Here is a 57671-nt window from a genome sequence, read left to right on the forward strand (position 1 = left end):
ATTTCCTCTTGAGAGTATCGGGTTATTTCTTGCGTTGGCGGGTGACGAAGAAGGCGGCAGCCAGCAGGATGAAGCAGCCTACGACGAGACGCTGCCATGTGCTGGGGATGCCGACGAGCACCAGAACACTGTTGATGACGGTGATGAGCAGCACACCGAGAAGGGTGCCGAAGACGGTGCCGGTGCCGCCGGTGATGCGTGCACCACCGAGAACCACGGCGGCGATAACCGCAATTTCGGTTCCAACAAAGTCGAAAGGGCTCGACTGGCGATTGGCGCAGACATGGATGATGCCTGCAAGTCCTGCCAGACCGCCTGCATATCCGAACAGGAAGATATGGATGGTGCGCAGATTATAGCCGAGGCGGCTTGCGATCTGGCTGTTACCACCCATCGCAAAAATCGCGCGGCCCATCAAAGTGCGGTTCAATATCCACCAGGTCAGGATTGCAGCCGCAGGCAGCACCAGAAAATAGAATGGCATGGTGATGGTTGCACCGGTTGCCGATTCAAACTGGAACAGCGGAAGGCGGCCGAAAGCACCCATTGTCGGCGGCAGCGACATAATCCAGACCGTGCCGACAAAAGCCAGCAGGAAGCCGCGGAAGAGATACTGCGTGCCGATGGTGACGATCAATGACGGCACATTGAGGTAATGCACCAGCAGACCGTTGAGAACACCAAGGAAAATGCCCCCAGCAATCGCCATCAGAATGATGAAGATGATCGGCAGTTCCGGCATATAGGACTGCACCAGAAGCGTCAGCGAATAGACTGTCGTGGCGGCAATTGCCGTAAAGGAAACATCAATGCCACCAGCGGCGAGAATGATGAAGACGCCAAGCGCAAACAGGCCCATCACCACACTGGCACGGCCAATATCGATCAGTGTCGAAGCTTGCAGGAATGCAGGGTTGATGACCGAGACAATCGTGCAGATTGCCACGAGCAGGAAGAAAGTGATCGATTCGGGGCGCCTGCGAATGAAGTCACCCAACTTGAAGGATTGGGCTCGACCCATATCCTGTTGATACTGCGACGCACTCATTGGGCAACTTCCTTCTGCGACGACATCATGGCTTGATAGAGCTGATCTTCGGTGGCCTGTGCAGCATCCAGTTCTGCAACGATGCTCCCTGAGTTCATAACAAGAATGCGGTCGGCATTCTGCAGAAGCTCAGGCAGATCATCGCTGACGATGATGAGACCCATGCCAGCTTCGGCCAGCGCCTGAATTGCGCGGTAAATCGTGTCTTTTGATCCCACATCGACGCCGACGGTCGGGCCGTGCAACACCAGAAGCTTGGGGGCAATGCTCAGCCAGCGACCGATCAAAACACGCTGCTGATTGCCGCCCGAAAGTGCGCCAACAGGCAGGTCCAGATTGGTTGTGTTAAGCCGCATCTCTTTCATCAGCGAGGCGGCGATGTTGCGGCCCTGTTTCTGGTCGACGATGCCAAGGCTGTTGCAGAGCTTCCGGAAGATCAGCGCGATCTCGTTTTGGAAGATCGACTTGTCGAGGAAAAGGCCTTCTGCAAGCCGGTCTTCCGGCACATAGCCTATGCCGCGCTCAATGGCTTCCGCAGGGCTTTTGACCTCGGTTACATTTCCTTCGAGGCGGATTGAACCGGAATGCGCAGGCACAACGCCGGTGATTGCCATCGCAAGCTCGTTGCGGCCGGAATCTGCAAGGCCGGTGATGCCAAGGATTTCGCCTTTGCGTAAGCGAAAACCGATGTCCTTGAAGCCCGATGCGGTAAGGCCGTCGAGTTTGAGCAGTTCGGCATCGCCGGGCTGTGCCGTGCGATAACGTTCAGCGTCGATTTCCCGGCCGATCATTAGCTCGGAAAGCTGCTTCTTGGTGTAGTTTTCGATTGGTCCTTGCGCCACGCACTGGCCATCGCGGAAGACAACCGCATTGCCGCCGATGCGATAGCATTCATCGAGCTTGTGGGTCACGAAAAGCACTGCGACGCGCTCAGCGCGCAGGCGTTCAACGACTTCAATCAGATTGTCCACTTCGCGACGGGTCAGCGATGTGGTCGGCTCATCCATGATGACAAGCTTGGCGCGCGTTGCAATGGCGCGGGAAATGGCAACCAGCTGGCGCATGGCAAGCGGCAGCTCGGAAACGATGGTGTTCAGAAAGGCTTTGTCGGTTGGCAGGCCAACCGTGCTCAATGCCCGTTCTGCAGTCTCGCGAAGCTGCGAAAGCTTGACGCTGCGGAAAAGTCGGCCATTGCCTTCAACGAGCTGCTCATTCAGCGCTACGTTTTCAGCGACGGTCAAATTGGGAATAAGCGACAGATCCTGATAGACGGTCTCGATACCGGCTGCCAGCGACTGGATCGGGTTCAGCGAAGCATATGTTTTGCCATCGAGAATGATCTCGCCTTCGCTGGGTGCGTGTGCGCCGGACATGATCTTGATGACCGTGCTCTTGCCGCAGCCATTTTCACCCAACAGGTGATAGGCCTGACCAAGATCGATTGTCAGGTCGATGCCGCGCAGCGCATGAACGCCGCCAAACCGCTTATGAATGTTGCGCAGTTCGAGAAAACGATCCGGCGACCGGTCGTTGCTCGTCCCATTCGTCGTTGTAGTTGACACGTTAAATTCCTTTATCGCCGCACCGCTCGCCAAAACGACTGGGCTGGCTGTAGGATCGACCGACGGTAATTGTCGGGCGCTAATGTCTTGCTTTATGGTTGTTTTGTTGGTTCAGGCACCCGGATGCAGCGGGGGCTGCATCCGGGTTTTTGAAACCATCGCGCGAGGCTGAACGATGTCCACGCACGATGGTCAGGCTACCTGTGCGTAACGCCTAGAACAGGTGTTCCTTGTAGGTCGCCTTGTCAGCAATCACCATGCCGTTGCCGATCACGAGAAGGCCTTCGCCTGCGCCCTTCTTCACGCGAACGCTGTTATAGCCTTCAACGCCAAGATCGGTGCCGTCCTTGACTTCCTTCTTTTCAAGGAACAGACGGGCGAGCGCATTCATCGCCATGCCAGCCTTCTGCGGGTCCCAGAAGCCGATTGCTGTGATTGCACCGGATTCAAGCAGATCAGCCGAAGGGTTTGGCAGACCGGTACCTACCAGGCAGACCTTGCCGCTCAGGCCAGCTTCATCGATAGCGCGGCCAACGCCGAGAACGTCGTTACCGGCAGAGGTCTGGAAGCCCTTCAGATCAGGATGCTTGCGCAGGATTTCCTTGGCCTTTTCATAGGTGCCGTTGGCGTCGTCGAAGGATTCGTTGTTCGGATCGACGAGCTGCATGTCAGCGTACTTCTTGGCGTTTTCTTCCGCTGCGCCAACCCACTGCATGTGCGTGCGGCTGCCGAGAGAGCCAACGAACGTCGTCCACTTGCCGCTCTTGCCCATGCATTCTGCCAGACGCTCATTGAGCGCTGTGCCGTAATCGGCATTATCGAAGGCTTCAACATCGGCCATCGTGTTGACCTGGTTGTCGGCTTCATGGGTCACAACAACGATGCCGCGTTCCATGGCGCGCTTGAAGGTGCCTTCAAGAACAGCTGGGTCCATAGGAACGACTGCAAGCGCATTGACGCCCTTGGCAACGAGGTCCTGAACGATTTGGAGCTGCTGTGCTGCGTCAGATGTTGCAGGGCCGCTCTGTGTTGCAACCACATCAGGATTTGCCTTCTGATAGGCTTCAACGCCTGTGTTCATGCGGTCGAACCAAGGAATACCGCTGATCTTGACGACGGTTGCGATAACTGGCTTTTCCTGTGCGACGAGCGTGCCCGCGCTGCCCGCGACGATTGCTGCGCCAATGACAGTGCCGGCGAGCAGTTTTTTTGTTACTGATTTCATGATTTCCTCCACGCTAACATTCCCCCAATGTCTATGGTCGGGTGCCTGAGGGTTGAGCACCGATATTTCCCTTTTGGCGATTGCCGAGGGTAAAGAATCCCGCGATGTCGTATTTTCCGACTGCGAGGAAGGCGAGCAGCAGCAGGCCCCAAGCGAAGTCGCGGACAAAATTGGAAAGGCCACCGAAGTTGAGCAGGCTGGACATGAGCTGCAGGGCAATAGCGCTCAGGACTACGCAGATCACGCGGCCATAGCCACCTTCCGGCTTCACACCGGCCATGACGGCAATCAGAATGGCGACCAGAAGGTAAGAACTACCATAATCGAACTTCACGTTGACGTTGCGTGCCGCGATGATGATGCCCGCAATCCCGGCCAGCAGGCCACTGGTTGCATAGGTGGCGACCAGTACGCCGTTGCGCGGAAAACCGGCGAAAACAGCGGCTTTCGGGTTGGTTCCCATCAGCATCAGCCAATAACCGTAGGGCGTAAAGCGCACCACAGCAGCAATCAGCAACGCGACTGCGATAAAGATCAGGAAGCTGATAGGAACGGCCAGAAACATGTCGTTGCCGATGCGCGACAGCAGATCCGGGCTGCCAACCATGACGGCACGGCCACCAGACACGACAACCGCAAGCCCCGTAAACGCCATCTGCGTGCCGAGCGTGCATAGGATTGGCGTGATATTGAAGCGCGCAATCAGCACACCGTTGACGATGCCGCCCGCAAGGCCGATCACCAGTGCCAGTCCGATGAAAGCGAGGCTGAAGCCTAGCTGGTTTTCGGCGCTGGAAATGAACATCGAAACGATAACTGCGGAAAGTACGCCCGCCAGATTGGCCAGAGCGATACCTGAAAGATCAATCCCGCCATTGCCAGCGCACATTGCCAGCATCACGCCGATTGCCAACAGCCCGATTTCAGGCACCTGGCCTGCCATCGACTGCAGATTGAACAGGGATAGGAAAGATCCACCCGAAATATACGCGCCAAGCGCGAGCAATCCGAGATTGATGACAACTAGCATAGCAAGCTGATTGCTTGTCTTCTGCATGGTCTCCTCCTACCATGTTTAGTAAACAAAACTGTTATTCACTAAATAAATGACCAAGAGGTTAGGGCTTGTCAAGCGCAATATCGGGGAATTATGGTTGCCTAACAGGTGGAATTACCCTAATCGTTTTAAACAGCAGTGGTTCTGTTTACTAAACTACAACGCAATTCCCCCATCAAAGTCGAAGTTCCGCTTGGAAAATATGAAAAAGAAAAAGTCTTTTACGATCAGAGATATTGCCGAAAATGCGGGTGTTTCTCCCGCTACAGTGTCGCTTGTTCTGAACGGCAAAGGCGAAATTTCGGGCGAGACAAGAGCCCGCGTGCTTGAGTCGGTTTCCCGGCTCAATTATGTGCCGCGCGCAGCTAAAACTGGATCTGGTGGCGGTGAGACAATCCGCTTTCTGAAGATCGCCAAGCATGGCGAGACGGTAAATCGCGACCACAGCGTATTTGTCTCCGACTATATTGATGGCATGTCGTCTGAGGCCACGCGCCGCAATTACACGCTTGAAGTGGTAAGCTTTGAAGGGCAGCCGATCAGTGCGGTGGCAGAATCGCTGGCCGGTGCGCCGGTGCGCGGTGTGATTGCTCTGGGAACCGAGCTTTCGGCAGCAGATATCCACATGATACAGGGGCTTGGCCTGCCAACTGTGTTTATCGATACGTTTTATGAGGTCGTCGAAGCCAACTTCGTAGACATGAACAATGAAGATGCTGTCTTCAAGGTTCTGTCGCGCTTCAAACAGCTTGGTTTTTCACGCATTGGCTTTGTCGCAAGTCATACGGAAACGACGAATTTCCGCCTTCGGCGCGATGCGTTTTTCAAGAATATGCAGCGTCTGGACCTAAACGTTCAGGAACGCGACATTCTTTCGGTTGAATCAACCTATGAGGGTGCGCATCGCGATACTTGCGCAATGCTGCATTCGGGCCTTGATCTGGCCGAGTGCTATTTCTGCACCAATGATATCATCGCCTATGGCTTCATCCGGGCATTGAAAGGCAAGGGGCTTCGTATTCCTGATGATGTTTCGGTGATTGGTTTTGATAATCTGCCGCAAAGTGCGACCATGGAGCCGGGGCTGACGACGGTCGAAGTATCCAAGCGCAAGATCGGCAATCTCGCCGTGACCATTCTCGATGATCTGATCAATACCGCTGAATCGCAGCCACCAGTGAAAATTCTGGTCGGTGCAAGCCTCGTCATCAGATCAAGCGATGCTGGTGTTGCGGCTAAATCTGCTGCACCAAAGACCGGCGCCTTTACCAGCTAATCCCATACAATAGAGCATGAATTTTGATAGGCGGCAGGCGGAAGCTTGCCGCCTATTTTGCATGTCTTCGCCTCTCTCAGTCTTCTTTCTGAGCGATCTGCTTTTCAACGGCTCTGTCGGGTAAGTTGTGCGGATGGCTATCCACACCTCCAAATAGGTAGACAATTACTCTTGTAATTTTAATTATACATCTGTATTCAGAATGAGAGTTCGCTATGGGCTGGAGGCAGAGGAGCCTTCCCGGGTGATCTTTCAAGCAGTCAGGCGGGAGGAAGTTTCGTCTGATTTCCAAGGGAGGAATTAATGAATAAGCTTGCTATGCTGGCGGCTGTTGCTGCCTTTTCGTTGCCTGTTACCGTCATGGCGCAGGACGCTCCGGGTACTGTTAAAAAAGACAGCTATCGTTTCGTCATCGTGCCAAAGGTTGTTCATCCTTGGTTTGACAAGGTGAATGAAGGCGCACAGCAGGCCGCTGCTGCGCTCAAGGCGCAGACTGGCGCCAATGTTGAAATCGTCTACTCCGCACCACAGAGTGCAGACGTTGTTCAGCAGAACCAGATTATCGACAGCGCACTTGCCACCCGTCCGGATGGTCTTGCACTCGATCTGCTCGATCCGTCGGGCAACCGTGCGTCGCTCGAAGAAGCACAGGGACAGAAGATTCCTCTCGTGCTGTTCGACTCCGTGCCACCTGAAGGCATGACCATCACGCATATCGGTTCAGATTTCTGCGAGCAGGCCAAGATCGCTGCCCGTCGTCTGGTCGAAGTGCTGGGTGGTGAAGGCGAAGTCGCAATCATGATGGGCGTGCCTACCGCACCGAACCATTCGATCCGCGCGGATTGCCATCGCGAAGTGTTCAAAGAACATCCGGGTATCAAGGTTGTTGCTGAAGGCATCGACAATGACAGCATCGAAATCGCACAGCAGCAGGCAGCAGCCATCATGCAGGCCAATCCAAACCTGAAGGGCTGGGTTGCTTCGGATGCGGCTGGTCCGATCGGCATCGGTCAGGCTATCGTTGAAGCTGGCAAGCAGGGCAAGGTCACGCTGGTCGGCCTCGACAACCTGCCGGAAATGCTCGACATGATCCGCAATGGCGTGGCTGACAGCTCATCCGCATCGCAGCCTGAACTTCAGGGTTACTGGTCGGTGATGACGCTCTGGGCACAGGCAACCGGCGCTCCGGTTCCTGGCTATATCGACACCGGCAATGCGTTCCTTACCAAGGAAAACGTAGGCAACTGATCCGTTCTGGTCTTGTTGCAGGGGCACGGGTTTTCCCGTGCTCCATTCTTTCCTGTCCTATCGGCTTTGACCGGCGGATTGCCGGACACATCGATAGTTTTCCAAGGTGTCCATCATGGCTTATCTTGAAACAAGCGGATTAGGCCGGGACTTTCCGGGCGTAACCGCGCTGGATGGTGTTGACCTGAAAATCGAGCTCGGTCGCACGCATATTCTTGCTGGCGAAAACGGCGCCGGCAAATCAACACTCGTAAAAATTCTGACCGGAACCGATAGCGCTTCGCGCGGTCAGGTGCTGATTGATGGTCATGATCCTGTCGCTGATCCTGCGCTCTATAAAAACGTCGCCTATGTTCCGCAGGAGCTGACGCTGTTCCCACAGATGAGCGTCGCTGAAAACCTGTTCATGCCATTCAGCCGAACCGGTCATGGCGGCTTTCTCGTCAACCGCAAAGCGTTGATGGAAGAGGCAAAATCTTATCTCGACCGCTTCGGCATCGAAGCGCAGCCGGATGATCTGGTTGCCAATATTTCTGTGTCCGATCAGCAGCTTTTGCAGATTGCGCGTGCCTGCACCAATGAGCAGATGAAGGTGCTGATCCTTGATGAGCCGACATCTTCGCTGACGCGTGTTGAAGTCGAGCGTGTCTTCAAGGTTATTCGTGGTCTTCTCGATCGCGATCACGCGATTGTCTTCATCAGCCACAAGATGGAAGAAGTCTTCCAGATTGGCGATGATTATACCGTTCTGCGCAATGGTACGAAAATCGAAAGCGGTCATATCAAAGATATTACCGAAACTGATCTGATCCGCGCCATGTCTGGCCGCGATCTTTCCTTTGATGAGCATTTCCGTCCGTCAAACCCTACCACTGAAACCATCATGGAAGTGCGCGGACTGTCCGGTTCGCGCTTTGAAGACATCAGTTTTGATCTGCGCAAAGGCGAGATTCTCGGCTTTGCCGGACTGGTGGGCGCTGGACGCTCCGAAGTGATGCAGACGATCTTCGGCTTTCTGAAAGCCAAGTCGGGCCAGGTGAAGGTGGAAGGCGAGAGCTGGGCACTGAATGATACCTCGTGCTCGGTTTCCGGCGGTATGCTCTATCTTTCGGAAGAGCGCAAACATCACGGCATTCTGCCGCTTCTGTCACTGCGCGAGAATATCGGCATTTCGGTGCTGTCGCTGACCAGCGGCAAATTGGGTATCTCCGACCGCCGTGAACGCAATATCGTGCAGAAGATCATCGATGATTACGGTATCCGCACATCTGGTATGGGCAAGCGCATCTCGCAGCTTTCGGGTGGCAATCAGCAGAAGGCCATTATCGGTCGCGCCATGGCCACGCGTCCGCGCGTGCTCATCTTTGATGAGCCGACGAAGGGTATAGATATCCGGACCAAATCCGAGATTTATCGCATCATGAAAAATCTGGCCGAAGAAGGCGTCGGTGTCATCCTCGTCTCCTCGGAACTCAACGAACTGCAGAAATGCGCAAGCCGTATCATCACCATGCATAACGGCCATATCACCGGTGAGTTCTCCACCACCGATACCAACAATGAAACACTCGTGGGCGCGATCTTTGGAACAGAGGTAAAAGCCGATGCAAACTAATCCCCTTTCCAATCTCATCCGCACGCCGCTGGCCGGTGTGTTTGTGGCGCTTCTGGTGATCTTTGCCCTGTCGGCGATCCTTTCACCCTACTTTCTCACACCTTACAATCTGTCGGTTGTTGCACGCGGTCTCGCCTTTGTCGGTCTCATCACCATTGCGCAGTCGATGCTGATGGTGCTGGGCGAGCTCGATCTGTCGCTTGGCGTGATCGGTGGTCTTTCCGGTGTTGTTTCGGGCATTCTGATGGTTCGGATGGGTTTTGAGCCTTATTCGGCAATGCTGCTGGCAATACTGCTTGGCCTTTGCCTTGGTCTGTTCAACGGCTTCCTCGTCACCTTCCTCCGCCTGCATTCACTGGTGCTCACCATTGGTACGGCGGGCATTTTTGGCGGTGCCAATCTGGTGCTGACCCGCGGTGTTGCCATCACCGGCATTCCGCGTGATGTGCAATATCTCGGCCGTGGTGATTTGTTCGGCGTGCCAGTGCCATTCATCATCATGTTTGTTGCACTGCTGGTGGCGACTTTCGTGATGCTGAAAACCCCGTTCGGTCGTTACATGTATGCCATCGGCAACAATCGTGACGGCGCCCGTATGCTGGGCATTCGCGTGGACCGTGTGCGTCTTATGGTGTTCGGTGTGGCCGGTGCCATTGCAGGCCTTGCAGGCGTGCTGATGGTTGCGCGTCTTGGAACGGCACAGCCGTCGATTGGCGACAGCTGGGTTCTGGCTCCGATTGCTGCATCCGTCATCGGTGGCGTTGCCACAACAGGTGGTATAGGCAGCCCGATTGGTGCGATCCTCGGTGCAGGTATCATCGCTATTATTGAAAACATTATCGTTCTGTTCGGTGTCTCCCCCTATTGGCAGGGCATTGTTTCAGGTGCAATCGTCGTGCTGGCAATCTCGTTCGATGCCATATCGCGTCGTTATCTGCGCCGGGATGCCCACTGATCTGACGACCTGACACGTTTTAGAAAGCCAGAAATATGAATGAACAAGTCAAAACGAAGAAGCTGATCAACGCGCCGGAAAACATCATTGCAGAAATGATCGAAGGTATGGTCGGCGCGCATCCCGACATGCTGCGTGTTGAAGGCGAAACGGGTCGTGCAGTTGTGGCGGTCGATGGTCCACGCGAAGGCAAGGTCGGCATTGTGGTTGGTGGCGGTTCAGGTCACGAGCCAGCTTTTGCAGGCTATGTCGGGCGCGGCCTTGCCGATGCGGCAGCTGTTGGTAACGTGTTTGCCTCCCCATCGCCTGCTCATATTGCAGAAGCGGCACGGGCTGCGGACGGTGGCGCTGGCGTGTTGATGCTCTATGGCAATTACACCGGCGACGTTCTCAACTTCACGATGGCTGCGGAAGAACTCGCACAGGACGGCATGGATGTGCGTCATGTCGCGGTTGCGGACGATGTGGCCTCGGCACCGCTTGATCGCAAGTCGGAGCGCCGCGGTATTGCTGGCGACTTCTTTGTGTTCAAGGTTGCTGGCGCTGCAGCTGATCTGGGTGAATCTCTGCCGCGTGTTGAAGCGCTTGCACAGGCTGCCAATGAAGCAACCCGTTCTATGGGCGTGGCATTGAGCCCTTGCTCGCTGCCCCAGACTGGCAAGCCGAACTTCTCCATCGGTGACGATGAAATGGAAATCGGCATGGGCCTGCATGGCGAGCCGGGCATCCGCCGCCAGAAGCTTGCGCCTGCCGATGAAGTGACTGACGAGCTGATGGCCTCGGTCGTTGAAGAACTGGCGCTCAAGGCTGGTGATCGCGTTGCTGTTCTGGTCAATGGACTTGGTGCGACCACGCATATTGAGCTCTACCTGATTTTCCGCCGCGTGAAGCAGATTCTGGATGGCAGGGACGTTCAGATCCACGCCTCATGGGTTGGCGAATATGCGACGTCGCTCGAAATGGCGGGTGCATCGGTGACGCTGATGAAGCTCGATGCGACGTTGCAAACGCTTCTCGATCATCCATGCCATACGCCAGCTCTAACGGTGGGCGCCGTGCAGGCAAGCGATCGTGAACCGGCTTCACATCGCAAGGCGCAGCGCAGCGCTGAACACAAAGAAGCTGCCACGGACACGCCTCGCAAGCTCATCACCGAGGGTGATGTGACACCAGCGCTTTTCAAGGCGATGATGATGAATGTCGGCAATCAGATCATTGCCGAGAAGAATTGGCTTTCGGAACTCGATGGCGTGATTGGCGATGGCGATCACGGCATTACCATGGAAATCGGCTGGAAGGCCGTGCAACATGCGCTTGAAGACGAGCAGGGCGATGAAACCATTGAAGCCATCTGCAAGCGCATGGCCAAGGCATTTCTTGATGCGGTTGGCGCCTCGTCGGGCCCGCTCTATGCAACGGCATTCCTGCGTGCGGGTACGGCTGTCAGCAATCGTCTGAACCTTGATGGAACCGGCATTGCCGAATGGCTTGCAGCCGCATCGCAGGGTATTCAGGATCGGGGCCGCGCGGCACCGGGCGACAAGACGATGATCGATGCATGGGTTCCGGCGGTTGATGCTGCGAATGAAGCTGCAAAGGCTGGCAAGTCCACGCTCGACGTACTGATTGCGGCACGCGATGGTGCGGAAGCGGGCATGAAGGCGACGGCTGCAATGGAATCGCGCCGTGGCCGTTCGGCCAAGCTTGGTGAACGCTCCATCGGTCATATTGATCCGGGTGCAGCGTCTACGTTCGTAACTCTGCGTGCCATGGCAGAAGCGCTTCAAGCGAAGGCTTAATCAAGTAGCACAGGGGCCGTGTTTAGCGCGGCCCCTGTAACAATGCGCGGGCGACACCTTCATTGGTGACGAGGCGATTGACATAACCGCCGCGCAGAATGGCCCGAATAATCGGAATTTTGTTCACCCCACCCGAGACCAGAACCGATGCTGGTTTGAGTTTGAGCTTGTCCGGTGGCAGGGCAATGATTGAATCATTGAGGAAATGGTCAATCGGACGCCCCTGAGCATCAAGAAAATACCCCAGAAATTCACCGACCGCCCCAAGCTTCAGCACGGCATCGAGGTTATCTTTCACCACGCGGATGTGGGTGAGTGAGGTTTCTGATGTTAGTGCGCCGCAAGAGACAAGGCCGATATCTGCAATTTCGGTGCGGGCCAGAACGTCTGTCAGCTCGTCGCTCAAAAGAATTGCATCGCGGCTTTCGCGGTTGGCGCAATAGATCGGGGCGGTGAGATAGTGACACTCCACGCCGAGCGCCCGCGCAAAGTCGGTTGCGACTTCAAATGTGTTGGTAGAGGAGCCGCTGGTCACGCCCCCCGTCAGGCTGACGACCCAGCTTTCAGGTTTGGGACGCGAACGCAAATTTCTGACCGCAAAACTTAAAGTGCGTCCCGAGGCAATGCCTACTCCCATGTCACGCCCTGCAATCAGCTCGCTTGCCATGGTTCCGGCGGCTTCGCCGATTACACGTTTCTGCTCCAGATAGTCATCAAGATCCGGCACCACAACGGCATCAGCTAAGCCGTAGCGAGCCGCGACCTTCTCCGCCAGTTCGATACAATCCACAAGCGGCAGGCTGACTTTGACCTGTATCTGACCCGACTCACGAACCTGACCAATGATCTTGTTGACCTTTAGCCGGGTAATGTTGAGCCGCTGCGCGATTTCCTGCTGGGTCTGGCCGCCAATGAAATAGAGCCAGGCCACGCGTGCGCGTTCCTGCTCCTCATCGACTGACACGAAATTCTCGTTCATTCACTGGCCCTTAACAGTCGCTACGTGCGGCAGGATATCCTTGAGCGTGCGCGCTGAAAAGCATCATTTCCTGCGCTCTTTCAACGCGCATCTTGCCTGAAAACGGTTTCTCATTTTCAGGACGCACTTCTCACTCTTTTCATAATTGAGGTGCGGGCCGCAATGCATTTTGCAATGCAGGATGTTATTTCTTTTCAAGCTACACTGAATGCCGACACGTTTTTTGTATCTGAAATTTGCAGAGCATATTTAAGTAATTTAACTTGACTCAAATTATCATGTTAACTAGAGGTTGCGGCGGGGGCATCCCTGTCGGCGGGTAAGATCATGTATAACAAAAATAGTCAGAAGACGGCGCTTCATCGATTTGTCGAGGGAGATGGATTCTGGGTAGCGTATGCTGGATTATTTGCAGTGATCGTTATCATTGCAAATCTTTACCTTTGAAAATTGTCAGCCTGTAAACTGCAACGTCTGCAGGCCGACCACGCATATCAGCAGCAAGCAATAGTTCTCAGGTAGCCAGCCACTGATTTCCACTTTCGCGAGGAAACAGTGAAAAAAATACACTCGAAACACTACGGCATTCTTTTACTCGGTGTTGCCTATAGCGCATTCATCGCGGGCATTCCCGCGGCCTATGCGCAATCGGCGGGCGGTACACAGCAGAGTGCAGAAGCGGGCGACAAGTCACAAGACAAGAAGGTTCCAGGCTCTGTAGAGCTTCAGCCGATTATCATCAGTGCAGGCGTGGACATGGACGCGCCCTATCTGACGCCGGGCGGTGTCAGCGTCATCGATGGCAATATCGTGCAGGAAAAATACGGTGGCGATGCTAACGCAATCGTTCGCTCCATGCCCGGCACTTTCACGCGTATCTCATCGAGCCAGCCGGGTGTTGCGGTTAATATTCGTGGCTTTGAATCCGATGGTCGCATCAATACCATGATAGATGGTGTGCCGCAGATGTTCAGAAACACCGCAGGTCATGCTTCGACCGGTGGAGAACTGCTCTATATCGATACCAACCTTCTAGCGGGCGTGGGTGCAGAGCGCGGTGCTGTAAACGGTGCCCATGGAATGGGATCGCTTGCCGGGGCGGTCAATTTCAGGACGATTGATTTTGAAGATGTGGTCCTTGAAGGACAGGATCAGGGCGTCAAGACAATCATGAAGGCCGGAAATAACGGCTTCGGGCTTTCAGGCATGATTGCCGGTGGCGCAAGGACCAATATCCCTGGATCGGGAACGGCGTCGATTGTTGGTGCTTTCAGCTATAGCGATCGCGAAAACTACCGCCGAGGAGACGGTGTTTACAATACGCCGGATGCGAGCAACAAGCCGGGTTCGGGTTTGCTGAAGTTTCATTTTCAGCCAGACGATGTGCATGATCTGAAACTCGGCGCACGATGGTACAAGAACCACTTTCTGGTTTCGGGCTATGAGTGGGGCGTAACGAACTCCACTTACACGGCCAACTATACCTATAATCCGGATAGTGACTGGATCGATTTGAAGGTCAACGCTTATTATAACCGCACGGATATGTCTTACGATCCGACGACCGGCGGTTCTTATCGGCAGCGTCAGACGCGTGACAATGGCTATGGTTTCGATGTCACGAACACCAGCCGCTTTGACATCACCGACGCCATCAGTGCGCGATGGGAATATGGCGCGGCCTATTCTTCGGACGATTACAAGGTCAATAATTATCGTGGGGCAAACCCTCCCGGCAGAATGCAAAAAGCGCGTGCATTCACAGACCTTACTTTGTCGAGCGGCATCTTTGAGCTGAGCACAGGGCTAAATTACGACTACTGGACCCTGAGTGGGCACCAAAGTCCTTGCACCGCCAATGTCGGTTTCTGCCCACCAACGGGCGGTAATGTCGATGTGTCACGAAGTGAAAACGCGTTAAATCCGAAGATTACTCTTTCCGCCAAGCCGCTGGATTGGTTGCAGCCCTACGTCACCTATGCTCACACGTTCCGGCCTCCATCGGCGCGCGAAGCGCTTTGGGCACTGGTTCCAATCGGCGCTGGCATTGGTGGTGGCCAGTTCTCCAACTTCTACCTCGATCCGGAAAAGTCTCGCGGATGGGAGTTCGGCACGAATGTCATTAAAGATGACGTATTGCTGGCAGGCGACGCATTACGCTTGAAGGTGAACTACTTCCGCTACGATATCGAAAACTATATCGTCAACAATATCATCAGCCTGCCGGGCGATCCGTATGAACGGGCAATCTGGGTCAATGTGCCCGGAACCACCCACTCACGCGGCTTCGAAATCGAAGGCGGTTATGATGCGCGGTTTGCCTATGTGAACTTGTCTTATACCCATGCAACCAACGATCAGCCAGTTGGGTGGGGTGCAGGCATCGGCAATGGCGACTCGACATTCCTGCCGGAAGACTATGTTACCGCCGATGTCGGCGTTCGTGCATTTGATGAAGCTCTGACGGTCGGTGCCACGATGAATTATGTTGGCGGCAGTCGCTACGCAGTTGGATTTGGCGATACCGAGAAGAAGGAAGCCTATACGCTTTACAATCTCTATGCCTCGTACAAGTTCAACAAACACGCGACCGCTTTCATGAACGTCGAGAACCTGACGGATGTGGCGTATAGCCCAGCTGTATCGGGTGAAATGGCTGACAAAACAGGGCGCGGGCGCACCTTTATGGTGGGGCTCACAACCCAGTTCTGACCTGCAAAAATGAAAATCAGATGGCTGGCGTAATGTCAGCCGTCTGAACTTAGAGCTCGATAGGGACTGTGACCACGACTTTCAGACCCGGATCGTTGTTGAGTTCTTCCATCTCGCCACCAAGTCCCAACACAATGGCATTGAGCATTTTGCTGCCAAAGCCGACACGGCTTCGTGTCTTGCCCGTTCCATTATCAGCCACGATCAGACGCGCCTGATTGAAATGCTGATCAAGCGTAACCCAAGTTGGTCCCGGCGCACCATCATAGGCATATTTATTCGCGTTGGTCACAAGCTCGGAATAGACCAGACCGATATTGATTGCACGGTCGGCATTGATCAGCACATGCGAGAGCCTGCTTGTATGGCGGCTGCGCCATTCCTCGCCCATCGATTGAAACAGTTCGTTCGACAGTTCGTCGAGATAGCGGGCTAGATCAACTGAGCCGACATAGCTGTCGGAATAAAGACGGCGGTGGACGAGTGCCACCGCGGCAATACGGCTGCGGGCATCCGTCAAATATTGCGTAATCAACGGATCGTCGGTTTCCCGCATTTGCATACCAAGGAAGGTCGAAACGAGCTGAAGACTGTTCTGGACGCGGTGATTGATTTCCTTCATCAGAAAATCTTTTTGTTCCAGAAGCTTATCCTGCTGTTCCAGAGTACGCTGCAATTCGCGGTTCAGCTTGTCGATCCGACGGCGCTGATAGGCCTCATGAATGACGCGGCTAATGCGATGCATCGCATCGATCTTATTAAAATTCCAATAGCGTGAGCGACCATGCACTTCTTCCGACCAGGCTTCAAACGAGGCCCGTGGCGTGAGAGGTGTTGAGGCAGAACCGGACGTATCCTTATGAGGATTGCCGGCCCATTCGACGATCTGCACTTTTTCGGCGCGCGACCAGATCAGAAATACATCTTCATCCAAATGCAGTTTCAACACGGCAATGCCGCTGGCAATCGGAATGATATGTTGCGGCAGATCTTTATGACGACCCATTTCATGTGAATGAAACAGCCCGTCCTTGAACCTGTTGTGGACCAGATCAAGGATGATGCGCAGATCGGAAATATCGGGCGATGCACCGGACCGCGCCGCAAGCTTTCCATTGGAAACGACGGCAAAGCCATCCGCAATCATCATCTGCCGCAGATTATCCGCGGTTTCGGCAAGGCGCTCTTCGAGTGGTGCGTTAATCAGGAGTGCTTCGACCAGTCGGTCTTCATGGGAACGCAGCCGCAACCGCTCGCGGGCATTTTCTGCTTCATCCTTCGATTTCATCTGTCGGGCGAGGCTGGCGGCCAGCGCACGGGCTGATGCACGCGTTGCGAATGGCATAGAAAGCGGCGCAACATTGTGGCAGGCAATGAGGCCCCAGAGTACGCCATCCTTGATGATGGAGACTGATGCGCTCGCGCCAACGCCCATATTCTGCAGATATTGCAGGTGAATGGGGGACACGCTACGCAGGGCTACATCGCTCAAATCCAGCGGCTGCTGAGGTTCTTCCCCGTACCATCTCAGGGGAGCCGGAACATAGGACGAGTCTGGAATGACGCGCACGCGATTGCGGAGATAAAGAGCCCTCGCCTGTTTGGGGATGTCGCTGGCAGGAAAGTGATGGTTGAGAAAAGAAGGGTAATTGTCGTTGCCATCTTCAGCTACCACAACGCCGGACGCATCTTCGAGAAACTGATAGATCATTACGCGGTCAAAACCGGTCAGTTTGCGGAATGCTACGACAGCTTTTTGAAAAAGCGTCCTGATGTCGGGTGCCGCTTCAAACTGATAAGCCACCGCCTCAAGACCAGACAGGGACTGTTCAGGCGTAACAAATGAATGCAGAGCGGGTTCTATTTCGACCAGCAGATATTCGTTGAGGATATGACCGAGAAGATCAAAGGTTTCCTCGCCAATGATGAGCTTACCCAGAATGATTTCATCGGCTCGCGGCGCTTTTGCGGCGAGCGCCAATGCATCGAATTGCAATAAATCATCGAGGTTCTGGCCGTGCCATACCTCGCCAAAATAGGCTTCCAATTGCCCGGCGCCACCGACGATGAGACCGCTCTGCAACTCTGCTATGAGCAGCATTCCATGGGGTTGAATAGATCCGGGTATATGAATTGGTTCGCGGTCGCAGGCAGTCTGATCAAGCGGGCTGTCTGGCGACATGGTTGAAGACCTTTTGATAATTATACTCAAAGGCACCGAATGCTGCGATGGCTGCAAATTTGCAGCGCTCTTCATCATCGTCATCAAAGGGCGTTATATCGATCAAATTAAGTGTTTGCTGCCATGAACGCAAATTTGTCATCTGTCGGTCGAGATGCCGGGCACCGAACTCTTTCGTGAAGCCGAGCTTGGCAACTTGTTCTGCGCGATCCTGAACCCGGATGGCGGATGCCTCCAGCACATAGAGTGTCCCGATAATGGTTGGCAGATCGACCGGCTCGGTCGCCCGCTTGAACTTCAATGTCTCAGGTGGCAGGCAATCGGGAAAGTCATTAATATCATTGGTCAGATCAGGCTCGATCCTGCGTTCGTTCCATTGCGGCAGAAGAGCTTGGATGTGGCTTGTTTCAAGCATGGATTCCAGCAAAAGGCGGCTTGCAAGCGTGGCCTGCAAATAATTTCTGTAGGAAGCTTCTGAACCAAACATGGACAGATCGCTGCACAGAGCATCGACTCGATTATGATGAGGATCGGTGGCTGATTTTAATCGCCAATACCGCCCCGACGTCACTTTATGGAACATTAAAGAAATTCACTCCGCCTAAATCTGGAGTGTACGAAAGCTAAAAATTCAGACGCACGTCTCCGGGCGCTTTAACGCAGCAGATGCAATTTTGTTCCGAAATATTTGGGTGGTGTCCGCAAATAAATAGATGTTGCGCAAGCCAGGAAAAGCTTGAACCGGATGATGTGCCTGAGAAGAAGCCAAAAGCCGAAAAGCGTCTAAGCGCTTGAAGGTAATACTAAATTTAAGGCTTGGAGTTCGAATGGTGGGCGTAACAGGGATTGAACCTGTGACCCCTACAATGTCAATGTAGTGCTCTCCCGCTGAGCTATACGCCCATTCGATGTGGCGCATACACCATATAGCGTTGCGCCCGTCAATGCCCTTTTTTGAAGTTTTTTATTCTTTTTGTTGAATACCTTATCAAAGGCCGGGAAAGCCGCTGGTCGCCTTAGGCGGCGATCAGCATTTTTTCAATTTCGTTCACGAGATCGCGGAGGTGGAAAGGCTTGGAAAGCACTTTCGCATCGCGCGGGGCGTCCGAATCGGGATTGAGGGCCACTGCGGCAAAGCCCGTAATGAACATGATCTTCAGATCAGGATCTATTTCAGTTGCGCGGCGCGCAAGCTCGATGCCATCCATTTCTGGCATGACGATATCGGTCAACAGCAGCGAGAATGGCTCCTCGCGCAGTCTTTCATAGGCGCTGGCACCGTTATCGAAATGAGTAACGTGATAGCCCGCCTTTTCCAGCGCCTTCACAAGGAAACGACGCATATCGTTGTCGTCTTCAGCTAGCAGAATTCTTTTCATGGGTCCGTCCGAATTTCTCGCCGCCGGTTCGTGTCTTCTGGACACATTTGACGACTCAGTTTTCACACTAGAAAACGCTTTTTTGGTAAATATGAAATGAATGCTCTCGCAAATGTTAATTGTTATGGCCAGTGTTTGGCAACAAGCTGTTATGTGTTACAGCTTTGCATCGTTTGAACGGCCTGCCAAGAGGAGGAAGGGCTTGCTCTCAAACATTGGATATTGCATCACGCCGGACTATTATAAGATACTGCTTTAACAGTGTAATTATCTTATGACCGGTCGTCCAAAGGCAGTCGAGACGGGTTGAAGTATGAGTCTGGAACGTGATTTTCATCTGATGCCCCCTTTCGAGGTCTGTGCACCAGCGCAGCAGCGCATTCCTTTCGTTTTCAATTCTCCCCATAGCGGTCGAGCCTATCCCAAGTCATTTCTTGAAGAATCGCGACTGGATTCGCTTGCCATTCGTTATTCCGAAGATTGCTACGTCGATGAGCTTTTTGCAGCCGTGCCGCGCCTTGGCGCGCCTTTGCTCAAGGCGCATTTCCCGCGCGCCTTTCTCGACGTGAATCGTGAGCCATACGAGCTTGATCCGCGAATGTTTGCGGAGCCTCTGCCGCCTTATGTGAACAGCCAGTCGGCGCGTGTGGCGGGTGGTCTGGGCACTGTGCCGCGTCTGGTCGGCGAGGGGCAGCTTATTTATCCTGGCCGCATATCGCTTGAAGAGGCCTATTATCGTATCGAGGAGCTTTATAAGCCCTATCACCGTGCGCTGGATGGTCTGCTTCAGTCGACCCATGAGCGCTTTGGCTATTCGGTTCTGATCGATTGCCACTCAATGCCGGGCGGCACGCGTTCTGGCGATGTTGGCGGGCGGCCTGATTTCATCATAGGTGATCGTTTCGGTCGATCCTGCAGCGAGCAGCTGACGCAGGCGGCAATCGAGTTGCTGCGCGGCCTTGGTTACACTGTTGCACACAACAAGCCTTATGCGGGTGGGTTTATCACCGAGCATTATGGCAGACCTGCTGCAGCCTGTTACGCGTTGCAGATCGAGATCAATCGCAGTCTCTATATGAATGAGCAGACCTTGCAGAAGCTTGTCGGCTTCGATGCGCTATGCGCCGATCTCTATCAGTTCCTGAGCGATCTCACATCCTTGCCGGATGAACTTCTGGTCGTGCCACCGCTTGCAGCTGAATAGCTGTCGGTTGCTCTAACGCTTTATATTTACAGCATAATTTCACCTTAAATTGGTTCAGATTTAAGGAATTATGCTGTAGCAAAGAAAATCTATCATCAAATGCATATAAAAAGAGCCGCGCTCCAAGAAGAAAGCGCGGCCAAAGACTAGGGAGGAAATGCCCCGAAAGGCACCGACAGGACAGCCTGTCTGACCTTTAAGCTACGCGGCAAAGCCTTATGCGTCAAGGATTTACGCATATTTTTTGTGCTAAAAAATGGACAGCTCAAATTGTGAGCAATATTAGGACGAGATGCACATCAATGCATCATCTTATGGAAACGGGAGATTGGGATTGCTGATTGATAAGGCATTTTTTTCCGAAGTCGCTTCGGTCGCAGCTGCTGAAACCTTGCCACGGTTTCGCCAGTTCAACGAGATCGACAACAAATACACTTCGGGATTTGATCCGGTCACGGAAGCCGACCGTGCTGCAGAACGCGCGATTCGTGCAGTCATCGGGCGCGAGTTTCCAGATCACGGCATTCTTGGCGAAGAATATGGCCCTGAAAATATCGATCGCAGTCATGTCTGGGTGATCGACCCGGTTGATGGCACCCGCGCGTTCATCTCTGGTCTGCCTGTCTGGGGAACGCTGGTCGGCCTGACGGTCGATGGTGACGCAAAGGCTGGCATGATGTCCCAGCCTTTCACGGGTGAGCTGTTTTACGGCGATGCCAATGGTTCTTATCTGCTCCGCGAAGGTGCAGAACCACGTCGGCTTTCTGTGCGCGCTCAGGCAAAGCTTGAAGATGCGACGATGTTCACCACCACGCCAGCCCTTTTCAAGGGCGATCTGCGTAAGGGCTTTGACCGACTGGAAAATGCGGTGCGTCTGTCGCGTTACGGCGTTGATTGCTATGCCTTTGCGATGCTGGCAAGTGGCTTTGCCGATATCGTCGTGGAAGCGGGCCTTCAGCCTTATGATATCGTGGCGCTCATTCCAATCATCGAGCAGGCGGGTGGCGTTGTCACGCAGCGTGACGGCGGCCCGGCAGAAAAGGGCGGTGATGTTGTTGCCGCAGCTTCACCAGCACTGCACAAGGCCGCTCTTGATTTGCTGAACAGCTGATCGTCAGGCCTTGTCTGGATTTGCAGGCTCTATGCTCTCTGGAAGCGCTTCAATTTCCGATGAGCCGGGAATGAAAGCGTCGAAAGCGGCAAGAGCCTGCTCTCGATAGAAATCGGCTTCCTGAAGCAATTCATGGCGAGCGCCGTCGATGACGACGAGCGAGACGTTGCGTGTGCGCGCAGCAAAGCGCTCAATAGCTGTGGTCGAGACGACCTTGTCAGCACCTGCAGCAATAACCAGCACAGGCACTGTCGGCCCGTCATAGAAACCGGGCTGATGAATACGGGCTGCGGCTGCAAGCGCATTGCCGATCCAGTTGATCGTCGGTCCGCCAAGCGCCAGCTCTGGATGTTTTCGCACCACAGCCATATTGCGTTCAAAGCGTTCAGGATCATTGGTCAGTGGGTTGTTTTCAAAGGGCCTTTCACCGCGCAAGCGCCCACCGGCGGCATAATTCCGGCCCATTCCCAGCCAGCGCAAGGTCGTTGCCATGAAGCGCATTTTGGTGTCGCCGGATTGTGATGGACGCAAACCCATTAATGGCGCGCACAGCACGATACGGGTCACGCGCGATGCCAGTTTGTGAATCGATGAATAGGTAATCAGTGCGCCTGCCGAATGCGCCAGCACATAGAAGGGTGGTGGACAATCAGGCAGCACGATCTCTGTCAGAAACTGATCGAGATCGTCAGTATAGTCGCTGAAACTCCGAACATAGCCGCGCAGCCGGTCTTTGAGCAGCCGCTGCGAACCACCCTGGCCCCGCCAGTCGAGCGTTGCGACCGTGAACCTGCGTCTGGCCAGATCCGAGATGGTTTCAAAGTATTTTTCGATAAACTCGTTGCGGCCCTGCAGCAGAATAATGGTTCCGCGCGACGGTTTTGTTTCGGGCCTCATAATGGCGTAGCGCAGATCCAGGCCATCTTTCGACTTGAACTGTCCTGATTTTGTCCCTGCGGGAATGGGGTTCGCGTCGGTTTCAAAAAGAAGTTCAGGCATTCAAGCTGCGGCCCCAATTATAGCATTTCCAGCAAAAGTGCGAAGCGGTTTTGCGTCGGATAATGCGTAAAAACAAATAGTTACAGTGGTTCCAACGATTCATTTCTAACTGGAACCGCTGTAAATTCACACACCAGTATAGTCGGATAAAGAATGATAAAAAGTAACCGGAAGTTTGCAAGCAAACTTCCGGTTCAGGAAACAACCAGTGCAAGGGACGTTACACTGGCTGATCTTTCCAAATCAGAGAATATTACCAGCCGCGACCAACGCGGCGTTCATCGATGATGCGACCACTGAAAGCATCGACCACAACGATTACGCGGCGGCCATTCGGGCGGGTTGCCTTGACGAGATAAGCTCCGCGTTCACGGCGCATATCGCCGACATCGTAGCCGCGGCGCTGTAGTGAGCGCGAAATCTGGCGTGGGCCGAGTGTTTCGGGGCGTCCATAGCCGTCACCCCAGCCGGGTCCGCGACCCGGGCCTCTATCATATCCGCGATCTGGACCGTCCCAACCTGGACGTGGTCCGCCGCGTGGCGGCATTGGTGGACGATAACCATCATCGTCGTAATACTGAACCTGAACACGCAGGCCGTTATCAGCTGCATGGGACGTAGTCGCAATTCCGGTCGCGACGGTGGCAAGTGCGGCAAAAGCAAGAAAAGCTTTTTTCATAACCGTAATCCTTTGATGAACCCGCCTCTCAGCAGGCATAGTGGGACAATAGCCCCAAGCATCTGAACGCTCGCCGAAGATGATGTTCATTTTGGGTTCATTGGATGGCGTAACCCCCAATTTCCGGGGTCCAAGCGATCAGGAGTTGTTACGCTAAGTGATAAGCCGTGTAACTATATTCTCGACTTTCACGCGCGGCCCCGACAGCGTTTTATGCAAGACACAATAAAATCAGCCTTGAAATGAAAAAGGGGCATTCCCAATTAAGTTTTGCGGTCGCCGATAACGGGACCGCCGGCACGAAGAATTCGCCAGAATGGGAGTTCTGCCGCCAAACCAATGCATTATGTCGCTCTTAAGGAGGGCTTACACATGCGTCACGTTGATTTTTCCCCGCTCTATCGTTCCACCGTTGGTTTCGACCGTCTTTTCTCCTCGATGCTCGACACGCTCGCATCGCCAGAAGGTTCGCAGTCGTATCCGCCATATAACATTGAGCGGACCGGTGAGAACACCTATCGCATCACCATGGCCGTTGCAGGCTTTTCGGAAAGCGAACTCGAAATCGAAGCCCATCGCAATCAGTTGACCGTGAAGGGCCAGAAGGCCGAGAACGATGCTTCTGAAACCGGTGAAGTGCTTTATCGCGGCATTGCTTCGCGTGCTTTCGAGCGCCGCTTCCAGCTTGCAGACTTTGTTGAAGTCGCTGGCGCCAGCCTCAAGAATGGCTTGCTCCATATCGATCTCAAGCGCGAAATCCCTGAACAGATGAAGCCGCGCAAGATTGAAGTCAGCAAAGCATCGGTTGGTGAAGCCCAGCAGATCGAAACGAAAACTGCCCACTAATCTCTGCTGAAGACTATATATAAAGAAAGCGGCGCATTAAGCGCCGCTTTTTTGCTTTTGGGATACGCGCTCTAAGCGATAAGCTTGCCGAACTGATCGACTTCTTCTTCGGTATTGGCAAAGCTCGTGACGAAGCGCGCGAAGATTTCGCCCTCGCTGATACGGTTGACTTCCGAATGCGGCGGGTTCCAGTCATAGAAGATCGCACCCGCACTGCGCAGGCGGTCATAGACTGACTGTTTCATGATCGCGAAAACCTCGTTGGCTTCCGGTTTCCACGCGAGCCGCATCTGGCTGGATGCATCGATGTGACGGGCGAGACGCGCGGAGAGCGCATTGGAATGCTTTGCAAGGTCAATCCAGAGATCGTCTGCAAGATAGGCATCAAACTGTGCTGCAATAAAGCGCGTCTTTGAGAAAAGCTGTGCTGCACGTTTACGGATGAAAGGCAGGTCGCGTGCGCGGGCAGGGTCCATAAAGACCAGCGCTTCTGCGCACCAGCAACCATTCTTGGTGCCGCCAAAGGAAACAATATCGACGCCCTGTTTCCATGTCATTTCGGCTGGCGTCATATCAAGGGATACAAGCGCGTTTGCAAAACGTGCGCCGTCCATATGCAGAGGCAGGCCCGCATCGCGGCAAATCTGCGAGATCGTCGCGATATGTTCAGGCTGATACAGTGTGCCGACTTCTGTGGCCTGCGTGATGCTGACCGCCATCGGCTGACCGGCATGAACGAAAGCCGGATTGAACCGCTTGAGTTCGCGCTTGAGTAATTCAGGATCGATACGTCCCATTGCGCCATCAATCGGATGCAGACGCGCGCCGCCGGTGAAATATTCAGGCGCACCGCATTCATCTTCGATCACATGCGCTTCGCGATGGACGAGTGAAACGCCGCCCGGACGGTTGACGCTGGCGAGCGCCAAGGAGTTGGCCGCCGTGCCTGTGCCGACAAAGAAGACCGCGACTTCACGCTCGAACAATTCGTTGAAACGCTGTTCAACGCGTTTGTCGATTTCGCTGGCGCCATAGGCTGCAGCAAATCCGTTTGCATGAAGGGAAAGACTCTCAGCGATTTTCGGGTGGGCGCCTGCCCAATTGTCTGAAGCAAAATGCACGATGTTCTCCGCTGGCGGTAGGACCTTATAGCAAAGGTCTATAACCGGACTCGGTAACAGGCGTAAGGCCTGTTGACGCTAAAAAGCGAGCAGCATCTGTCACTTTTTAGAGCTTCCCGTGAGGAGCGCCAGGCGCGCCAAACTGACGCAACTAGCATCAAACGTAATTAAATGATGCAATAGTGAATATCTGCGACACTTTGTTTCGCAATTGGCTCGAAAAAATCATGTTTCCATCTTGTGAGCTAATTTGAATTCTGTCATACGTGATTAGGACAGCAATGCTGACTAATTCACCCTTGCTGTCCAATTCATCACTGTGATCGTCAGGTTTCTTGTCAAAGCATCCGTCAGTTGCAGAAAGAAAGTGCCGCGCGGATCGGGATAACCCGGCAGAATGCGATGCTTAATGAGACAGGGGAGTTTGGTGCGCCGCAATGCGGGCCGAGGTCGCTTGTCGAGCCTGAAAGACTAAGGCGCCAAAACAATATTCCTTTCGATGGCTGTGCCATCGGCCCCGGAACGTCGTCCAACGCCTTTTCGATAAGGCTTTCCATACACAGACTAAAGTGCGTCCCAAAAAGTGCGAAGCGGTTTTTGGATCAGACGCACGGCGAGACACAGCGCATCCCGAAAAGTGCGAAGCGGTTTTCGGATGAGATGCGCGACTAAAACAGTTCGGAACGAATAGCCGTTCCGGTTCATTATCGTATCGCGCAGGGTTGCGCGCTCACTGGAGGGAATGACGATGCCGCATTTGACGCCATCTGTATCGCATGTGGATTTACACAACGGTCAGAACGGAACGGTCAAAGCTGCGACCAATTCCACCAACGCAACCCGAAAAACGCGAACTTCGGCGGGTACTCCCCCCGCCCAAGGTCTCTATGATCCACGCAACGAACGCGACGCCTGCGGCGTTGGCTTCATTGCGCATATGAAGGGTCAGAAGTCGCATCAAGTTGTCGAAAACGGCCTCAAGATGCTTGAAAATCTCACCCATCGTGGTGCGGTTGGCGCCGACCCTCTGATGGGCGACGGTGCGGGCATTCTGGTGCAGATTCCAGATCGCTTTTTCCGCGAAGAAATGGCGCGTCAGGGCATCGACCTGCCGCAACCGGGCCATTATGCCGTAGGCTATCTCTTCATGCCACGCGATGCGGAATTGCGCGCGCATATCGAAGAGATCATCAAGGAAGTCATCGCTGCTGAAGGCCAGACCTTCATCGGCTTCCGTCAGGTTCCGGTTGATAATGAGTCTTTGTCGAAGGCTCCTGAAATTGCCGCGACCGAACCTTTCCATGTTCAGGTTTTCATCGGCCGTAGCGCGACTATTGAAACCGACGATGATTTTGAACGTCGCCTGTTCGTGCTGCGCAAGGTCATTTCCAACCGCATTTATCAGGAAAATGAGGGCGACGATAAGGGCTTCTATATCGTCTCCATGTCGGCGCGCACCGTTGTATATAAGGGCATGTTCCTGGCCTATCAGGTTGGTGCCTACTACAACGACCTGAAAGATCCGCGCTTTGAAAGTGCTGTGGCGCTCGTTCACCAGCGCTTTTCGACCAACACTTTCCCGTCATGGCGTCTGGCGCATCCATATCGCATGGTTGCGCATAACGGCGAAATCAACACGCTGCGCGGCAACGTCAACTGGATGGCTGCCCGCCAGGCATCGGTGGATTCGGAGCTGTTCGGCAACGATATTTCCAAGCTTTGGCCGATTTCCTACGAAGGCCAGTCAGACACCGCCTGCTTCGATAACGCGCTCGAATTCCTGCATCAGGGTGGCTACAGCCTCGCACATGCGATGATGATGCTGATCCCGGAAGCATGGTCGGGCAACAAGCTGATGTCGGACGAACGCCGCGCGTTCTACGAATATCATGCGGCCCTCATGGAGCCATGGGATGGTCCTGCTGCCGTAGCCTTTACCGATGGTCGCCAGATTGGTGCGACGCTGGACCGTAACGGTCTGCGTCCGGCCCGTTATATTGTGACTGACGATGATTTCGTCATTCTGGCTTCGGAAGCAGGAGTTCTGCCTGTCGAAGAGAAGAAGGTCGTCAAGAAGTGGCGTCTTCAGCCAGGCCGTATGCTGCTGATCGATATGGAAGAAGGCCGCATCGTTTCGGATGAGGAAATCAAGTCACAGATCGCACAGAAGCATCCTTACAAGCAGTGGCTTTCCAACACGCAGCTTATTCTGGAAGACCTGAACCCGGTTGAGCCTCGCGCGCTGCGCAAGGATGTAAGCCTCCTCGACCGTCAGCAGTCATTCGGTTACAGCCAGGAAGACACCAAGCTTCTGATGTCACCAATGGCCACAACTGGTCAGGAAGCCATCGGTTCGATGGGTACGGATACGCCGATTTCGGCCATGTCCGACAAGTCGAAGCTGCTCTACACCTATTTCAAGCAGAACTTCGCGCAGGTCACGAACCCGCCGATTGATCCGATCCGTGAAGAGCTGGTGATGAGCCTTGTCTCCTTCATCGGACCGCGCCCAAATATTTTCGATCTTGTTGGCACATCGCGCCGCAAGCGTCTGGAAGTGCGTCAGCCGATCCTGACCAATGGCGATCTCGAAAAGATCCGCTCCATCGGTCACACGGAAGATCGCTTCGATACCAAGACGCTCGACATCACCTATAATGTCGGCGAAGGCGCTAACGGTATGCAGGGCGCGATTGAACGCCTGTGCGACCGTGCGGAAGCAGCGGTTCATGGCGGTTATAACATCGTCATCCTGTCGGATCGTCAGGTTGGTCCGGATCGCATTCCAATCCCGGCTCTGCTGGCAACGGCTGCTGTTCACCATCACCTGATCCGCAAGGGTCTTCGTACATCGGTCGGTCTTGTCGTTGAATCGGGTGAACCGCGCGAAGTGCATCATTTCGCCTGCCTCGCAGGCTATGGTGCCGAAGCTATCAACCCGTATCTCGCATTCGACACGCTGCTCGATATGCATCGCCGTCGCGAATTTCCGCCGGAAGTCGATGAATATGAAGTGGTCAAGCGCTACATCAAGTCGATCGGCAAGGGCATTCTCAAGGTCATGTCCAAGATGGGCATCTCGACCTACCAGTCCTATTGTGGCGCGCAGATTTTTGATGCGGTCGGCCTGCAGACGAGCTTTGTCGATCAGTTCTTCTTCGGCACGGCAACGAGCATCGAAGGCGTTGGTCTTGACGAAATTGCGGAAGAAACCGTGCGTCGCCACACCGATGCGTTCGGCAACGACCCGGTTCTGCTGACAGCGCTCGAAGTTGGTGGCGAATATGCCTACCGTATGCGTGGCGAAGCACACCTCTGGTCGCCGGATGCGGTAGCGAAACTGCAGCACGCCGTTCGTACTTCGAACCCCGACACATTCACCGAATATACGTCCATGCTCGACTCCAAGGCGGCGCAGGCAAAGACCATTCGTGGCTTGTTTGATATTCGCTTTGCGGAAGCAAGCGGGCGCAAGCCGGTTGCCATTGAAGAGGTTGAATCGGCGGTCGATATCGTCAAGCGCTTCTCGACGGGCGCGATGTCGTTCGGCTCGATCTCGCGTGAAGCTCACACCACGCTTGCGCGTGCGATGAACGCCATTGGCGGCAAGTCAAACACGGGTGAGGGCGGTGAAGAGCCGGATCGTTTCTATCCGCTGCCGGATGGTACGCCAAACCCAGAACGCTCTGCGATCAAGCAGGTGGCATCGGGCCGCTTCGGTGTGACGACGGAATATCTGGTCAACTCCGATCTCATCCAGATCAAGGTTGCGCAGGGTGCAAAGCCGGGTGAAGGCGGTCAGCTGCCGGGCCATAAGGTCGATGCGACCATCGCCAAGACACGTCACTCGACGCCGGGCGTTGGCCTCATTTCACCTCCACCACACCATGACATCTACTCGATCGAAGATCTGGCACAGCTGATCTATGATCTGAAGAACGTCAATCCGGCAGCTGATATTTCCGTTAAGCTGGTTTCGGAAGTGGGTGTTGGTACGGTTGCGGCCGGTGTTGCCAAGGCACGCGCTGACCACATCACAGTGTCCGGCTATGATGGCGGAACGGGTGCGTCTCCGCTCACCTCATTGAAGCACGCTGGTTCGCCATGGGAAATCGGCCTTGCCGAAACCCATCAGACGCTGGTGTTGAACGGTCTTCGTTCACGCATTGCGCTGCAGGTCGATGGCGGTCTTCGGACCGGTCGCGACGTGGTGATCGGTGCGCTGCTCGGTGCCGACGAGTTCGGTTTCTCGACCGCTCCGCTGATTGCCGCTGGCTGCATCATGATGCGCAAGTGCCATCTCAACACCTGCCCTGTGGGCGTTGCCACGCAGGACCCTGTTCTGCGCAAGCGCTTCAAGGGCACGCCTGAGCATGTCATCAACTTCTTCTTCTATCTGGCAGAAGAAGTTCGCGCATTGCTGGCAGCCATGGGCTTCACCAAGCTTGAGCAGATTATCGGCGAAACGGAACTGCTCGAAAAGCAGACCATGATCGATCATTGGAAGGCCAAGGGTCTCGACTTCAGCCGTATCTTCTACAAGCCGGAAGCCGAGAAGCACGAAATCTTCTGGACCGAACGTCAGCATCATCCGATTGAAGATGTTCTGGATCGGACGCTGATTGCTCAGGCCATGCCTGCGCTTGAAAACAAGACGCCGGTCAAGATCGATGTCGACATCAAGAACGTCGACCGTTCGGCAGGTGCGATGCTTTCGGGTGAAGTGGCCAAGCGTTTCCGCCACAAGGGTCTGCCGGATGACACCATTGCCGTTACCCTGCGCGGTACGGCTGGCCAGTCCTTTGGTGCCTTCCTTGCACGCGGTGTCTCGTTTGAACTGATTGGCGATGGCAACGACTATATCGGCAAGGGTCTTTCTGGCGGTCGCATTGTCATACGCCCGCCAGAAGACACGCGTATTGTGGCTGAAAACTCGATTATCGCAGGCAATACCGTGCTTTACGGTGCGCTTGAAGGCGAGTGCTATTTCCGCGGTGTGGCAGGCGAGCGTTTCGCAGTGCGTAACTCCGGTGCGGTCACGGTTGTCGAAGGCGTGGGTGATCACGGCTGCGAATATATGACGGGCGGTGTGGTTGTCGTTATCGGTCAGACTGGCCGTAACTTTGCAGCCGGCATGTCGGGTGGTGTTGCCTATGTGCTGGATGAAGAAGGTGACTTCGCACAGCGCTGCAATATGGCGATGGTCGAGCTGGAACCGGTGCCGGAAGAGGATGACATCCTCGAAAAGCTGCACCATCACGGCGGCGACCTGATGCACAAGGGCCGTGTGGATGTATCGGCAAACATGACGCGCCACGACGAAGAACGTCTGGTGCAGCTGATTGCCAACCATCTGCATTACACCGGCTCTACGCGTGCCAAAGACATTCTCGATAATTGGGAGAGCTATCGCCCGAAATTCGTGAAGGTCATGCCGGTCGAATATCGTCGCGCTCTCGAAGAGATGGAGCGCATGCAGATCGGCGTTGCAGCGGAATAAAACTCATAATCAAGACGCGGTGCTTGTGCGCCTGAAATGGCGAATAGTACCGCGATAGGAGCATGGAATAATGGGTAAGGTTACTGGTTTTCTTGAGGTTGATCGGCAGGTAGCAAAGTACCAGCCAGCATCGGATCGCATTCGTCACTTCCGCGAATTCACGCTTCCCATGACGGATGGTGAAGTGCAGAAGCAGGCGGCACGCTGCATGGATTGCGGCATCCCGTTCTGCCACGGTCCAACGGGCTGCCCTGTGCACAATCAGATCCCGGACTGGAACGATCTCGTCTATAACAACAACTGGGATCAGGCGATCCGCAACCTGCATCTGACTAACAACTTCCCGGAATTCACGGGTCGTGTTTGTCCGGCGCCTTGTGAAGAAGCCTGCACGCTGAACCTTGAAGATGCGCCAGTTGCGATCAAGACCGTTGAACAGGCACTGGGCGATAAGGCCTATGAGCTTGGCTATATCGTTCCGCAGCCAGCAGCGCAGAAGACCGGCAAGTCGGTCGCGATCATCGGTTCTGGCCCGGCAGGTCTTGCTGCCGCACAGCAGCTGGCACGCGCTGGTCACATGGTCGATGTCTATGAACGCGAAAGCCGTCCGGGTGGTCTGCTGCGTTATGGTATTCCTGACTTCAAGATGGAAAAGCACCTGATCGACCGTCGCGTCACGCAGATGGAAGGTGAGGGCGTCCGCTTCCTTTGCGGCGTAAATATCGGCGTCGACAAGCCGCTGCGCGGTCTGCTTGATACCTATGATGCCGTGCTATATTCGGGCGGTTCTGAAAAGCCGCGTCCAGCCGGTATTCCGGGTGCAGACCTTGAAGGCGTGCATGATGCCATGCCTTACCTCGTTCAGCAGAACCGTCGTGTTGGCCGCGAAAACATTGAATCGGTCGCATGGCACGAAGCGCCAATCCTTGCCGGTGGCAAGCATATCGTCGTTGTCGGCGGTGGTGATACGGCTTCTGACTGTGTAGGCACGGCTTTCCGTCAGGGCGCGGTCAATGTCACGCAGCTCGATATTCGCCCGCAGCCGCCTGAAAGAGAAGACAAGCTGAGCGTCTGGCCTTATTGGGCAACCAAGATGCGTACGTCTTCCAGTCAGGCTGAAGGTGCTAATCGCGAGTTTCAGGTGGCAACGCTTGAATTCATCGGCGAAGACGGCAAACTCACTCACGTGAAGTGCTGCCAGGTTGATGAAAAGCGCAAGCCGATTGCTGGCTCTGAGTTCTTCATCAAGGCTGATCTTGCTTTCATCGCCATCGGCTTCTTCGGTCCGGGCGAAGACAGCGTGGTGAAGGAACTTGGCGATAAGCTCGAAATCGCAACGGATCGTCGCGGTGGGACTTCCGTGAAGGCCAATGAGCAAGACTATCGCACCAATGTCGACAAGCTCTATGCAGCAGGCGATGTGCGCCGTGGTCAGTCGCTTGTTGTCTGGGCAATTCGTGAAGGCCGTCAAGCAGCTCATGCTATCGACGCAGATCTGATGGGATCGTCCGTATTGCCTCGGTAATTAAAACGTCGTCTCAATAAAAAGCCCGGCTTTAAGCCGGGCTTTTTTTGCTTTTTATGTTAGCTTTGCTGGCGCTTCTTGCGAATTGCCAGATAGACAATGCCTAAGAACACAAACCAGATCGGTGTTACTTTGAGTGCCGCTGCCGTGTCCTGTTCCTGTGCCAGCGCCCAGAGAATGAAGGCAAAGAAGGCAAAGACCATGACGACGGAAGCGCGTCCACCCGGCAGCTTGAAGGTCGACTTTTCATGCAGATCAGGACGCTTGCGGCGATACTGAAGATAAGACGCAAGAATGATCGACCAGATGAAGATGAAGAGAAGCGCTGAAATCGTCGTGACGATGGTAAAGGCTTCAATGATGCTCTGGCCTGCATAAAGCAGCACAACGCCTGCAAGCAGGAAGATGCATGAGAAGAACAGCGCATTCACCGGCACCTTGCGGCTGTTAAGCTTGCCGAGTGTCTGCGGTGCGAGGCGTGATGTTGCCAGACCATAGATCATACGCGAGGTCGAGTAGATGCCGGAATTGGCGCTCGACGTTGCCGAAGTCAGCACCACGAAGTTGACGACATGGGCGGCAATGCCAAGTCCTGCCAGCGAGAACATGGCCACGAACGGGCTGGAGTTTGGATCGACCTGATCCCACGGAATGACCGTGATGATCACGAACAGGGCACCCACATAGAACAGCACGACACGGATCGGGATCGAATTGATTGCCTTTGGCAGATTGCGCGTCGGGTTTTCAGTTTCAGCCGCAGCCGTACCAACCAGCTCGATACCCACGAAAGCGAAAACCGCGATCTGGAAGCCTGCCACGAAGCCGAAGAAGCCGTTCGGGAAGAACCCGCCATTCGCCCACAGATGCGTGACCGAAGCCTGCGTACCATTTGGCAGCGTGAAATTCGTGATCAGCATATAGGCGCCAGCCAGAATAAGCGCGACGATTGCAACGATCTTGATCAGCGCAAACCAGAATTCGATTTCACCGAAGTTGCGCACGTTTGGCAAGTTCAGCAGCAGCAACACGCCGATCAGGCCAAGCGCCGGAATCCACAGAGCCAGTTCCGGATACCAGAACGATACATAGCCCGAAACAGCCACCACATCGGCAATGCCGGTTACAATCCAGCAAAGCCAGTAGGTCCAGCCAGTGAAGAACTGTGCCCATGGGCCGAGATAGTCGCCTGCGAAATCAGCGAATGAGCGATATTCGAGATTGGACAGCAGGATTTCACCCAGCGCACGCATCACGAAGAACAGCATGAAGCCGATGATCGCATAGACCAGCAGAATGGATGGTCCCGCGAGCGAGATAGTCTTGCCCGAACCCATGAAAAGGCCCGTGCCGATTGCGCCACCAATGGCAATCAGCTGGAGATGTCGATTGGTGAGATTGCGTGCAAGATGGGGTTCCTCCTCCCGGTTGTTCTCAACGGGAGGCTTCGATGCAATATTCATTCAGATGCCTCTTATGCATTGCGGTCGCGTCGGGGACGCACCCTCAAAATCATGCCCGGAACGGACAACAGGCTTCTGATAGACGAGGAAATCTGTAATGTGAACTAAGAGAAATATAGCAATTAGGCGAAGAAATGCCGCACATTTCACCGCATTTTCAGTAAAATATGGTCTGCTAGGCCATTATTCTGATTAAGTATCAGGGATTTACGCTTTTTTGCGGCCAGCTGAAGTCATCTGCCCTGCCGGGAGCAGTTTTTCGCTCTGCTGACGGCTTTTTCTCATCCTTTTTGCGCGATGCCAGCGTTCCGCCCAGCAAAACCCCGCTATTGTCGCGGTCAATGTCACGCAGACTCACCGGCGCAATGCGATCAACCGGCTTGGAAGGGTCCTGTTTTCCGGCGGTGGGCAGCAATTGCTCATTGTCGCGAATGTCGCCGAAAAGCGCCTTTAGAGGCTTCTCTGCATAGAAAGCGAGTTTTCGTTTGCCGGCAGTGGTGGTGTTGATCCCATCATTACCACGCAGACGCGCTGTCTGACCGTTGATGTCGAAGCCGGTCTGGCTGAAATTGCCTTCTTCATCGACAAAACCGTCCCAAACATCGACAAACTTCGCGCCTGCCTTTTCGGATGTGGTGCGATAGATTTCATTGAGCGCAAGCATATCCTGCGACATGCCGCGTGGCCGGAACGGTGGCTGGCCAACCCATATCAGTGGATATTTCTTATCCGTGATTTCCTTCATGAACTTGGAAACGCGGCTTTGATATTCCGCAGTCCATTCGGGCGAGCGGGCCGCAAGACTTTGCCCTTTGGCGGTGATCGCCTGTCGGTCGTTTGAACCGATCATCACGACGACAGCGGCGGGCTTTTCTTCTTCGAGTATCTTGCCGATGCTGGCAGGCCAATCAAAATGGTCGTCGCGGACAAAGCCTGATGAGCCGTTGATACGGCTGACGATCCGCAAATCCGGATTGGCTGCAAAGGCAACGTCGAGCCCTTCCGCAAGACCATTGCCGATGAAGTCACCTACCACGAGAACCTTTTTGGCATCCGGCTTCTTTTCAACGAAATTGACTTCGGGCTGCGGGGCAGGCGCGGGGGCTGAGCGGGCTGCGGGCGTTGCTTTTGGGGCGCGCTTGGGTTTGGCCGGGCGCACACGTTGTGGTTTTGGCTGCTCATATTGCTGCTGTGGCTGTGCCTTCTTGGGGCCGAACAGCAGGTCGAAAATTGTGCGTGGGCGTTCCTGTGCCGATGCTGATGACAAGGCAGTGAGAACAATGGCGAAGGCAACGAGCATCGTTGCTAAAACGCTGAAAGCCGTGTTTTTGAACTGCTTTGCGTGCATTGTTCTTACCTTCCTGCTTCCAGAATTGTAGCGCCCATCGCCAAAAAGAAAAAGGAGCGTACATCAAATGTACGCTCCATCGCTTTAAAGCGGCTTTTAACGGCGGCGGAGAACCGAAAGCACTTCCGCGCTTGGATGGCCGTCTGGCTGCAAGCCATTGCGCTGCTGGAACGCTTCAATTGCCTTGCGCGAAGTTGAGCCGATCTTGCCGTCGATCTTGCCGTCGTAGTAACCGAGCGCCTTGAGATGCGTCTGCAATTCTTCACGCTCATTCATGGTGATTGGCGTGAAAGGACGGTTCCAGTCCTGACGCAGGCCCTGATAACCACCAATGCGATCTGCAAGCAGGCCGACGGCGAGTGCATATTTATCGGCGTTGTTATAGCGCTTGATGACGAAGAAGTTCTTGCCCATCAGGAAGGCTGGACCCTGACGGCCGTCGAGAACTTTCAGAGTAACCTTCTCATTGGCGTCCGGGAATGGACGGCCATTGGCGCGGACGACACCGAGCTTCTGCCATTCAGCAGCCGAAAGTGAACCGGATGGGAACTTGCGTCCAGCTGGAAGCTGAACTTCATAACCCCATGTGCGGCCCGGCTGCCAGCCATTGCGGTGCAGAAGGTTTGCGGCGGTACCAAGAGCATCGGGAACCGAATTCCAGATATCGCGCTTGCCATTGCCATCCATGTCGACTGCATAGGCCTGATAGCTTGTCGGGATGAACTGGGTATGACCCATCGCGCCTGCCCAAGAGCCGGTCAGATGTCCGCGGTCGATGTCGCCGGTCTGGAGAATTTTCATGGCGGCGATCAACTGCGTGCGGCCAAACTTGGCGCGGCGCTGATCGGCATAGGCGAGCGTCGCCAGCGAGCGGATCGTGTCCATCATAACGTCGTCGCGCTTGAGGATTTCGCCGTAATTGCTTTCCATCGACCAGATGGCCAGCAGGATATTGCGATCAACCGAGAAGCGCTGTTCGATGCGCTGGAGCCATGGGCCCCATTTTTTCGCCATGCTCTGGCCCACAGCCACGGAATGCTCATTCACGCGGTTGTCGATATAGTTCCAGACAGGCTCGTTGAACTCCGGCTGAAAGCGCGCTTTGCGCAGTACTTCCGGATCGGGCGAATCGACGCCTCGAAACGCACGGTCGAATGTCGATGGCGATACGCCATTCTGAACAGCCGTGGTGCGGAAACTGGAAACCCATTTTCGGAAATTGGCATCAGCGAAAGCGCTGCCAGTCGTCAGCCCAGATGCAAGCATTGCCACCGCAACGGTTGCTGTAATCTTGGCGCGCATTCCTCGTCCCAGAGTGAATGGAAATCGCAGCATTCTGTGTTTCCCTTCTGCAATCATATTTTGCCGTGCCTAACGGCGAGTTGCCTTTCATGCCGAGCCTGTTTCAGTCAGATTGCATTAAGTCGCTAATACTATCCAGTGTTGAATTTGGGGCCGACCCTGATGAGGTTTAAAATTATAGGCTTCAGGTTAGCATTTGGTTTACCATGGCGCGATTTACGAAAAAAATTGCCTGAACTTTTATGAAATATTTGAATCAAGTAAGATTAAGGTCAGGTCATCGAATGTGATAAGGAAAAAGACGGAATTTCGTCATTCCTTAATGAAAACGCCCTATTTGAAATGCAATGGTTTCAATGCTTTGATAGCACAACGCTGTTTGTAACAAATCGAGGAGACGAATGAGTTCGATCCGCAAAATCCGTAAGGCAGTATTCCCGGTCGCCGGTCTTGGGACCCGCTTTCTTCCAGCGACAAAGTCCATCCCCAAGGAAATGCTTACCGTCGTCGACAAGCCAGTCATCCAGTATGTGGTGGACGAGGCCCGCGAGGCCGGTATCGAACATCTGATTTTCGTCACCGGACGCAACAAGGCCGTCATCGAAGACTATTTCGACGCACAGGTTGAGCTTTATTCCACGCTTGCCGAACGCGGCAAGAAGGCTGAGCTTGAGCATCTGCAGGAATTGCAGCCGCAGCCAGGCACCACCAGCTTCACCCGTCAGCAGGTTCCACTCGGCCTTGGCCATGCGGTCTGGTGCGCACGCGAACTGGTCGGCGATGAGCCTTTCGCACTGCTTCTGCCAGATATGGTCATGCAGTCGAAGAAGGGTTGCCTCAAGGAAATGGTCGAGCTTTATGAGCAGACCGGCGGCAATGTGATTGCTGTGCAGGAATGCGATCCTGAAGAAGCCCATAAATACGGCATCGTCGGCAAGGGCAATGCGATCGGCAGCGGCTTTGAGATCAACCAGATGGTTGAAAAGCCAGCCAAGGGCACCGCACCCTCCAATCTCTATATCAATGGCCGCTACATTCTTCAGCCGGAAATCTTTGAACTGCTGAGCAAGCAGGAAAAGGGTGCTGGCAATGAAATCCAGCTGACGGACGCCATGCTCAAGCTTGCCGATCAGCAGAAGTTCTTCGGCTTCGATTACCATGGCCGGACATTCGACTGCGGCTCGAAGTCGGGCTTCATCGAAGCAAACGTGGCTTTTGCCCTGTGGCGTAAGGATATCCGCCCAACGGTCGAAGTTTCGATTGCCGATCTGCTCAAGACGATCAAGCCGGAATAGGCCAGACGGACATCCAGAACCAAGAAAACCCCGCTTTCAAATGTGAAGCGGGGTTTTTTGTTTATAGCATTGCCAGCAAAAGCGCGAAGCGGTTTTGCGTCGGATAGTGCATAAAAATAAACAGTTACAGCGGTTCCAACGATCCAATCTTAACTGGAACCGCTGTAATGTGACTTGTGGTCCCCCTGGCCAGCTCTCGTGGTCAATTCTCTTGGCCAGCTCTCTTGGCATGAAATTCGCTTCCTTAAACACGACAAGGCGAAAGCATGATCGGGAATATGACGGCAGCAAACCAGCATCTAAGGGCGCTTTCATCACAGCGCGTTAACGGGATTGGGCGATTGTCGCTTCAGTTCAAGGATGGCCGTACCCGAATTGCAGAGCTTTATCAGGAGGGTGCTGCAAAAATCCGTATGCCACGGGCTGCAACTGATCCTCTTGAGGCTATCCTCATAAACACATCGGGCGGTTTAACTGGCGGTGATCGCCTGAATTGGCAGATGGAACTGGCCAAAAATACATCAGCTATCATCACGAACCAAGCCTGCGAACGTATCTATCGCGCGAGCGATGATGAGGCTCGCATCACCACAAGTATCAAGCTTGCAGACGGCACACGTCTTGCATGGCTCCCACAGGAAACAATTCTGTTCAACCAGTCGGCGCTATCGCGGAGGCTGGAGATCGAAATGGCTGCAAGTGCTGAACTGCTGCTGGTGGAAACAACGGTTTTCGGACGGCTTGCAATGGGAGAAAGCGTCGAGCAAGCGCAGTTTCGAGATCGCTGGCGCGTGCGGGTTGGAGACCGGCTGGTTCATGCCGAAGAGTTCTGCATTGGCCCCGATGTCGCCGCGCAATTGAACAGCCGTGCGGTAACCGATGGTGCTTTGGCGATAGCGACAATCCTGATGATTGGAAAGCAGCCAGAACGCCACCTCGATAAAGCCCGGACGGTTGTGGGTGAGGATGGGGGATGCAGCATCACCGAGACTGCTGGCGTTGCGAAGCTTTTGATCCGGCTTATGGCGCCGGACAGCTATTCGCTTCGCAAGCGATTGGTGCCTCTGCTGACGCTGCTTAATGGAAAGGCACAACTGCCTAAAGTTTGGTCAATTTAAACCCGGCACGAGCTCAGGTTTTATGCAGGACGATTTGGAACAGGATCATGAATTTAACGCCAAGAGAAAAAGATAAGCTCCTGATCGCTATGGCCGCCATGGTCGCCCGTCGCCGATTGGAACGCGGTGTGAAGCTCAATCATCCGGAAGCGATTGCTCTGATCAGCGATTTCGTCGTTGAGGGCGCAAGAGATGGGCGCTCCGTAGCCGACCTCATGGAAGCGGGAGCCCATGTGATTACGCGTGAGCAGGTGATGGCAGGTGTCGCTGAGATGATCCACGATGTTCAGGTCGAGGCGACTTTTCCTGACGGCACCAAGCTCGTCACCGTGCATGAACCAATTCGCTGAAGCGGGAAGACATGCAGCGGTTCCAGTTAAGAATGAATCGTTGGAACCGCTGTAACTGTTTGTTTTTACGCATTATCCGACGCAAAGCCGCTCCGCACTTTTGCTGGTAATGCTATAATAGAGGGATTGATAATGAGAAAATCGATATTTCTTGCGGCAACAGCGATGGCGCTCACAGCAAGCCCGGCCTTCGCGCATCTTAACCCTGCCGAGCATGGTTCGTTTGCGGCGGGTTTCACGCATCCGATTTCAGGGGCTGACCATATACTGGCGATGGTGGCAGTCGGTCTATGGGCTGCAATGCTTGGCGGGCGGGCGCTGTTTGCCGTCCCTGCCGCCTTTGTCGGTGTCATGTTGCTTGGGTTTGTCGCGGCCCTCGCGGGGTTTCCGGTACCGTTTGTCGAGCCGGTTATCCTCGCTTCAGTAGTCGTGATTGGTCTTCTGGTAGCTTTGGCGCTTCCGGTTTCGGCTGTAGTTGGCGCCATGATCGTTGGCTTCTTCGCATTCTTCCATGGTCATGCCCATGGCGGTGAAATTGGTGGAGCGGCTTTCCTTTCCTATGGTGCGGGTTTTGCGCTGGCGACGATTCTGCTCCATGCGGCAGGTATTGGCGTGGGGCTCACAGCCGGGCGCATGATGACGGGGAAAAACGGGCGCATTGCTCTGCGTGTTGCGGGTGGCGCGACGGCTCTTGGTGGCCTCATGCTGATGGCCGGATGAGGTGATGCGATGATACCCGGAGAAATTATTACCGCCGATGGCGACATAGAGCTCAATCAAGGTCAGCCGACCATAACCCTCAAAGTGGCCAATACCGGTGATCGCCCGATCCAGGTGGGCAGCCATTATCACTTCTACGAGGTCAATGCAGCGTTGTCTTTTGATCGCGAGCAGGCGCGTGGTTTCAGGCTCGATAGTGCAGCCGGAACCGCAGTTCGTTTCGAGCCGGGACAGGAGCGTGATGTGACGCTGGTGCCGATTGGTGGAAAACGCGAGATTTATGGCTTCCGTCAGCTTGTCATGGGCAGGCTCTAATCCAGGAAAAAGGGGAATCCCATGCCAGCCAGAATTAGTCGCGCCATATATGCGCAGATGTTCGGCCCGACCACCGGAGACAAGGTTCGGCTTGCCGATACGGAGCTGTTTATCGAAGTCGAAAAAGACCTGACCGTCTATGGTGAGGAGGTTAAGTTCGGTGGTGGCAAGGTTATCCGCGATGGTATGGGGCAAAGCCAGTTATCGCGCGCGCAAGGCGCGATGGATACTGTCATCACCAATGCGCTGATCCTTGATCACACCGGCATTTATAAGGCCGATGTCGGCCTGCTCGACGGGCGTATTGCAGGCATCGGCAAAGCCGGCAATCCTGATACGCAGCCGGGTGTGACGATTATCATAGGCCCCGGCACGGAGATCATTGCAGGCGAAGGCCGTATCCTGACTGCGGGTGCTATTGATTCACATATCCATTTCATTTCACCCCAGCAGGTGGAAGAAGCTTTGAACTCGGGCGTCACCTGTATGGTCGGTGGCGGCACTGGCCCTGCACATGGCACCCTTGCCACCACCTGCACCCCGGGACCATGGAACATTGCCCGTCTGATCCAGTCATTTGACGGCATGGCGATGAATTTCGGCGTGTTTGGCAAGGGCAATGCATCCTTGCCAGGCGCACTGGAGGAAATGGTGCTTGCTGGTGCGTGCGGTTTGAAACTGCATGAGGACTGGGGAACGACCCCGGCCTCTATCGACAATTGCCTTGCTGTCGCGGACCGGTTTGATGTGCAGGTGGCAATCCATACCGACACGCTCAATGAATCGGGCTTTGTTGAAGATACGCTTGCTGCTTTCAAAGGGCGCACGATCCATTCATTTCATACCGAAGGTGCAGGTGGCGGGCACGCACCCGACATTATACGCGTCTGCCAGTATCCGAACGTATTGCCCGCTTCGACCAACCCCACACGGCCTTATACGGTCAATACGGTGGCCGAACATCTCGACATGCTGATGGTCTGCCATCACCTGTCGCCCTCCATTCCTGAAGACATAGCCTTTGCTGAAAGTCGCATCCGTAAGGAAACGATTGCCGCCGAAGATATTCTGCATGACATGGGTGCTTTCTCCATCATTTCATCAGACAGTCAGGCCATGGGCCGTGTCGGCGAAATGGTTATTCGCTGCTGGCAAACTGCCGACAAGATGAAGCGGCAACGAGGCGCACTCTCTGAGGATGTACCAGCCAATGATAATTACCGTGCCCGTCGCTATGTTGCGAAATATACGATCAACCCGGCAATTGCGCATGGCATGTCGCATGAGATTGGTTCGGTGGAAGTTGGAAAGCGCGCCGATCTGGTGTTGTGGAATCCGGCATTCTTCGGTGTGAAGCCAGATTTCGTATTGCTTGGCGGCTGGATTGCGACCGCACCGATGGGCGACCCGAATGCTTCCATCCCCACGCCGCAACCCATGCATTACAGGCCAATGTTCGGCTCGTTCGGCAAGGCGCGCACCAACAGCTCAGTAACATTTGTGTCTGAAGCCGCGATGAGTGCCGGTTTGCGGGAGTCGATTGGCGTCGACAAGCAGATGGTTGCGGTCAAAAATACGCGCGGTGGCATTGGCAAGCGTTCGATGATTTTGAACGATGCGATGCCGCAGATGGAGGTTGATCCAGAAACCTACGAAGTGCGGGCCAATGGCGAGCTTTTGACCTGCGAGCCGGTCGATGTCGTCCCCATGGCACAACGCTACTTCCTGTTTTGAAGGTTTGAAATGATAGAAGTAAAGTCGATAATCCGCGCTCATGAAGTGATTGATGCTGTTCCGGCAGGCCATGCAATCCTCGAACGCGATGAGCGCCATCTGCGCCGCAAAGCCATAGCACTTGAAGATGGAGAGAAAATCTTTCTGGATTTTGCGGAGCCGGTGGTGCTCGACCATGGCGACCGGTTGGTGCTGGAAGATGGGCGCGAGATTGAAATTCGTGCCGCACGAGAGGCGCTTTATGAGGTTCGCGGTCGCGATACACTCCATATTACGGAGCTTGCATGGCACATCGGCAACAGACATCTCGCTGCACAGATTGAACCGGATCGCATCTTCATTCTGCGGGATCACGTAATCAAGGCGATGCTCGAAGGGCTTGGCGCCAAAGTCATCGATACCGTTGAAATCTTCAGCCCATTGCGCGGAGCCTATTCGGGCGGGCATTCCACACATGATCACCAGCATCATGACCATGACCATCACCACCACGATCACGACTGATCAGAACGTTGCATTGCTGCGCTTGATGGCCTGGCTTTCGCCGGTCTTTCCGGTGGGTTCGTTCAGCTATAGCAATGGGCTGGAACGTGCGGTTCATGATGGTCTGGTGACGGACGTTGAAGGCCTGCAAACATGGCTGCAATCGCTCATCAATTATGGATCGGGCTGGAATGATGCTGTCCTGTTTGCAGAAAGCTGGCGACAGGCCGTTTCAGGTGGCGATCTTCAGGGCGTGGCGGAGCTTGGCGCAGCACTGGCAGGTTCACACGAACGGCACATGGAAACCATGTTACAAGGCTCGGCATTTCTGATGGCTGCCAAAACCTGGGATCATGCGATTTTCAGACGCTTGCCGTCTGAATGCGCTTATCCTGTTGCGGTGGGTGCCCTATCGGGCGCGCACGGCATTCCGCTGAGATTGGCACTGAGCGCCTACCTTCAGGCTTTTTGCATCAATCTTCTGCAAGCATCCATCCGGCTTTCTGTTACCGGGCAAACGGGCGTCACAAGCCTGATGGTAGCTATGGAGCCAACGCTTGTTACGACGGCTGCAAGGGCTGCTCAATCCACATTGGATGACCTTGGTTCGGCAACATTTCTTGCTGAAATCATGGCCATGAAACATGAAACACAGCATTCGAGGCTTTTCCGCTCATGACACAGAAAAACGGACCTTTGCGCGTTGGTATCGGTGGCCCCGTTGGCTCGGGAAAGACGACTTTAACGGAAAAACTCTGCAAGGCCTTGCGCGAGAAATATTCCATTGCGGTCATCACAAACGATATTTACACGCGGGAGGATGCGCTCATTCTCGCCAAACATCAGGCCTTGTCCGAAGATCGCATCATGGGTGTGGAGACAGGCGGGTGTCCGCACACGGCGATCCGCGAAGACGCTTCAATCAATCTTCAGGCGATTGCCGAGATGAACAAGCGGTTTCCCGATCTGGATATCGTTTTCATCGAATCTGGCGGTGACAATCTTGCAGCAACATTTTCGCCCGATCTCGCGGATCTGACGCTTTACGTAATTTCCGTTTGTCAGGGCGAGGAAATACCGCGCAAGGGCGGACCGGGTATCACGCGGTCCGATTTTCTTGTGATTAACAAGAGCGATCTTGCACCCTATGTTCATGTGGATCTCGATATCATGAATGGCGATGCTGCGCGGATGCGTGGCAAGCGTCCTTATGGATTTACCGATCTGCATCGCGGCAAAGGCGTGCAGGAGGTTGTGGAGTTCATTCTGGAGAATGGCAATCTTTAGAGCCCCATGCGTCGGCACATGGCGATAAAACTCTTAACCGCCTGCGATGCCTCGCTTTTACGGAAAGCCAGTGCCACGTCGGACGTAGTGGAAATGCCTGCAACATCGATATAGCGAATGCCGGGCAAGCCCACAGCACTCAAGGATTTTGGCGCAAGCGCCACGCCCATCCCGATAGATGCGCGGCTCGCAATTTCAGTGAAATCAAGTGCTTGGGCGCTGATGTTGGGTTCGAAGCCTGCGCTGTGACAGGCTTCGATTGTTGTGCCGTGAAAGCCGATATCGGCTGGCTGACGCGGGGTGATGAAGATTTCATCCTTGAGGGATGGAAGCTCAATGGTAGCTTGATGTGCCAGCGGGTGCGTTTCGCTGAGAACTGCAACAAGCGGCTCCTTTCTCACTACAAGGCTGGTAAGGCCCGGCAGAAGAAGCGCGGGCCAGCGCACAAAACCCATGTCGAGAAGTCCTTCGGAAATGCGCGTCAATTGCATCCGCAGTTCCATCTCGACCAGATTGACCGAAACGTCGGGATATTCCTGCTTGAACTTGCGAATGGTCTCGAACACCACGCCCGAATAGGCGGCAGAGGCGACATAGCCGATGGAGATCTGACCGATTTCACCACGCCCGGCACGGTTGACCGCAATCATCGTCGCATCGACCTGCATGAGTATTTTGACGGCCTCGCGGTAAAGCACTTCGCCTGATTGCGTCAGTTGAACGGCGCGTCGCGAGCGATCAAGAAGCGGCGCACCGAGAATGGTTTCCAGCGCCATGATCTGCTGGCTGAGACCCGGTTGGGCAATGCCAAGTTTTGCAGCTGCCCGTTCAAAGTTCTTCTCCTCAACAAGCGCGCAGAAATAACGCAGATGTCGGAGTTCAAAGGATTTGGACGTAAGGAGCTTGCTGCGCTGTTCCGGCATGGTTGTTTCTTTGAATAATTCAAAACTATGGCGATTTTGATTAGCATAACTCAAACTTATGAAAAATACGCCCTTGAATTATTGGATAGATTACGAAAAGATGATTAATGGGGTCCAGTTTAAACCTTGAGGGGATCAAAGTGAAAATCCTGGCCCGAAACCGCCACGCATTATCGGTCGTCATTCTTTCCGGCACAACCTTCGCTGCCATCGTTGCAGCACATGCGCAGGAAACAGCAAGCCCCACCGTGCTTGCACCGATTGTTGTGAATAGCGGTTCGGAAGATCCGACCGCTCCCGTCAAAGGCTATGTTGCCAGAACAAGCATCAGCGCGACCAAGACCGGTACGCCGCTGGTTGAAACCCCGCAGTCTATTTCTGTCATTACGGCTGATCAGTTGAAAGCTCAGGATGCGCAAACCCTTGGGCAAGCGCTTGGCTATACGCCGGGTGTGGTTTCCGAACCCTATGGTTCCGACCCGCGCTTTGATTCACCGCTGATCCGTGGTTTTGATGGCCGTCAGGTGCAGTTCTTAAACGGTCTTCGCCTGATGCGCACTGCAGGTGCCTCGGCGGTTGATCCTTATATGCTTGAACGTATCGAAGTGGTGCGTGGACCTGCTTCGGTGATGTTCGGTCAGGGCAATCCCGGTGGCCTGATCAATATGATCAGCAAGCGCCCGACGTTTGAGAAGTTCGGTGAGATCGGTGTTCAGGCTGGCAGTTATGACACCTATGGCACCTATTTCGATTTTGGCGGTCCTGTCACGGAAAGTGATCAGTTTGCCTATCGCCTGACGGGCATGGTGCGCAAAGCTGGCACACAGACTGACTATCTCGACAATGATCGCTATTTCATCGCGCCCGCTTTCACATGGAAGCCGGATGAAGATACCAAGCTTACCATTCTCACCAGCTTCCAGCACGACAATCCAAGCTCACCTTCGGGCTTGCCTGCACAGCTCACATTGAACGCGACCGATTACAGTCTGCCACGCGACTTCTATGTAGGCGATCCAAGCTATGACGATTCAAGCCGCAATGTCGTCAATCTCGGTTATGAGCTTGAACATCGCATCAACGAAACATGGACCTTCCGGCAGAACGCGCGTTACACCAATCAACGCTGGGATTATACGGCGCTTGGCATGGCATCGACCGGCCTCGCAAAGGACGGCCGCACGATCAACCGCACAGCCACAGTTCAGAACGAACGCCTGAACACGTTCAATATCGATAATAATCTGGTCGCCGAGTTCGATACAGGTCCGGTCGAGCACAAGTTTCTTGTCGGTGTCGACTATCGTTATTTCGACAATAGTGCCGGAACGCAGTTCTGGAGTGCGACCACACTTGATGCCTACAACCCTGTCTATGGTGGGCCGATCAAGTACCTGACCGCGAAGCCGACCGTTAACACGCTTGTCGATTCCCGCATGACGCAGGTCGGTATCTATGCGCAGGACGAGCTGGCCTATGAAAACTGGCGCGCGACTTTCGCTCTGCGTCAGGATTGGGCTTCGACCCGCGGCACCTCGACCAATCGCAATACCAATACACCTCGCCCGCTTGATCAGGATGATGAGAAACTGACCGGCCGTGCGGGCCTTGGTTATGTGTTCGACAATGGCATCGCGCCTTATGTCAGCTATTCGACTTCGTTTGAACCTGTAGCAGTTTCGGCAACCGCAGGTGTATTGCAGCCAACGACCGGCAAGCAGTGGGAAGCAGGCGTAAAATATCAGCCAAATGGCTGGGATGGTTACTTTGCGGCAGCGGTTTATGATCTGCGCCAGCAGAATGTGCCAATCAGCGTTCCGCTGCCGGGCGGAACCGGTTCCACGACTGAACAGATCGGCGAGATTCAGGTTAAGGGGCTTGAGCTTGAAGGTGTGACCAGCCTTGCCCAAGGCCTCGATCTGCGTGCAGCCTACACCTATATGAAGGCCGAAATTGTAAGCGGCAAGGATGACGGAAATCGTCTGCCGAACGTGCCAGAACATGCAGCCAGCCTGTGGCTTGATTACACCTTCCAGGAAGGTTCCGTGCTTGAAGGATTTGGCGTCGGTGGCGGCGTGCGTTATCTTGGCCAGCGTTTTGGCGATACAGGGAATACGCTTGATCTTGATGGCGTGACCCTCGCCGATGCTGCAATCCACTATCAGAAGGATCACATCAGGGCGTCGCTCAATATCAAGAATATTGCGGACAAGAAGTATGTCGCAAGTTGCAGTTCTTTCGGATGTAACTATGGTGACGGCAGAACCTATATGAGCAAGCTGACATTTACATGGTAACAGGCCCGCAACGCGGATCGATAGTCTCTGCATCTAAAATCAGCCGCCGGAAAGCCCTTGGCCTTCTGGCGGCTTTGGCTTTGCCGAATGTGGCGCGCGCCAATCCATTTCCGCGCATTGCGGCAATCGATTGGGCAATGCTCGAATGTCTGGTGGCATTGGGTGTCACGCCGATTGCGGCAACAGAGCTGATCCGGTTTCGTGAAGATGCGGTTGAGCCGCAATTGCCTGCTTCGGTTGTCGATCTCGGTCTGCGTGGTTCGCCGAATTTCGAGCTGCTTTATCTGCTCAAGCCTGATCTGATCCTGAGTTCCCCTTTTTATACCCGCCATGAAGAGGCGATGAAATCGATAGCGCCGATCATGTCGTTGCCGTTTTACGTGCGCGGCGAGGGGCCTTATGAGAAGTCGCTGCAAGCTGTAACGGCGCTGGGCGATAAGCTTGAACTCAGCGCCAAAGCATCAAGTGTTATTGAGGCTCAGGCGAAGTTTATTGCCGAGACCAAAGAGACGTTGAAACCTTTTGCATCGCGCCCGACCTACCTCATCAATATTGGTGATGCGCGCCATTTCCGCGCTTTCGGCAATGACAGCATGTTTGGTGACGTGCTGGAACGGCTTGGTCTGCCAAACGCCTGGACGGATCGCTCGCGCTTTACATTTGCGGCCCCCGTTCCGCTGGAAAATCTGGCAGCAAATCCTGATGCGCGCATCATCATTATCTCGGATATTCCAGTTGAATCGCGCAACAGCCTGCGCAACAGCGTGATCTGGCAATCGCTCAAACCTGTCCGTGACGGTCGTGTCTATATGGTGGGTAACATCAATCCCTATGGCGGACTGACCGCCGGATTGCGATTTGCACGGCTTCTGAGCCGGGCGTTGCAGGCAAGCGGCGAGGCATTCCTGTGACCCGTGGTGGACTGATTTCAAGCGCTGTAATCGGCGTTATGATCGCTCTTGGGCTGTTTCTCTGGAACGCCAACGCGTTTTTGCCTTTTGCGCAATGGCCTTCGCTGCCGTTTAACCCGCAAAACATGAGCACCGAGCAGGTCATTCTGGCCTATGCGCTGTTTCCGCGTGCTTCCGTTGCGATTTTCGCCGGTGCAGCACTGGGGCTGGCGGGTGCTTTGCTGCAGCGTTTGCTCAACAACCCGATTGCCGATCCATCGACGCTTGGTGTGTCATCGGGCGCGCAGCTGGCAATCGTTACGGCAACGCTGTTCTTCCCGACAGTGCTTGACCAGTTTCGCTGGGCGGTGGCGCTTTCGGGTGCTGGTGTTGCGACCGCAATCGTGTTTCTGCTTGGCTGGCGCAGTCGGCTTGAGCCAGTGACGATGGTTGTGTCCGGTCTTCTGATCGGTGTGACATGCAGTGCGATTTCCGCTGCGATGACGCTCTCGCAGGGCCAGTATCTCATGTCGCTTGTGACATGGAATGGCGGTTCGCTGAGCCAGCAGGACTGGTCATCGACGGTCGCCCTTGCTTTGCAATTCCTTGTCTGCCTCATTGCCGCAATCATGCTGAGCCGTCCGCTGACACTAGCAGGCCTTGGCGATAGCAGTGCGCGCTCGCTGGGCGTTCCGCTGGCATGGCTGCGTGTGGCGGTCGTGGCTGTTGCGGTGGTGCTGAGTGCCGGCGTTGCGGCCAGTGTCGGGCTTGTCAGTTTTATCGGTCTGGCTGCCCCTGCAATCGTCCGTGGCTTCGGGGTCAGAAAGCCGGGTTCAATCCTGCTGGCGTCACCTTTTGCTGGTGCCGTGCTTCTCTGGATCTGCGACGGGGCGGTGCAAGTTTTCGGCGCAAATCTGGGTGAGACTTTCCCGACAGGCGCAGTTACCGCGCTGATCGGCGGGCCTTTGCTGCTCTGGCTCATTCCGCGTGTGCGTTCGACAGGATCGCACCAATCCTCATCTGCACAGGTTTTCAGACGTGCTTCAAATGCCAAACTTGGCTTGATGCTCATCGCTCTGCTGGTCGCAGCTTTTCTCGCTCTTGCGCTTGCGCGCACGCCGGAAGGCTGGTTGCTTCTGACAGGCGACAATCTTCGCGATATCTTGCCTTTGCGCTGGCCGCGCCTTCTGGCAGCCGCTGCCGCAGGGAGTCTGCTTGCAATGGCGGGCGCGGTCCTTCAGCGACTAACCGGCAACCCGCTGGCAAGCCCGGAAGTAATCGGCGTCAGTGGCGGAGCAGGAATAGGCTTTGCTTTAGCACTGACAATTTTCGCCGCACCCAATAATGCGCAATTGCTGCTTTGCGCGTCCTTTGGTGCGCTGATTGCCATGCTGGTTGTGTTGAGCTTTGCGAGCCGCAGAAGGCTGTCATCTGCCCGTTTGCTTCTGGCCGGTATTTCGGTCGGTTCGCTCGCATCTGCCATATTAAGCATCTTCCTCTCGATCGGCGATCAGCGGTCGTGGCAGATACTTGCCTGGCTCAGCGGGTCATCGGCAACGGCAACGCCGGAAAGTTCGCTCTTCCTTGTCGTGCTGACATTCACAGTGATTGGGCTGGCATTGCTCGCGTCCCGCTGGCTGACCATCCTGCCGCTGGGGCAGACGATTCCAGTCTCGCTTGGTTTGCCGGTGCGGTCTGCACGGATATTGACGATCCTGCTTGCCGCGATTGCAAGTGCCGCCGCATCGCTTCTCGTCGGCCCTTTGAGCTTTGTGGGGCTGATGGCGCCGCATATGACGCGCCGTATGGGCTTTGATCAGGCTCAGTCGCATGTCGTGGCATCAGCCGTGCTGGGCGCGCTTTTGATGGTGATTGCCGATCTCGGTTCGCGCAATGCGACCTTCCCTTATGAGTTACCGCTGGGCCTTTTCGCAGCTTTGGTCGGTGCGCCCTATCTTGCCTGGGCACTCGCATCGGCCCGGAAATCGTGAACGATTTTCGGAAAGCATGATGCACAGATTTAAATATTCGGAGCGTCCTTTGTGCGTTCTTTTGCCGAAAGGGATAATCTGATGAATACGAACACGCCGCTCTGGATGGATTCTCCGGAGCGATACGGGCTTGTGAGCCGGATTCTACATTGGGCAATGGCCTATATTCTGCTCTGGCAGTTTGTGATGATCCTTTCGTGGAAAATGGTTGGCCCTTCACCGGTGCTTGATGCCATCAGGGTTTTCGGTCCGGCACATGGAACGGTCGGGTTTCTGACGATTGTGTTGGTTGTCGTGCGTGGTATCTGGGCATTCATCAATCGCAATCAGCGCCCGCCGCATCAAGCAGGGCTGATGGGCAAACTGGCGCGCATTGCACATAATGCATTCTATGTGCTGCTGTTCGCCATTCCGGCTCTGGCACTGTTTCGCGCCTATGGCAGCGGTAAAGGACGCGAGCAATGGGGCATCAATATTGTCCCTGCAACGGGCGAGAAAGTGGAATGGATGATGGCACCCGCAAATGCGCTGCACAGCCTGCTTTCATGGGTTCTGTGCGTGTTGATTGTCGCCCACATACTGGCCGCACTGTTTCATCGCCTGGTTCTTAAAGACGGCATTCTCTCACGCATGGCTGGCCCGATGCGCTCCAATTTCTCACTTTAACGCGCATCTCTTCCGAAAACCGTTTCACACTTTTCGGGATGCGCTCCCAATTCAGAGTTTTGCCGCAAGGAAGTCGATAAAGGCACGGATACGCGCGGCGAGGTGAGGGTGGCCGGGGAAAACCGCATGGATTTTCTCAGGTTCCGCAGGCGACCATGCGGCCAGCACTTCCACCAGTCGCCCGCTTGCCAGATCATCGGCAACAGTATGCTCTCCGGTCTTCATCAGCCCTCCGCCTTCAAGGCAGATGCGTCTTAGGATCGTGCCGTCGCTGCCAAGAAAATTGCCGGAAACCACCTGTCGAATGCTATGTCCTGTTTCAGGATCGGCAAACTCCCATTCACTCGGCTGGAAATTATAACGCAGACAATTATGCGTTTTGAGGTCTTCCGGTCTCTGTGGCGTGCCGTGTTTTTCCAGATAAAGCGGTGAGGCAACGACCAGCCGCCGCATCAGCGTGATGGGGCGGGCTTTTAACGCCGAATCCTTCAAGACGCCGGAGCGGATCGCAAGATCGGTTCGCTCCTGCCAGAGATCGATAATGCTGTCGTTTAAGGTAATATCCAGCTCGACCTCCGGATATAGTTTCAGAAATTCAGGCACCAGCGGCATGATGACCGTTGCACCAAAGCCGACCGTCGAACTGACACGCAAAGGGCCGCGTACTGCTGCCTTTGCGCCATCGGTGATGCGCGCCTCCATTTCAGTCAACCGGTCGAGCAGGCTGCGCGCTTCCGCCAGATAGATTTCACCTTCCGGTGTCGGCGTCAGACTGCGGGTGGACCGCACCAGCAGACGCACCTGCAAGCGATCTTCCAGCCGCGAGACAAGACGGCTGATCGCTGATGGTGTCATGTTGAGCTGACGGGCGGCAGCGGAAAAGCTGCCTGTTGCCACTGCGCGCGCAAAGACTTCCATTTCACCGAAGCGGTTATCCAAAGCATCACCTGTGAATTTGATGAATAGTTATATGCAAGATTATCACTCTTATCATTTGATATCCAGAGAGCGATATGGAGACAAAGTTAAACAACAGGAACTCCTCCCATGCCTGTCGCTCTCATTGCTCTTACGATCGCTGCCTATGCGATCGGGACGACCGAATTTGTGATCGTTGGCTTGCTGCCGACGGTCGCTTCGGATCTGAATATCACTTTGCCGCTCGCCGGATTGATCGTCAGCGTTTATGCGCTTGGCGTCACCTTTGGCGCTCCAATCCTCACGGCCCTGACCGGTCGTCTTGAACGCAAGCCATTGCTGCTCGGCCTGATGGCGCTGTTCATCGCTGGCAACATGGTTGCCGCTTCCGCCCCAAGCTATGAAATCCTCATGGTCGGGCGCGTGCTGTCTGCCTTTGCGCACGGCGTTTTCTTCTCGGTCGGTGCCACCATCGCGGCTGATCTCGTGCCGGAAAACAAACGCGCTTCGGCTATCGCCATGATGTTCATGGGCCTGACAGTTGCAATCGTTACCGGCGTGCCGCTAGGCACATGGATCGGCCAGAACTTTGGCTGGCGTGCAACCTTCTGGGCTGTTTCGGCTATCGGCCTTGTGGCTCTCGTCGGTATTGCAGCACTTCTGCCGCGTGCATTGCCGAAGGCTGAACCAGCATCGCTCATGGATCAGCTGCGTGTTCTGGGCTCCGGTCGCTTGCTGATTGTCTATGGCATGACGGCACTTGGTTATGGCGGCACGTTTGTGGCCTTCACCTATCTCACCCCGATCCTGCAGGATATTACCGGCTTTTCCGCAGATTCCGTCAGCTACATTCTCGTGCTTTATGGCATTGCCATTGCCATCGGCAATATTGTCGGTGGACGCATTTCAAACGCCGATCCGGTGCGCGCCCTGACTGTTCTGTTCGTGTTGCAGGCGATTGTGCTGGTGCTGTTCAGCTTTAGTGCTGTGTCGCCGCTCTTCACGCTGATCACGCTTGCGGCCCTCGGCTTCCTGCAATTCGCAAATGTTCCCGGCCTGCAGCTCTATGTGGTGCAGCTTGCCAAGGAACACCGTCCGGGGGCTGTCGATGTCGCTTCAGCGCTGAATATTGCAGCGTTCAATCTCGGCATTGCGCTTGGCGCCTGGCTCGGAGGCATGGTGGTCGAAAGCCAGCTCGGTCTCATTTCAACCCCTTGGGTTGGTGCAATTCTCGTCGCGAGTGCTCTTGGCCTCACAGTTTTGAGCGGCGTGCTTGATCGCCGCACCGAAACCCGCGTCGCAACCGCTTGAAAATAAAAGGAATGACTATGCATAATGTAACAACAAATGGTGCCACCATCCCGGCTCTCGGCCTTGGCACTTTCCGTATGCCCGGCGAAGATGTGCTGCGCATTGTTCCCTATGCGCTCAAGGCTGGCTTTCGCCATGTCGATACAGCCCAGATCTATGGCAACGAAGCAGAAGTCGGCGAAGCCATTTTCAACTCCGGCATTCAGCGTGGCGATATCTTCCTCACCACGAAGGTCTGGGTCGATCATTACAAGCACGATGCTTTTATCAATTCTGTCGATGAAAGCCTTGCCAAGCTGAAGACTGATTATGTCGATCTTCTGCTTCTGCACTGGCCAAATGAAGCCGTACCGCTTGCCGAGCAGATCGGCGCGCTGAATGAAGTGGCAAAGGCTGGCAAGGTGCGTCACATCGGTGTGTCCAACTTCAACACGGCTCTGATGGCGGAAGCAAAGACGCTGTCTGATCTGCCACTGGTGACGAACCAGATTGAGTATCATCCTTATCTGAACCAGCAGGCCGTGATTGAAGCGGCTCACGCTGCAGGCATGTCGATCACCGGCTATTATGCGATGGCTGACGGCAAGGTGTTCGGCGACGCGGTGTTGAAGGACATTGCTGCCGCCCATGGCAAGTCGGTTGCTCAGGTGGTTCTTCGCTGGCTGGTGCAGCAGGATAAGGTGATTGCACTGTCAAAGACCGTCAGCGAAGCGCGGATCAAAGAAAACCTCGCCATCTTCGACTTCGCCTTAAGTGAAGCGGAAATGCAGGCAATCCACGCGCTTGCCAAGACAGAAGGGCGCATCGTCAGCCCGGACGGACTGGCCCCGAAGTGGGACTGAAAACAGAAAGGACGGCGCAAGCCGTCCTTTTTTAGCGCATGTTTTATCGCTGTATTTTCATGCCAACATAAATGCTGTTGGCGTGGTACTCGCGATAAGAAATCTGGCTGGTTTGAAACTCATGCCGTAGTCGTGCATCAATGCCGACAAAGCGGTTGATCCAGTATGTCGCGCCAATCTGGGCACCGACTGTGTAATCCGTGCCAGTGCCGTCCTTGTTGTCGCGGACATTGAGGTCAAGCTTGCCGTTCACGCTAAGATCGGATCTCACCTGACGTTTCACTTCGATACTTGCGAAATGCAGAAGCGCCCCGGCGACTCCCGGCGTCGTCGATGTATCGACGGTGGTTTGCGCAAAAAGCTGAACATCAGTGCCGCGCAATGGCGACCAGTTGATGCTCGCAGCCAATGACGGTCCACTGATATCGGAGAGGCGCGCATCATCGCTGTTAACGCGCATGAAGCCAGCCGAGAATTCGCCGTTGAATTTCTCGCCGCGATCAAACATCAGACCGCCGCGCACTGCATATTGCGAGCCGCTACGCTCATAACCGTTGCTGTCCACGCGATCATCGAACATGCGCTTGCCGAGTTCGACTTCGGCAAAGGGCTTGAGTGCCGGCGAAATGCTGAAGCCGCCGCGCAGCGTCACACTGGCATAGGTATTGTCGCGGTCCTTCTGGCTGACCGTGCCCCCGGAAGACAATTCCGCATCGCCATAGATTTCATGCTCGACGCGACCCGTCGCACGGCCAAAAAGCAGGCCGGTGTCGCGTTCGATGCCGAGGCTGCCGTTGATGGTATGAACGAGCGGCCGCTTCAAAGCGTCCGTGACGCCGTTCGGGCTTGATGCGCTTTCACGACGCAGCTTATAGCCCGCCCCCGCATTCACGGTTGTCTGGTCGCTCAAATCAAAACGCAGATTGCCCTGAACATCAACGCGAGGTTCTGACACGTCCTGCCCGGAGATTGATTTGCTCATCGTGCCGGAAGCATCGATTTTCGCCTGATGGCGTCCCCAATCCGATTCTGCATTGAGGCGGAGAGTTGTTTCCGACAGCACGGCGCTGGAGCCGGTCGAGCTGTTGTCACCATTGGTGGTGGCGCGAATGCCCTGTTCGAGTGTCGGACGCAATACAAACGTGCCCGCACGAATGCCGATTGGCGCGAATGGATCGGCTTCCTGTGTTGCACGGCGACCCTGTTCGGGGAGCGCGGGCAGGTTCTCACGACGCGCGCGACCGGTTTCGTCCTGCTCTTCCGTTGTGACCGCGCTGACGGGCATATTGTCGGTGGCAAGGAAGCGTGGTGCTTCTTCTTCGGCAATCGTTGCTGCCTGCGCCGGTTCAGCGGGCTGAGGCGGTGCGGGAGGCGTGTAGGAATCGTCTGCAAGATTATCCTGTGCAGGCGCATTCGGATTTGCAGGATCAATATCGCGATTGGCGTTCTGTTCTGACGAGGAAATGGGAAGATTACCGTCTTCGTCCAGATCGCCGCGAAGTTGTATGTCCTGAGAAAAGGCCGCAGAATTGCTGACTGCCAGGGCAACCCCTGCCAGCAACAGGCTTCTCAGCCTGCGGGCAAAAGGCGATGGTCCGCCCGATGGGATATTGGCAAAAAGCATATTGTCTTCAAACCGTTGCAACGTGGTAAGCGAACGGTAAACGGACATGGTTAATTCTTTATTGACGATTGCGTTTTGAGCGTCGTTATTGTGCGTCAACAAATGCTTGGACAAGCAGCAGCGAAGGCGCTAACCGTTGGCGTCATGACAAAGCTCGACACGACACATGAAGCCGCGCCTGCGGAGGATTCGATTGCCTCGGCTCTGCGCACCATCAAGACCGAGAATGCGGGCCTCGTAGCGCTTGAAGATGCGCTGAACAACGGCCTTGCTGCACCCTTTGCGGAAGCAGTCAGGACGATTGTTGCCTCCAAGGGCCGTCTCGTGGTGACTGGCGTGGGCAAGAGCGGGCATATCGGCACCAAGCTTGCAGCAACTTTTGCATCGACTGGTACGTCCGCTTTCTTCGTGCATTCGGCGGAAGCCAATCACGGCGATCTCGGCATGATCGGTACGGATGATGTCATTCTCGCAATTTCGTGGTCGGGCGAAACGGCGGAACTCAAGGGCATCGTCAATTATTCGCAACGCTTCCGCATTCCGCTGATCGCAATTACTGCGGGTGAGGAATCGGCTCTTGGACGTGCGGCGAATGTCGTGTTGTTATTGCCAAAAGCACAGGAAGCCTGTCCACATGGTTTGGCGCCGACTACATCAACGATGATGCAGTTGGCCATTGGCGATGCGCTTGCAATTGCGCTTCTCGAAGCGCGTGGTTTCAGCCCGACAGACTTCAAAACCTTCCATCCGGGCGGTTCGCTCGGTGCAAGTCTCGTCCATGTTCGTGAGATCATGCATAAGGGCGACCGTCTGCCGCTGGTCAATGTGGGTACATTGATGACGGACGCTATGAAGGTGCAGGCGCAAAAGAGTTTTGGCTGTGTGATCGTTGTCGATCAGGACGGTCAATTGGCAGGCTTTATCTCTGATGGTGATATTTCGCGCAATCTGAGCCGCAATCTTTCAGAGCTGACCGTTGATGACATCATGACGCGGAAGCCAAGGACGATTGATAAGAATTTGCTGGCGAGCGCAGCACTCAGCCTCATCAATGAAAAGCATATCGGCGCGCTGATCGTTGTTGAAGACAACCGCCCAATTGGCCTCGTTCACTTCCACGATCTGCTGCGGATTGGGGTGGCTTGAGGTTAGGGGAATAGGGCAGTAAGGCAGTAGGGCAATATGTTTTTGCTGCGGATTTGATCTGGCCTTGCGGCATTAAACTGCAAGCAGGATCACTATCCTTACTGCCTTACTGCCTTACTGCCTTACTCTGCCACTTCCATCTCAAGCGTGATCGGGTCAAACGACACGATATGCACCTCAGTACCTGCGGGTAAGTCTGGGCCTTTGATGCGCCATGTTGTATCATTGATACGGATGCGACCGCGACCGTTGACGATAGGTTCCGCAAGGGTGGCGCGCTGGCCGACGAGCTGGTCGCCGCGACGATTGAGCAAAGGCTCATCCTGACGGTCGCTGGAGCCGAAAACGCGGCGTCCTGCCAGCACGAAAATAACGGCCAGCACCAGAAACAGGACGATCTGCAGCTGCCAGCCAAATCCCACGACCGAACCCAGCAGAAAAGCAAAGACGCCGGTTACGAGGGCCGCAAGGCCGAACCAGATGAAGAAGATGCCGGGCGCCAGAATTTCCAGAATGAGCAGGACAAGTCCTAAAACGAACCAGCCCCAGAGCCCAAGTTGTGACAGGAAATTGATGATCATAACGCCCTGCCTGTTTTAGCTGCGAGTGGTAGGAACGCTGCGCGTGCGTGGAGCTGGTGCAGCCGGTGTTGGGTCAACCGGATGGCTGCCATCGCCAAACACTTCCTTGGCAATCGCACCGATACCAGCCAGTGAGCCGATCAGCGAGCTTGCTTCAAGCGGCATCAGAACCACTTTCTGGTTCTTGGCACTGGCGATATTGCCGAGTGCCTCGGTGTATTTCTGCGCAACGAAGTAGTTGAGTGCTTGAACATTACCGTTTGCAACGGCGTCGGAAACCAGCGTCGTTGCCTTTGCTTCAGCTTCTGCAAGGCGTTCGCGCGCTTCAGCTTCGCGCTTGGCGGCTTCCAGCTTGCCTTCCGCTTCGAGGATCTGCGACTGCTTCTGGCCTTCAGCGCGCAAGATCTGCGCATTACGGTCGCCTTCAGCTTCCAGAACCTGCGCACGCTTGTCGCGTTCTGCCTTCATCTGGCGGGCCATCGAGGTGACGATGTCGGCAGGCGGATTGATATCCTTGATTTCAACGCGTGTCATTTTGAGGCCCCATGGATGGGCCGCTTCATCGACAACGCGCAGCAGACGATCATTGATCGCGTCGCGGTTGGACAGCAGTTCATCGAGATCCATCGAGCCCATGACGGTACGGATATTGGTCATGGTGAGGTTCAGGATTGCATATTGCAGATTGGCAACCTGATAGGCGGCCTGTGCTGCATTGAGCACCTGATAGAAGGCCACGCCATCGACGCCGACAATGGCGTTATCGCGGGTGATGACTTCCTGCGTTGGAACGTCGAGCACCTGTTCCATCATGTTAAGCCGTGCGCCGATACGGTCGAAGAAAGGCACAATGAGATTGAGGCCCGGCATCAGCGTGCGGGTATAGCGGCCAAAGCGCTCCACTGTGTAGTTGTAGCCCTGCGGCACAGTCTTGATGCCAGCAAAAAGCGTTGCAAGCACAAGTGCGGCTAAAATCAGCAGCGTGATGTCAAAACCAGTCATTATTCAAACCCCTTCAATCAAACCCAACCCTGCAACTCGCGAC

Annotated in this window: 47 protein-coding genes and 1 tRNA gene (1 of these 48 running past the window's edge); 27 read left to right on the forward strand and 21 right to left on the reverse strand. The window is 54.8% G+C overall.

Features of this window, described 5'->3' with window-relative positions; translation table 11 throughout:
- Nucleotides 1-22: 22 nt before the first annotated feature.
- The 4 genes from RT142_RS16015 to RT142_RS16030 all read right to left on the reverse strand — a co-directional run bounded on the left by RT142_RS16015 (nucleotide 23) and on the right by RT142_RS16030 (nucleotide 4892).
- Nucleotides 23-1048: an ABC transporter permease gene (locus RT142_RS16015; protein WP_113496342.1), complete on the reverse strand. Its 1026-nt coding sequence runs from the start codon at nucleotides 1046-1048 to the stop codon at nucleotides 23-25.
- A complete protein-coding gene (locus RT142_RS16020; protein ID WP_313029906.1) occupies nucleotides 1045-2610 on the reverse strand; it encodes a sugar ABC transporter ATP-binding protein in 1566 nt (521 codons plus the stop codon). The genes RT142_RS16015 and RT142_RS16020 overlap by 4 nt, the downstream gene beginning before the upstream one ends.
- Nucleotides 2611-2824: 214 nt before the next feature.
- Nucleotides 2825-3835, reverse strand: coding sequence for a substrate-binding domain-containing protein (locus RT142_RS16025; RefSeq protein ID WP_007877226.1), 1011 nt, complete (start codon nucleotides 3833-3835; stop codon nucleotides 2825-2827).
- A gap of 31 nt (nucleotides 3836-3866) precedes the next feature.
- Nucleotides 3867-4892 (reverse strand): ABC transporter permease, encoded by a 1026-nt coding sequence (locus RT142_RS16030; RefSeq protein WP_313029909.1) that lies wholly within the window; start codon nucleotides 4890-4892, stop codon nucleotides 3867-3869.
- A 202-nt stretch (nucleotides 4893-5094) separates the two neighbouring features.
- On the opposite strand from RT142_RS16030, the gene RT142_RS16035 reads away from it, so the two are divergent.
- The 5 genes from RT142_RS16035 (at nucleotide 5095) to dhaL (ending at nucleotide 11785) form a co-directional block, all read left to right on the forward strand.
- Entirely contained in the window at nucleotides 5095-6168 is a 1074-nt protein-coding gene (locus RT142_RS16035; protein ID WP_105519283.1) for a LacI family DNA-binding transcriptional regulator, read from the forward strand.
- Between the two features lie 303 nt (nucleotides 6169-6471).
- A complete protein-coding gene (locus RT142_RS16040) occupies nucleotides 6472-7416 on the forward strand; it encodes a substrate-binding domain-containing protein (RefSeq protein WP_112813396.1) in 945 nt (314 codons plus the stop codon).
- A gap of 115 nt (nucleotides 7417-7531) precedes the next feature.
- Nucleotides 7532-9031 (forward strand): sugar ABC transporter ATP-binding protein, encoded by a 1500-nt coding sequence (locus tag RT142_RS16045; RefSeq protein ID WP_113490426.1) that lies wholly within the window; start codon nucleotides 7532-7534, stop codon nucleotides 9029-9031.
- Nucleotides 9021-9986, forward strand: a complete 966-nt coding sequence (locus tag RT142_RS16050; RefSeq protein ID WP_007877211.1) for an ABC transporter permease — start codon at nucleotides 9021-9023, stop codon at nucleotides 9984-9986. Before RT142_RS16045 ends, RT142_RS16050 begins: the two co-directional genes overlap by 11 nt.
- Nucleotides 9987-10021: 35 nt before the next feature.
- Entirely contained in the window at nucleotides 10022-11785 is a 1764-nt protein-coding gene (dhaL, locus tag RT142_RS16055) for a dihydroxyacetone kinase subunit DhaL (RefSeq protein WP_200638174.1), read from the forward strand.
- 22 nt (nucleotides 11786-11807) lie between these two features.
- On the opposite strand, the gene RT142_RS16060 is transcribed toward dhaL, so the two are convergent.
- On the reverse strand, nucleotides 11808-12764 hold the full coding sequence (locus RT142_RS16060) for a sugar-binding transcriptional regulator (protein ID WP_007877209.1): 957 nt from the start codon (nucleotides 12762-12764) through the stop codon (nucleotides 11808-11810).
- Nucleotides 12765-13319: 555 nt separating this feature from the next.
- Here RT142_RS16060 and RT142_RS16065 point away from each other — a divergent pair.
- A complete protein-coding gene (locus tag RT142_RS16065; RefSeq protein ID WP_079213219.1) occupies nucleotides 13320-15476 on the forward strand; it encodes a TonB-dependent receptor domain-containing protein in 2157 nt (718 codons plus the stop codon).
- 49 nt (nucleotides 15477-15525) lie between these two features.
- Here the strand turns inward: RT142_RS16065 and RT142_RS16070 are convergent, their stop codons facing one another.
- The 4 genes from RT142_RS16070 to cpdR all read right to left on the reverse strand — a co-directional run bounded on the left by RT142_RS16070 (nucleotide 15526) and on the right by cpdR (nucleotide 19037).
- The gene (locus tag RT142_RS16070; RefSeq protein ID WP_313029919.1) at nucleotides 15526-17658 is read right to left on the reverse strand and encodes a histidine kinase dimerization/phosphoacceptor domain -containing protein; all 2133 of its coding nucleotides are present in this window, start codon (nucleotides 17656-17658) and stop codon (nucleotides 15526-15528) included.
- The gene (locus RT142_RS16075) at nucleotides 17636-18145 is read right to left on the reverse strand and encodes a hypothetical protein (RefSeq protein ID WP_313029921.1); all 510 of its coding nucleotides are present in this window, start codon (nucleotides 18143-18145) and stop codon (nucleotides 17636-17638) included. Before RT142_RS16075 ends, RT142_RS16070 begins: the two co-directional genes overlap by 23 nt.
- A 341-nt stretch (nucleotides 18146-18486) precedes the next feature.
- Nucleotides 18487-18561, reverse strand: a tRNA-Val gene (locus RT142_RS16080).
- 113 nt (nucleotides 18562-18674) lie between these two features.
- Entirely contained in the window at nucleotides 18675-19037 is a 363-nt protein-coding gene (gene cpdR, locus RT142_RS16085) for a cell cycle two-component system response regulator CpdR (RefSeq protein ID WP_007877205.1), read from the reverse strand.
- A 313-nt stretch (nucleotides 19038-19350) separates the two neighbouring features.
- Between cpdR and RT142_RS16090 the strand changes: the two genes are divergently transcribed.
- Both RT142_RS16090 and hisN read left to right on the forward strand, forming a co-directional pair.
- Nucleotides 19351-20241 carry an N-formylglutamate amidohydrolase gene (locus tag RT142_RS16090; protein WP_094543642.1) on the forward strand — a complete coding sequence of 297 codons (891 nt, stop codon included), beginning with the start codon at nucleotides 19351-19353 and terminating at the stop codon, nucleotides 20239-20241.
- A 334-nt stretch (nucleotides 20242-20575) separates the two neighbouring features.
- Nucleotides 20576-21352 carry a histidinol-phosphatase gene (hisN, locus tag RT142_RS16095; protein ID WP_094543641.1) on the forward strand — a complete coding sequence of 259 codons (777 nt, stop codon included), beginning with the start codon at nucleotides 20576-20578 and terminating at the stop codon, nucleotides 21350-21352.
- Between the two features lie 3 nt (nucleotides 21353-21355).
- On the opposite strand, the gene RT142_RS16100 is transcribed toward hisN, so the two are convergent.
- Nucleotides 21356-22351 (reverse strand): alpha/beta hydrolase, encoded by a 996-nt coding sequence (locus RT142_RS16100; protein WP_313029927.1) that lies wholly within the window; start codon nucleotides 22349-22351, stop codon nucleotides 21356-21358.
- A gap of 253 nt (nucleotides 22352-22604) precedes the next feature.
- Nucleotides 22605-23030 (reverse strand): PepSY domain-containing protein, encoded by a 426-nt coding sequence (locus tag RT142_RS16105; protein ID WP_007877195.1) that lies wholly within the window; start codon nucleotides 23028-23030, stop codon nucleotides 22605-22607.
- Between the two features lie 372 nt (nucleotides 23031-23402).
- Between RT142_RS16105 and RT142_RS16110 the strand changes: the two genes are divergently transcribed.
- Nucleotides 23403-23876 carry an Hsp20 family protein gene (locus tag RT142_RS16110; RefSeq protein WP_007877193.1) on the forward strand — a complete coding sequence of 158 codons (474 nt, stop codon included), beginning with the start codon at nucleotides 23403-23405 and terminating at the stop codon, nucleotides 23874-23876.
- Between the two features lie 71 nt (nucleotides 23877-23947).
- On the opposite strand, the gene RT142_RS16115 is transcribed toward RT142_RS16110, so the two are convergent.
- Nucleotides 23948-24997 carry a threonine aldolase family protein gene (locus RT142_RS16115; RefSeq protein ID WP_007877192.1) on the reverse strand — a complete coding sequence of 350 codons (1050 nt, stop codon included), beginning with the start codon at nucleotides 24995-24997 and terminating at the stop codon, nucleotides 23948-23950.
- Between the two features lie 748 nt (nucleotides 24998-25745).
- Between RT142_RS16115 and gltB the strand changes: the two genes are divergently transcribed.
- Together gltB and RT142_RS16125 are read left to right on the forward strand one after the other, a co-directional pair.
- Nucleotides 25746-30497, forward strand: coding sequence for a glutamate synthase large subunit (gene gltB, locus RT142_RS16120; protein ID WP_007877189.1), 4752 nt, complete (start codon nucleotides 25746-25748; stop codon nucleotides 30495-30497).
- Nucleotides 30498-30567: 70 nt separating this feature from the next.
- Nucleotides 30568-32022, forward strand: coding sequence for a glutamate synthase subunit beta (locus tag RT142_RS16125; RefSeq protein WP_007877187.1), 1455 nt, complete (start codon nucleotides 30568-30570; stop codon nucleotides 32020-32022).
- 59 nt (nucleotides 32023-32081) lie between these two features.
- Here the strand turns inward: RT142_RS16125 and RT142_RS16130 are convergent, their stop codons facing one another.
- The 3 genes from RT142_RS16130 to RT142_RS16140 form a co-directional block, all read right to left on the reverse strand.
- The gene (locus RT142_RS16130) at nucleotides 32082-33485 is read right to left on the reverse strand and encodes an amino acid permease (RefSeq protein ID WP_064321384.1); all 1404 of its coding nucleotides are present in this window, start codon (nucleotides 33483-33485) and stop codon (nucleotides 32082-32084) included.
- Nucleotides 33486-33684: 199 nt separating this feature from the next.
- On the reverse strand, nucleotides 33685-34833 hold the full coding sequence (locus tag RT142_RS16135; RefSeq protein WP_313029935.1) for a DUF459 domain-containing protein: 1149 nt from the start codon (nucleotides 34831-34833) through the stop codon (nucleotides 33685-33687).
- Between the two features lie 96 nt (nucleotides 34834-34929).
- Entirely contained in the window at nucleotides 34930-36168 is a 1239-nt protein-coding gene (locus RT142_RS16140; protein ID WP_007877180.1) for a lytic murein transglycosylase, read from the reverse strand.
- A 368-nt stretch (nucleotides 36169-36536) separates the two neighbouring features.
- On the opposite strand from RT142_RS16140, the gene galU reads away from it, so the two are divergent.
- The 9 genes from galU to ureG all read left to right on the forward strand — a co-directional run bounded on the left by galU (nucleotide 36537) and on the right by ureG (nucleotide 43437).
- Nucleotides 36537-37430 (forward strand): UTP--glucose-1-phosphate uridylyltransferase GalU, encoded by an 894-nt coding sequence (galU, locus tag RT142_RS16145; RefSeq protein WP_207442119.1) that lies wholly within the window; start codon nucleotides 36537-36539, stop codon nucleotides 37428-37430.
- Between the two features lie 278 nt (nucleotides 37431-37708).
- The gene (locus RT142_RS16150; protein ID WP_409558586.1) at nucleotides 37709-38548 is read left to right on the forward strand and encodes an urease accessory protein UreD; all 840 of its coding nucleotides are present in this window, start codon (nucleotides 37709-37711) and stop codon (nucleotides 38546-38548) included.
- 47 nt (nucleotides 38549-38595) lie between these two features.
- Complete coding sequence (locus RT142_RS16155) at nucleotides 38596-38898, forward strand: urease subunit gamma (RefSeq protein WP_007877174.1); 303 nt, start codon at nucleotides 38596-38598, stop codon at nucleotides 38896-38898.
- A 132-nt stretch (nucleotides 38899-39030) separates the two neighbouring features.
- Entirely contained in the window at nucleotides 39031-39618 is a 588-nt protein-coding gene (locus RT142_RS16160; RefSeq protein ID WP_007877172.1) for a HupE/UreJ family protein, read from the forward strand.
- Between the two features lie 9 nt (nucleotides 39619-39627).
- A complete protein-coding gene (locus tag RT142_RS16165) occupies nucleotides 39628-39933 on the forward strand; it encodes an urease subunit beta (protein ID WP_112814638.1) in 306 nt (101 codons plus the stop codon).
- 21 nt (nucleotides 39934-39954) lie between these two features.
- A complete protein-coding gene (gene ureC / locus RT142_RS16170; protein WP_313029944.1) occupies nucleotides 39955-41667 on the forward strand; it encodes an urease subunit alpha in 1713 nt (570 codons plus the stop codon).
- A 9-nt stretch (nucleotides 41668-41676) separates the two neighbouring features.
- Nucleotides 41677-42171 (forward strand): urease accessory protein UreE, encoded by a 495-nt coding sequence (gene ureE / locus RT142_RS16175; protein ID WP_313029947.1) that lies wholly within the window; start codon nucleotides 41677-41679, stop codon nucleotides 42169-42171.
- The gene (locus RT142_RS16180; protein ID WP_313030056.1) at nucleotides 42143-42829 is read left to right on the forward strand and encodes an urease accessory protein UreF; all 687 of its coding nucleotides are present in this window, start codon (nucleotides 42143-42145) and stop codon (nucleotides 42827-42829) included. The genes ureE and RT142_RS16180 overlap by 29 nt, the downstream gene beginning before the upstream one ends.
- Entirely contained in the window at nucleotides 42826-43437 is a 612-nt protein-coding gene (ureG, locus tag RT142_RS16185) for an urease accessory protein UreG (protein ID WP_105519295.1), read from the forward strand. Before RT142_RS16180 ends, ureG begins: the two co-directional genes overlap by 4 nt.
- On the opposite strand, the gene RT142_RS16190 is transcribed toward ureG, so the two are convergent.
- Nucleotides 43434-44360: a LysR family transcriptional regulator gene (locus RT142_RS16190; protein WP_007877165.1), complete on the reverse strand. Its 927-nt coding sequence runs from the start codon at nucleotides 44358-44360 to the stop codon at nucleotides 43434-43436. The two genes, ureG and RT142_RS16190, sit on opposite strands and share 4 nt — an antisense overlap.
- 107 nt (nucleotides 44361-44467) lie before the next feature.
- Here RT142_RS16190 and RT142_RS16195 point away from each other — a divergent pair, with 107 nt between their 5' ends.
- From RT142_RS16195 to RT142_RS16210, 4 genes are all read left to right on the forward strand, one after another.
- Nucleotides 44468-46657, forward strand: coding sequence for a TonB-dependent siderophore receptor (locus RT142_RS16195; RefSeq protein ID WP_313029948.1), 2190 nt, complete (start codon nucleotides 44468-44470; stop codon nucleotides 46655-46657).
- Entirely contained in the window at nucleotides 46651-47568 is a 918-nt protein-coding gene (locus RT142_RS16200; RefSeq protein WP_064321391.1) for an iron-siderophore ABC transporter substrate-binding protein, read from the forward strand. Before RT142_RS16195 ends, RT142_RS16200 begins: the two co-directional genes overlap by 7 nt.
- 38 nt (nucleotides 47569-47606) lie before the next feature.
- Nucleotides 47607-49538 (forward strand): Fe(3+)-hydroxamate ABC transporter permease FhuB, encoded by a 1932-nt coding sequence (fhuB, locus tag RT142_RS16205; RefSeq protein WP_153223286.1) that lies wholly within the window; start codon nucleotides 47607-47609, stop codon nucleotides 49536-49538.
- A gap of 81 nt (nucleotides 49539-49619) precedes the next feature.
- The gene (locus RT142_RS16210) at nucleotides 49620-50204 is read left to right on the forward strand and encodes a cytochrome b (RefSeq protein WP_313029951.1); all 585 of its coding nucleotides are present in this window, start codon (nucleotides 49620-49622) and stop codon (nucleotides 50202-50204) included.
- Between the two features lie 51 nt (nucleotides 50205-50255).
- Here RT142_RS16210 and RT142_RS16215 read toward each other — a convergent pair whose 3' ends face one another.
- Entirely contained in the window at nucleotides 50256-51143 is an 888-nt protein-coding gene (locus RT142_RS16215; RefSeq protein WP_207442105.1) for a LysR family transcriptional regulator, read from the reverse strand.
- 108 nt (nucleotides 51144-51251) lie between these two features.
- Between RT142_RS16215 and RT142_RS16220 the strand changes: the two genes are divergently transcribed.
- Nucleotides 51252-52433, forward strand: a complete 1182-nt coding sequence (locus RT142_RS16220) for an MFS transporter (protein ID WP_207442103.1) — start codon at nucleotides 51252-51254, stop codon at nucleotides 52431-52433.
- A gap of 17 nt (nucleotides 52434-52450) precedes the next feature.
- The gene (locus tag RT142_RS16225; protein WP_313029956.1) at nucleotides 52451-53275 is read left to right on the forward strand and encodes an aldo/keto reductase; all 825 of its coding nucleotides are present in this window, start codon (nucleotides 52451-52453) and stop codon (nucleotides 53273-53275) included.
- Between the two features lie 43 nt (nucleotides 53276-53318).
- Here the strand turns inward: RT142_RS16225 and RT142_RS16230 are convergent, their stop codons facing one another.
- Nucleotides 53319-54899: an outer membrane beta-barrel protein gene (locus tag RT142_RS16230; protein ID WP_105519303.1), complete on the reverse strand. Its 1581-nt coding sequence runs from the start codon at nucleotides 54897-54899 to the stop codon at nucleotides 53319-53321.
- A gap of 144 nt (nucleotides 54900-55043) precedes the next feature.
- Between RT142_RS16230 and RT142_RS16235 the strand changes: the two genes are divergently transcribed.
- Complete coding sequence (locus RT142_RS16235; protein WP_007877147.1) at nucleotides 55044-56045, forward strand: SIS domain-containing protein; 1002 nt, start codon at nucleotides 55044-55046, stop codon at nucleotides 56043-56045.
- 122 nt (nucleotides 56046-56167) lie between these two features.
- On the opposite strand, the gene RT142_RS16240 is transcribed toward RT142_RS16235, so the two are convergent.
- The 3 genes in view from RT142_RS16240 to hemH are tightly spaced (at most 17 nt apart) and all read right to left on the reverse strand, a layout consistent with a single transcriptional unit that may run on beyond the window.
- The gene (locus RT142_RS16240; protein WP_007877145.1) at nucleotides 56168-56626 is read right to left on the reverse strand and encodes an NfeD family protein; all 459 of its coding nucleotides are present in this window, start codon (nucleotides 56624-56626) and stop codon (nucleotides 56168-56170) included.
- Nucleotides 56627-56641: 15 nt separating this feature from the next.
- Complete coding sequence (locus RT142_RS16245; RefSeq protein ID WP_007877143.1) at nucleotides 56642-57628, reverse strand: SPFH domain-containing protein; 987 nt, start codon at nucleotides 57626-57628, stop codon at nucleotides 56642-56644.
- 17 nt (nucleotides 57629-57645) lie between these two features.
- Nucleotides 57646-57671: the end of a ferrochelatase gene (gene hemH / locus RT142_RS16250; protein WP_064321397.1), read on the reverse strand. Its footprint extends 1012 nt past the window's final position; 26 of the gene's 1038 nt are visible here — the last part of the coding sequence; its start codon lies off the right edge, out of view; its stop codon occupies nucleotides 57646-57648.

It is taken from the genome of Brucella sp. (assembly GCF_032066345.1).
Classification (GTDB): Bacteria; Pseudomonadota; Alphaproteobacteria; order Rhizobiales; family Rhizobiaceae; genus Brucella; species Brucella pseudogrignonensis.

Excerpts from the sequence above, each read along its gene's own strand:
- RT142_RS16180 (WP_313030056.1), top strand. The coding sequence starts at position 42,143 with ATGACCATCACCACCACGATCACGACTGATCAGAACGTTGCATTGCTG.
- RT142_RS16160 (WP_007877172.1), top strand. The coding sequence starts at position 39,031 with ATGAGAAAATCGATATTTCTTGCGGCAACAGCGATGGCGCTCACAGCA.
- RT142_RS16090 (WP_094543642.1), top strand. The coding sequence starts at position 19,351 with ATGAGTCTGGAACGTGATTTTCATCTGATGCCCCCTTTCGAGGTCTGT.
- RT142_RS16035 (WP_105519283.1), top strand. The coding sequence starts at position 5,095 with ATGAAAAAGAAAAAGTCTTTTACGATCAGAGATATTGCCGAAAATGCG.
- dhaL (WP_200638174.1), top strand. The coding sequence starts at position 10,022 with ATGAATGAACAAGTCAAAACGAAGAAGCTGATCAACGCGCCGGAAAAC.
- RT142_RS16150 (WP_409558586.1), top strand. The coding sequence starts at position 37,709 with ATGACGGCAGCAAACCAGCATCTAAGGGCGCTTTCATCACAGCGCGTT.
- RT142_RS16220 (WP_207442103.1), top strand. The coding sequence starts at position 51,252 with ATGCCTGTCGCTCTCATTGCTCTTACGATCGCTGCCTATGCGATCGGG.
- RT142_RS16100 (WP_313029927.1), bottom strand. The coding sequence starts at position 22,351 with ATGCCTGAACTTCTTTTTGAAACCGACGCGAACCCCATTCCCGCAGGG.
- RT142_RS16030 (WP_313029909.1), bottom strand. The coding sequence starts at position 4,892 with ATGCAGAAGACAAGCAATCAGCTTGCTATGCTAGTTGTCATCAATCTC.
- RT142_RS16225 (WP_313029956.1), top strand. The coding sequence starts at position 52,451 with ATGCATAATGTAACAACAAATGGTGCCACCATCCCGGCTCTCGGCCTT.
- RT142_RS16210 (WP_313029951.1), top strand. The coding sequence starts at position 49,620 with ATGAATACGAACACGCCGCTCTGGATGGATTCTCCGGAGCGATACGGG.
- RT142_RS16195 (WP_313029948.1), top strand. The coding sequence starts at position 44,468 with ATGGGGTCCAGTTTAAACCTTGAGGGGATCAAAGTGAAAATCCTGGCC.
- ureG (WP_105519295.1), top strand. The coding sequence starts at position 42,826 with ATGACACAGAAAAACGGACCTTTGCGCGTTGGTATCGGTGGCCCCGTT.
- RT142_RS16230 (WP_105519303.1), bottom strand. The coding sequence starts at position 54,899 with ATGCTTTTTGCCAATATCCCATCGGGCGGACCATCGCCTTTTGCCCGC.
- RT142_RS16070 (WP_313029919.1), bottom strand. The coding sequence starts at position 17,658 with ATGTCGCCAGACAGCCCGCTTGATCAGACTGCCTGCGACCGCGAACCA.
- RT142_RS16190 (WP_007877165.1), bottom strand. The coding sequence starts at position 44,360 with ATGCCGGAACAGCGCAGCAAGCTCCTTACGTCCAAATCCTTTGAACTC.
- RT142_RS16050 (WP_007877211.1), top strand. The coding sequence starts at position 9,021 with ATGCAAACTAATCCCCTTTCCAATCTCATCCGCACGCCGCTGGCCGGT.
- gltB (WP_007877189.1), top strand. The coding sequence starts at position 25,746 with ATGCCGCATTTGACGCCATCTGTATCGCATGTGGATTTACACAACGGT.
- RT142_RS16105 (WP_007877195.1), bottom strand. The coding sequence starts at position 23,030 with ATGAAAAAAGCTTTTCTTGCTTTTGCCGCACTTGCCACCGTCGCGACC.
- ureC (WP_313029944.1), top strand. The coding sequence starts at position 39,955 with ATGCCAGCCAGAATTAGTCGCGCCATATATGCGCAGATGTTCGGCCCG.
- fhuB (WP_153223286.1), top strand. The coding sequence starts at position 47,607 with ATGATCGCTCTTGGGCTGTTTCTCTGGAACGCCAACGCGTTTTTGCCT.
- RT142_RS16125 (WP_007877187.1), top strand. The coding sequence starts at position 30,568 with ATGGGTAAGGTTACTGGTTTTCTTGAGGTTGATCGGCAGGTAGCAAAG.
- RT142_RS16075 (WP_313029921.1), bottom strand. The coding sequence starts at position 18,145 with ATGTTTGGTTCAGAAGCTTCCTACAGAAATTATTTGCAGGCCACGCTT.
- RT142_RS16060 (WP_007877209.1), bottom strand. The coding sequence starts at position 12,764 with ATGAACGAGAATTTCGTGTCAGTCGATGAGGAGCAGGAACGCGCACGC.
- galU (WP_207442119.1), top strand. The coding sequence starts at position 36,537 with ATGAGTTCGATCCGCAAAATCCGTAAGGCAGTATTCCCGGTCGCCGGT.
- RT142_RS16140 (WP_007877180.1), bottom strand. The coding sequence starts at position 36,168 with ATGCTGCGATTTCCATTCACTCTGGGACGAGGAATGCGCGCCAAGATT.
- RT142_RS16040 (WP_112813396.1), top strand. The coding sequence starts at position 6,472 with ATGAATAAGCTTGCTATGCTGGCGGCTGTTGCTGCCTTTTCGTTGCCT.
- RT142_RS16130 (WP_064321384.1), bottom strand. The coding sequence starts at position 33,485 with ATGAATATTGCATCGAAGCCTCCCGTTGAGAACAACCGGGAGGAGGAA.
- RT142_RS16110 (WP_007877193.1), top strand. The coding sequence starts at position 23,403 with ATGCGTCACGTTGATTTTTCCCCGCTCTATCGTTCCACCGTTGGTTTC.
- RT142_RS16155 (WP_007877174.1), top strand. The coding sequence starts at position 38,596 with ATGAATTTAACGCCAAGAGAAAAAGATAAGCTCCTGATCGCTATGGCC.
- cpdR (WP_007877205.1), bottom strand. The coding sequence starts at position 19,037 with ATGAAAAGAATTCTGCTAGCTGAAGACGACAACGATATGCGTCGTTTC.
- RT142_RS16135 (WP_313029935.1), bottom strand. The coding sequence starts at position 34,833 with ATGCACGCAAAGCAGTTCAAAAACACGGCTTTCAGCGTTTTAGCAACG.
- RT142_RS16165 (WP_112814638.1), top strand. The coding sequence starts at position 39,628 with ATGATACCCGGAGAAATTATTACCGCCGATGGCGACATAGAGCTCAAT.
- RT142_RS16240 (WP_007877145.1), bottom strand. The coding sequence starts at position 56,626 with ATGATCATCAATTTCCTGTCACAACTTGGGCTCTGGGGCTGGTTCGTT.
- RT142_RS16245 (WP_007877143.1), bottom strand. The coding sequence starts at position 57,628 with ATGACTGGTTTTGACATCACGCTGCTGATTTTAGCCGCACTTGTGCTT.
- ureE (WP_313029947.1), top strand. The coding sequence starts at position 41,677 with ATGATAGAAGTAAAGTCGATAATCCGCGCTCATGAAGTGATTGATGCT.
- RT142_RS16045 (WP_113490426.1), top strand. The coding sequence starts at position 7,532 with ATGGCTTATCTTGAAACAAGCGGATTAGGCCGGGACTTTCCGGGCGTA.
- RT142_RS16015 (WP_113496342.1), bottom strand. The coding sequence starts at position 1,048 with ATGAGTGCGTCGCAGTATCAACAGGATATGGGTCGAGCCCAATCCTTC.
- RT142_RS16200 (WP_064321391.1), top strand. The coding sequence starts at position 46,651 with ATGGTAACAGGCCCGCAACGCGGATCGATAGTCTCTGCATCTAAAATC.
- RT142_RS16025 (WP_007877226.1), bottom strand. The coding sequence starts at position 3,835 with ATGAAATCAGTAACAAAAAAACTGCTCGCCGGCACTGTCATTGGCGCA.
- RT142_RS16235 (WP_007877147.1), top strand. The coding sequence starts at position 55,044 with ATGACAAAGCTCGACACGACACATGAAGCCGCGCCTGCGGAGGATTCG.